This is a genomic window from Nitrospira sp. (genome assembly GCA_024760525.1).
GTDB lineage: Bacteria > Nitrospirota > Nitrospiria > Nitrospirales > Nitrospiraceae > Nitrospira_D.
The window spans coordinates 576716-634386 of the sequence record CP060499.1 but is presented as its reverse complement, the minus strand read 5'-3'; the positions used below and the strand labels follow the sequence as shown (position 1 = coordinate 634386).

Here is a 57671-nt window from a genome sequence, read left to right as displayed (position 1 = left end):
CCGACAACCGAACACAGAACAGCGTCTACTGGAATTGAGTCGGCGGCTCCACCTACTCGTTCAAGAAGATACAGAAGCCTACAACGCCCTGACAAATGCCTACAAAATCCCCAAGCATCACTTAGACCGCCCTAGTGCGGTTTCCATAGCGCTACGGAAGGCCACTGAAGTGCCTCTGGCAATCTCGGAGGCGGCCTGTGAGGTCGGCCGGTATCTCCACTCGATACGCGAGCTAGTGAAGCCGGCGGTTCGTTCGGATCTCACCGTCGGCATGACCATGGCTATTGCCGCGGCTCAAGCAGGCCTTGTCACCGTCAATACCAACATAACTTCACAACAAAATCAGCAGCTTACGGATTCATTTCAAACCAGGATTGCAAAGGCCGCCGACAATCTTGAGGAACTAAGGAGGTTATGCTACACTCCGGCGCCCGATTCTTAAAACTCACAAGCAGCAGGCTCGCTTGGCCTGAGAAAGTCGAAAGCCAACCGGATGGAAATCAAGGTTTTTAACAACAACGTTGAAAAAGCACTCAAGGTCGCCAAAAAGAAGCTGGCAGGCGAGGGTCTGTTCCGAGAGTTAAAGCGTCGCCGCTTCTACGAGAAGCCCAGCGTGAGAAAGAAAGCCAAGCAACGCGAAGCTCAGCGACGCCGGCAGAAGTGGCTATCGAAGCGGAAGCCTGACTAGGCTCGTCGTTCTCAGTTAGACACCGCCCTCGTCCATTCCTTCCCCCGTTCTCGTCCAAGTCCGATGCGCCCGGGTCAAATTCATACGGCTATCCGACTTGTGAAGGAGGAAGTACGCCGATGGCAGGAACCTGTCCTCGGCATCGTCGCGAAACAATCCGATCGTAATCCCTTTCTCATCCTGATTTCCTGCCTCTTAAGCCTTCGGACCAAGGACAAGACCACCAGAGAAGCCAGCGATCGACTCTTCGCCATGTCGCGCACACCGGCGTCGATGGTGAAGCTTCCCCTGAAGAGGATCGAACAGGCGATTTACCCGGTCGGCTTCTACCGGATGAAGGCCAATTCGATTCACCGAATCTGCCGCCGACTCCTCGATGAGTATGATGGAGTGGTACCGGATTCGATCGATGAACTGGTGACGCTACCGGGGGTGGGAAGAAAGACGGCGAACCTTGTCGTCACCGTCGGCTTTCAGAAGCCCGGTATTTGCGTCGACGTGCACGTGCATCGCATCAGCAACCGCTGGGGGTATATCGATACAAAGACACCGGAAGAGACGGAAAACGCCTTGCGGCGCAAGCTGCCCAAACAGTACTGGATTACCTATAACGATCTCCTGGTTCCCTACGGTCAGAATCTTTGCCTTCCGGTGTCCCCGTTGTGCAGCACCTGCAAGTTGGCGGACTTGTGCGACCGAACCGGAGTCACACGATCTCGTTAGGGGTCGCGAGTGAATCTTACAGGCTGACAAACAAGTAGCGGGATACGCGCAAGGATCCGTCTTGCCGGGCCATCTCTATTTCTTCTGCACGCGGGTTTTCACACTGTTCACGTAGTCTGTGATGGCGGCATCGACTTCGTCGGAGGTCATCGGGCGGTCATGTGTCTCGCTCTCATCGACAAGGTATCGATCATGCTCCTTCTCCTGCCGGAGAACCACCGCATTTTCGGGAGTCACGTCGATCAGCATGAACCACTCCTGAGCCCCTTGTGAAATCACGACTTGTTTGCCCGTGCCTCTCTTAGTGATCTCGATCCGGAGATCTTCACCCGCGTCAGCAGATGCCCATGCCGTGCCTACAAGAGAAAAATGCCAGGCTACCGGCGTCATCATGAGCATGAGGCATACGACCATTGCGCGCGGCTTGAGAAGATTCATGCCGATGCTCCACGAAGGATGATTATATCGACCGGGCACGACTGCGTAAACACGAGCTCGAGCCCAATCCGTCTTGAGGGGCATCGGAGCCCATGCTAGGATGCCCCCCGATGGATGGGCTCCTGTCCGCAGTTCAGCAATACGTCTCGGCCGAAACCCTCGTTACACTGACGGCGCTCTCGATTGTTTTCTTTGTGGGATCGCTGATAGCCATCCCGTTCATCCTCGTCCGGCTTCCGACGGATTTCTTCGACACCCGTGTGCCGCGACGCTGGATGGAAAACCACCATCCGGTCCTTCGGATGCTCGGCCACCTTGCGAAGAACGTGGTCGGCGCGATTTTTCTGTTTGCCGGATTCTTAATGTTGTTCTTGCCGGGGCAAGGTATTCTCACGATGTTGATCGGGGTGACGATGCTGGACTTTCCCGGCAAGCGGAAGCTGGAAGCGAAAATGATCGGTCAACCCGCTGTCCTGAACACGATCAACAACATGCGTCAGAAATTCGGAAAGCCGCCGTTGATTATTGCGCCGGAACCGTAATAGATGAGTCGGCGGCAATCGACAATCGCCATGGATGAAAATCAAATGCTGACCGCTGAAGGTTCAACGCGGTAAGCTGTGTCTATGTCGGTCCCTCCATCCACCCGCAAAGTCCTCTACCTCATCGACGGCAGCGCCTACATCTATCGTGCCTTCTTTGCCCTGCCGGCGCTGAATAATTCGAAAGGTCTCCAGACCAATGCGGTCTATGGATTCATGACCACGCTCTTGAAGATCATCCGGGAGCACAAGCCGGATGGTCTTGCGGTGGCTTTTGACGAAAAGGGCCCGACCCTCCGGCATGCGGAGTTTAAAGAGTATAAGGCGCAGCGCCCGCCGATGCCGGACGGGATGTCGGTACAGATCCCATACATTCATCGCGTAGTGGAAGCTCTGAATATCCCCGCCGTCAGGCAGGCCGGATACGAAGCGGACGATCTCATCGGCACGCTGGCTCGGCAAGCCGAAACAGCGGGCTGCGATGTGGTGATCGTCACAGGCGACAAGGACATGTTGCAGCTGCTCACGTCACATATCCGCATCTATGATCCGGTGAAGAACAAATGGTCGGGCGAGGCCGAATGCCGTGAACGCTTCGGGGTTGAGCCGGCGCGCGTTGTGGAAGTCATGGGCCTCATGGGCGACAGCACGGACAACATTCCCGGCGTGAAAGGGATCGGCGAGAAAACGGCGATGAAATTGATCGCGCAGTTCGGGACGATCGATGAACTGCTGCGCCGCCTCGATGAGGTCACGCCCGCCCGTATCAAGACACTCCTCGCCGAACAGTCGGAGAATGCGCGACTGAGCCGGAAGTTGGCCACCATCGACACACAGAGTCCGGTGGAGTTCCATCCCGACACATACCGGATCAAACCTCCGCATGACGAACAACTGGCCGAGCTGCTGCGCGAGCTGGAGTTCACCTCGCTCCTCAAGAGCCTCCAGCCGTCGTCGAATCAGCCGGAGACAAAAACCCGTGCCACCGCCATCATCGAAGACGAAGCCGCCGCGCAACGTTTTGTCGGCAGCTTACAGAAGGGTGCGCCGCTCGGGCTGCATTGTTTGTTGACCCCTCGATCAGATGCTCACGCCGATATCCTCGGCCTGGCCCTTTCCACGGGCGAGCAGACAGCCTACATTCCGGTCGATATCCACACCTTCATGCGGCCTATCACGGATCTGCTGCATGGAGTGGACAGGCCCAAAATCGTGCATGACCTCAAAGCCACTCTACTGGTCTTCCATCGCCTCGGCGTCACCTTGGCGCCGCCGTACATGGACACGATGATCGCGGACTATTTACTCAACCCCAACCGCCGCGACCATACCCTCGAAACGATATCGTTGGAGTTGTTGGGTGAACGGCTCGGATCGGGTCCACAGGAAAAGGCCCAACCACAATCGCTCTTCGAAGTCGACACCGGTTCACGCGAGGCGGCAGCGGAATCCGCCACCGCCCTGGCCAAGCTAGGGCCGCTTCTGACGGAGCGGCTGACGGAGCAAGGAAGCCTGAAACTCTTCACTGGCGTCGAAATGCCGCTCGTCCCGGTCTTGGCCGATATCGAACGGAACGGGTTCTTACTCGATGTCGAGGGGCTTCAGTCCTTGAGCAACGAATTGGAGCGAGAGCTCGGCCGCATGATGGAAACCATCGCGGGATTAGCCGGAAGCGAATTCAACATTAATTCACCGAAACAGCTCGCCGCGGTGCTGTTTGAGAAGCTCGGCCTCAAGCCCTTGCGCAAAACCAAGACCGGCTACTCGACCGACGAAGACACCCTCACACAACTCGCGACGCAACACGAGCTACCCGCCCAGATTCTCAACTACCGAAGTCTCAGCAAACTCAAATCGACCTATGTGGACGCGCTGCCGCAGCTGGTGCATCAGGAGACGAAACGGCTCCACACGTCGCTGAACCAAACGGTCGCGGCGACCGGACGCCTCTCATCCACCGACCCGAATCTTCAAAACATCCCGGTCAAGGGTGACTATGGTTTACGTATTCGCGAGGCTTTCATCGTCCCGAAAGGCCACGAACTTCTCTGTGCCGACTACAGCCAGATCGAACCGCGCATTCTCGCCCATCTCTCGCACGATCCCCGCTTGGTGTCCGTCTTTACCAAAGGCGAGGACATCCACATGGCAACGGCCATGGAAATCTTCAATCTTCCCTCCAGTCAGATCACCAGAGACATGCGCCGAACGGCCAAGACCGTCGTCTTTGGGATCGTCTACGGAATCAGTCCATTCGGTCTCTCGCAGAATTTGGGAGTACCGCAACCCGAGGCCAAGAAATACATCGAGACCTTCTTTGAGCGGTTTGCCGCGGTGCGAGCCCTCATGGATCGGAATATCGTGGAAGGACGAGAGAAGGGCTACACCACGACAATCCTCGGCCGCCGCCGGCCGATTCCCGAGCTCCAAAGTGGGGACCCGGTCCAACGTGGTTTCGGCGAACGTATGGCGGTCAACAGCCCCATTCAAGGCTCAGCTGCTGACTTGATCAAGCTGGCTATGATCAACGTGCATAAAACGCTTCGCGAAGAACTGCCGCACGTGAAAATGATCCTTCAAGTCCACGATGAATTGATCTTCGAAGTGCCGGATCATAACCTGGAGGAAGCGAAGCGATTGGTGAAACAGGAGATGGAAGCTGTCGGAATACAGTTGGGTTTATCGGTACCGCTCAAAGTAGATCTCGGCGTCGGCAAAAACTGGCGCGTGGCACATCCCTAACTCACACACATGCGAGGTGACATATGCTGACCATACGCATTTCCGTTGCGTGGACGATCGCACTCATCAGCCTTGGGGCCCTGGGGCTTGTGCTCCTCTTCGGCCAACCGCTCACAGCAAAGGCTCAGGAGCACAAACGCTATCAATACCAAATCATCGAAGTACTCCCGGATACGCAGAATATGCAAACCAAGCTGAACGAGTTTGGGGCAGACGGCTGGGAGCTGGTGGCCGTATCGATGGGCAGTATGACCGAACCGAGGCTGGTTTTTAAGAAGTGATGGGGCGCACAAGAAACCTCGCGAAGATTTGGACTCGATGAAAAAGGTCTTCGTGTCGCAGAACTTGTTCGAAGTGGAGATGCGCAAGGAGCGTCTCGAGCAAGCCGGTATCCGGTGCATGATCAAGAACCAGCGTTCCTCGGGCCTGGCCGGAGAGATTCCATTTACCGAAGTGTTCCCGGAGGTGTGGGTTATTCAGGATGAGGATTATGATCGGGCACAGCAATTACTGGAAGACGGTCTGGTGTTGTTAGCATCGGACCAAGATACTTGGACATGCGCGGGATGCGGCGAGCGTCACGGAAGCCAATTTGCGGAATGTTGGAAATGCGGACAGGAAAGAGGTTGATTATTTCATCCTCTTGCACACGACCCGCCAAACCGATTGAGCCAAGGTTCCACGTGGAATGGGAGTCCAGTCAGATTCGCCCGACGTTTTATGCAGCACTTCGCCCGACCCCATATTCCCCGAAAAATACTCCAATGCCAGCAGCCGAAAACGTTCCTTGATACAGTCGTGCTCTTCCTGGGCGCGTGAGGACAAGTATTTCCTGAACCCCCGCATCTGCGCAATCTTCAGATCATCCAAGACCCATACGCTCACCAACTCACCATTCCGGATGATGCTTTCCGAATCAATATAGATTTCGGCCTTGTCGTTCCTATCGACAAGAGACCATTCCGCGCGCAGTGGGGCAGCGTTCCATAGCTGCAGGAGCGTAAACCCAAGGAGAAGTCTCGACGCTCCCTGGAGGCCGGCGCGAGCACAAGGCATCGACCACCACACCATGCGCATGTTGAAACAGAACTCCTGACGACTGGTTTTAACGAAAGAGACTTGGTGACGGCTCCTTCTACTGCCCTATTTTCTTGCTGATGCAGGTATTGAACGCCATGCGCTGATGATAGGGTGTCCAAAACCACTTGTACTTATTCACCTGATCCAACTCACCCACATATTCATTACACCGTTTCGTTTCTGCTTCCCCCGCTTCCAAAGGCGCTGTCATCACCCAGGCCCCAATCCCTATGACACAAAGAAAGACAATGACACCGGCAACGAACATCACGATTCCCTTTGTATTCATGCATCCCTCAATAGGTTCGTTTTCGACAAAGACTCGATTCTCATGCGACTGGTGCCGGAGACCGGGATTGCACCGACGCGGGCCTTGAAGCCCGAGGGATTTTAAGACTGAAGTCCCGTCGGAGTCTATAGAGATTCATCAAAATCTACAGAGCGATTCTAGTGAGTGGACAATAGTTGAAGCCCTGAACAACGCTTGACCGCAACGGCAACAGATGAAAAGGCCTTGTGGCGAATGACAAGAGAAATTATGGAGGGTGTTTGTGTGAGTCGACGATGCGTTGAGCCTTTGTGAGACCGGCTTCCCCCGCCTCTTCGCGCGACGGATCAGTAGAGTTCCGCAAGACCCGAGCGTATCGGCTCAGGCAGGTTGGGCTGATTCGAAATCTCCGCCAGAAAATTGGAATCGTCCGCCACGGTGAGCGGATCGAGCGTGATCGGCCGGAGCAGCTGCGAGAGCGGCATGGCCGCGGCTCGCTGGGAGATCCGGTCAGGGCCCGTGAAGTCCCGAGGCCCATTCAACGGCAACCGCGGCCGCAGATCGGTTCCTGTCGCTTGAATCTCATCGAGGGCCAAGGTCCATACCACCGGCTCTTGCCTATCCAATACGGCCCGCCTGATGACTCGTGATCGCGGCGTCTCCAGCGCCCGGGCGAGCTTTGGGAGGTCACGGAAGGCCTTTTGCAGCGCGGTCCTGGCTGCACGCAGGGAAATCTTGGCAACGTCCGGATCGCCGGTCTCTTGCTGTAGAAATAGTCGTCTCGCCTTTCCACCCACCCGCACCGTCTCTCCCTTCGCACCGAGCGTACTCATCAACCCAGAAAATCCGTAGCGGGCGACCCCGTTGATCATGACCAGACTGATTGCCGTTTCCTTCGCCTGAATCAGTGCGTCGTAGGGATCCCCCTCCTGGCCGGCGATGACGACCACATCGGCACGCTTGCCTGCTTCGAGCGTCCCGAGCGCGTCATGCCACTTGAGAATTTTGGCCGCCTCCCGTGTCGCCATCGCGATCAACTCGCGCGCACTGAACAGTCCTCCCAAGAGATGCTGAGAATAAAGCCAGGCGACTTTAAGCTCGCCGAGTAAGTTTTTGCTTCCCGACGGGGACCAGTCACTGCCGAGGCCGATGCGCACGCCCACTCGCTTCGCGTCTTCCACCCGCGCCGTGGCTCCATAGAGCAGCAAGTTGCTGAGCGGCGACCAGACCATCGACCCTCCATGTTCTCCCAGCACCGCGAAGTCTTCGGGCAACAAACCAGCCGCATGAATCGCCGCGAATCGATCATTGAGCGCCCACTCGTTCGGCGCCACCTGAAGGGAGAGAAAATGTTTACGGGCGATCGAACTGGCCTGTCCGGAGGTGGTGATCCCCTCGCTCAGATGGAGAAGGAAACAACTGTCCTCCTTTTTCAGCCGTGCCAGAAATGATCGGGCGCTCTTGGCATCGAGGTCCGGGATCCGGGCTTTAGCCTCGGAGAGAGCCGGGTCGTCGGTGTTCTCCACGTTGCGCACAATTCCTCGATAGTATCGCTGCACGCCGGCGTTGCTGCTCAACATAATTCCCTGACTCGTCGTGACACCTCCGAGGAGACATTTACACTCGACATAACGAATGAGCGGAGCCAACAACGAAGGGTTCCCGTGGGCGTCCCGGTATTTTCCCACCACGGTCATGGGACCGCTGATGAGTTTGCGGTAATCGGGATGATCCGGCCATTGGCCACGGTGCTGGAACAATTTCGGCACGGGACTCCACAGCGGTAGCGCGTTATAGCTGAGATGATTGTGGAGTTCGATCAAACCGGGGAAAAGCGTGCCGTCGGTCTCTACCACGTCGACATCGTCGAAGCCGGCCGGCGGCCGCTGGGCACGGTCCTGCACTGCGACGATAGTTCCCTGGTCGATGAACAGGACGGCGTTAGGCTTCACGGTCCACGCGTCGTCCATGGTGACGACCCGTCCCGCCAGCGCGGCCTTCGCGCCTGTCAGCGGATCAATCGGCCCACGCGGCTTTGTCGCACTCGCTGTGAAAGGAGGAACTCCTCGGGCTCCGGCAACTGTCCCCGCGAGCGGATACCAACGGCGTGGGAAGTGGCTCATACCACGATCCCCTTGGGCACGGTAATCGTAATGTTGCGTCGCTTGGCGAGATCATCGGCTCCGGAACGCTTGGCCCAGCCATCTTGCTCGTGCATCCAGGCGGGGAGGCCCGCCGGTATGTCATACGCAGGGATCCCCACACGGTCGCCGTCGGCCCAGCTCTCGCCGTACAATACCAGCGGGGTAGTGACATCCATATCTTGTACGCTTGGCGAGAGAATCTGGAGGGCCGCGTTCCAATTGTGCAGCATCTTCTTGGTGGCAGCCGCGAGCTTGGTCTTGTTCCCCTTCGACGAGCTTTCCGGCTGTGTCGGATGCGACACCGCCGCATAAGTGACATGGACCGACTGCGCCGCCGGGGTTGCTTTCCAGAATTGCCAGGCTTCATCCGCGGCCTGCCCGAGGGCGAGCACGGCTTTAACTTGACTGCCGACGAGCAAGGCGTTGATCCACCGATTGCGATACTCGATCAGGGTCGGGTTCTTGCGGGTCTTGGCCTTGACGCTCCCATAGACGCTGTACAGATAGGTGTTGATGAAGACATAGCTGCGGGTGATGCCGAGTTTCGCCAGAAAACCCTGGACGCGTCGTCCCGCTTCGCCCACCAGATTCCGGCGGATGATCGTCTCGTGCTGCGCGGGATCCTGTCCAATCACGAGAATTCTGGCGGAACCGTCGAGCCGCCCACGGTGAAAGATAGGTCCCCACTCAAGACGGAAATTGCTCGATGGATACACCGTCTCGTCCGGATAGTCTTCGCACAAACTCTTGAAGGGTTCCTGCCCATAGCCGGGATCGAATGGATGTGGCATCGTGCGTCACCTCGTCATTTCTTTGAGAGCAGAAATAGAAAATGCAGGTTCCGGCATTCTGCGGCAGAAGCCTAGGCTGGGGCTATTCTGAGAGTTTCTTAATTGGTTCCTACCTAAGTGGAGGCTCTCGCTCTCTTCGAGGGCTTAAGAAACCGGCGAGACTACAGTGCGCGGATGACACAAGATCGGAGTACGCCGCAGTTCCGCTATAGCTTTCACAGGAAACCCTGATGTCGCTCAAGGAATGTTTCCCCTAGCAACTTAAGATCTGTCATCGATTCATTCAAACCCGCTACCTACTCACCCGAACAACAACATAGCGTCGATCGCCTGGGTTGCTGTGTGAAGTCTTTGTTCGCGGATTGAGCTCCGATATCTGCCATCGTGCCCAGCAACATTCGTATTCCAAACAGAGCCAACTCCTAGTTGTCGCGAGCACCCCGCTGTTTGTAGGGTCAACCACATAACTGGACCATCGCGTCACGATCCCTCCATGCGAAGCAGCGTTCGCGGTGGGAAAATGGTTAAAGTCGGGAGAACGACCATGCCGACATATAAGCAACGGAGGATCGATTTGGATCCGATCTGTCAGGCTGACGGGACCTGGCAATGTTCCTATACGATTATTGAATTCAGGCAAACCTGCTGGGGGTGTCAGGACGGACACCTTGATGGCACCTACTCGACTCGCGACAATGACCATGAAGAGTTGCTTATCGCTCAATCGCTCCATGGAGGCCCTTCATTTCAGGGGGGAGTCGAGGAATAGGAACGTATATTTCGAGCAAGTAACGCGCCCAGCTGAATTTCACGGAAATCCGAAGGTTCCCGCCAACGACTGCACTACGCAGTGAATCGATCTGATTCCGATCGAATCAAAATGGATTTAGGGTGCCCGCATCAATCCTCCCATGTAGCGGTGATCTTTGAACTTCTCTGCCGACTTGCACATTTGTTGAATGAGTGTTCCTATCGGCTACATACAGATATCCAATGTAATGAAAGACCGACGGTCGGCTTGCGGGTCATTCTTTCACTCCTAAGGGTCTGGTGCTCACGACCGTCTTGGAGTATCGCGACCGTTACCGCCCAGACAAATCGCGAAGGTGCCCTAATAGTACTCAGATGCTGAGACTTAGGGATAGTCCTTGGTGAGATGAACGCGATTGAAGAGTACTACTGGTGAATGGGCAAGAAGGATAAAGATTGCGGGTTGCGTTTTATGATCGCAGAGGCCGCAGCTGCACTTGAAGAGTGGTTGGAAGAACAGGATACGGTTAAGCGGAAAGAACCTCGATGCGAGGCAGAGGCGAAAGAGCTCCTGTATTGGCGCTCTGGCTATCTGAGTGCTCTCCAGGAAATGCTAGCCATCATGGCTGAACTGGACCTGAACCCAAGCGGTATTCGCAAAAACCGACAGACCTCCATGTTCCACTAGGCGACTCTGTGCGTGTAGAAGACTCCGTTCGGTGCCCCCACACCTCCCCTTCTGGAGCTGACCCGAGAGAGCTGGCTGGCCTCAGCTATCGTGTTGAGCTTCCCACGGTAAGGGTCATCCGCTTATCACGTCGGCCAATCGATCCGCCTCATTGTGATGAGGTGAGGACCATTTGAACGACCAGGTTGTTCGTAAGAGAGCGAACGATACGCCATGACGGGTTTCCGTCTTCACCCAGGTCTCCTCACGATCGTCCGGTGGAAGCGTTCGTAGTTCGAGCGGTTCGTTGGCTGACCAATCCCCCAGGACCCATCCTCTCGGAGTGAGATGCCATTCTACGTGAACGGTATCGGTTCTCATGACAATCCTCTGAGCATAGCAGATACCTCCCAAAATGCGTTGAAGTGCAAAAGGTCCAACTTATCAGGGACATGCCAGGAGGTATGAATCGCTCAGAAGGGAATACGCGGTTGACTGTACAGGCTTGGATTCATCTGATGGAGCAGTGCGGACGAACAATCATGGATAAGTTATTGAAAGATGGTGCCGGAGACCGGGATCGAACCGGTACGGGCCTTGTGAGCCCGAGGGATTTTAAGTCCCTTGCGTCTGCCTATTCCGCCACTCCGGCGAGAGGGGAGACTTTAACATATTGTCAAGCACTTGCGACCATATTTGTGGCTGATTCATGGGACTGCTCCAAGGCTTTCGCATGGGCCAGTGATAGATTAGGTGTTAGATTTCTGAGCTGCGACAATCAAATCAGCTTCTCTAAAGCGGTTGTATTGAGTGAAGCAGACCATCGTCTCATGCCCGCTGATTTGCATGATGGCCCATATTCAAGGGTTCACCCTAGTAATAATGGGAGGAAAGGGAGTGTCTAATCAGCCTGCAGCATTCCGATTCACACTTCCCTCCGAATGGCTCCCGCTACATAGCCAGCCTACCTGCTGCTCTCTCAACTTCTGCTCAAGGAGAGGACGAAGTATGCTGGACATTGGAGTGTGCCCCCACTGTTACGCGCCGGTGGGGAATCTGAAGCTGGAACCCATCGATGTGCTTTCGGAACTAACGCAGAAATACACGGGCATCACCATGCTGTGTCCGTTTTGCACAAAGCTCCTTCGTGCCGACTGGATCTCGCTTCCGAAAATAGTTGCTGAGATACGACCCCCGCCTAAGAGCGTGTCCATTCAACTCCGTGCCACAGATATTCCCCAGTACCATACTCCCAAAGCGTCTGGTAGCTCATAGAAACATGAAGGTGGAACATATGCTAGATTCGGCCAGCGGAGGGACACAATCATCCCAGCCTGTTCGTGTGCTGGTGGTCGAGAACCATCGTCTAGTCCGCCAGGAGTTGAGGAACATGGTGAATTCTTCTGGCGAGTTCACAGTCGCCGGCGAAGCGGAGAACGGCGAGTTGGCCTGTGCGCTGGCGCAACAATTACAGCCCGATGTCATCCTGATGGATGTGGACATGCCCAGGATGAACGGGATTGAGGCGACACGGTGGATCAAGACGACCCTCCCCCAGGTGGTCATCATTGGGCTCTCGGTCTATCCAAGCGATGCCATCGCCAACGACATGAAAGCCGCAGGAGCTTCTACGTACCTGAGCAAAGAAACTGAACCGCAGGACTTGTATCGGGCCATCCATTCGGCACTCACCAAGTCACAGATGTGATGTGACTATATTGCCGTCGTCCTACACTCGTAACCGACAGTCCCTCCTTGACTCCCGCGCACAGAGCACATAACCTGAAAAGAGATCCTTTACACACAACCTGCCGACGGCTCGCGGAGAGCCCACCGCCGACACCTTGTGACAAAGGCGGTGCCGTGATGTCGGCTCCTTCTGACCTATTCGTAAAGAATCGCATGCTCAAGGGGCTCCCTCTCTCGGAGCGCCAGCTGCTCGCTTCATCGTGTGAGCGAGTCGAGATACACCTTGGAGACGTCATTGACGAGGTGGGGCGTCCCATTCAGTTTCTGTTCTTCCCGATCAATTCAGCCCTGAGCATCATCAACAGCCCGGACCAGACACACACCGTGGAAGTGATGGTGACCGGAAACAAAGGCTGCAGCGGCGCGTCCATTGTGCTCGGCAATGACCGCTCACCGTGTGAGGTGTCGACTCAAATCAGCGGAGTGGCCATCCGTCTCGCAGCCTCGGTCTTCGCAACCCACCGCTCGAGCCTGCCCTACCTGGAAGGCGCACTCACGCGTCACAATCTCCTGATCATGAATCTCGCCGTGGTGTCGGTAGGGTGTAGCCAGTTCCATTCTCCGGCGCAACGGCTTGCCCGGTGGCTAAAGACACACTGGCAGCGAACGGGTATTGATTCATTTCCGTTCCCGAGTGAGTTTCTTTCCGCCCAAGTGGGGGTGGCGTCCGAAATCGTGAAAGACCTATTCACGCACTTTGAGTCACTCGGTCTCGTGCAGCAGGGGCGCAATACCGTCGCAATTACGAACCAGACGGGGTTGGAACAACGGAGTTGTCACTGTTATACCAAGGCCAAAGCCTCGACCGAGGACTACCTCCAGTGCTTGGCTGATCTGACCGCGAGGCATAGGATCTCACCGGAGACCGCTTAAGAGGCGGTCTTCCGCTTGAGCATCGGTTCAGTTGAGATAGCGTCTCCGGCTCCTCGTTCACATTTGCGAGTCTAGTACCGTGACCTACCGAATCTTTTTAGGCTATTCGTTCAGTCGAGTGCACAACTTGAGGAGGGCGTCATCATGGCTACCATGACCGTTCATTACTGTTCGAGATGGGCTGATCTGTTATCGATGCTAAGACCCAGCACTGAGTCTGAGATACAGCTTTACTTTACGGATAAGCGCCAGCATCGTCCGGTCGACCCGAAGGGGACGTGCGACAAATGTGGACAGACGGGGGATGTTTCTTATTATCAGTTTCCCGGCTGATCTTGACGAACCTCATGTCACATTCCAACGCAGTTGACGGATAAGGAAGCAGAGGCCGTGATGGACATCTCGAAACGCCTATCTGTCCTGTTCGGTGGCGATCGAGACCTTCCATTGGATGCTTAGATTCATTTGAGCAAGCCAAGGCGCACGAGACTATATTCTCGCGCCGACGGGTTTTAGAACTGGGGCACCGTGCGGATGAGAAGCGGGACCGAGAGAGACATATCCAAACGCTTCTCCGTCTTGTTCGATGATGAGAGGGCCTAATCAGGGATAAGTTATGCGATCACAAATCATGACCCGCTATCCGATGTTCAGGCTGTACGGTCCACATCGACGCAAGCGGTCGTTCATGCGCTCCATGTTCGAAATCGTCGCAGTCATTTGTTCACATCAACGAAGATCCAAGGCCACGCGAGTAAAATGTAGTTCTTGCGCCCATATTTATAAACGCTGAGGGGACAGGTCATGGATAATATCGTCCAGGTGAATTAGGACCTTTATCTCAACATTGTTGAGACGATGAAGATCGAGACCCACGGGAAGAGCTTTCGTATTTCCATGAGGAATGGCAATGGGGCTCTGACCGAGTATTATTGCCACCCCAGAGCACCTGGTTATGAAAAACTCAAGAGCCTCCTAGCGAAAGCAAAATGAACAGTGCGTTTCTATGTGCTCGACAATGTCAGGTAAAATTGGCCTGCCTTTCCCCTGCACTCATAGGTACATTCTCTCCAACCAACCGAAGGAGCATCCACTTATGAGTCGACTCAACGTAGATTCGCTTATGACCTTTCCGGATGGATCGCATCTTGTGATCAGTACACAACACTCCGCAGAGGGAGAGTTCTCCTGCGTGTTGTACAGCGCAATGATAGAGAAAGATGACCGCATGGCGTTACAAATTGTCTCGCACGGATTTGCTGCATCGACCTGCATGAGCGCTCAAGAGTCCGCCTACAGCTACGCCCTACGTCGCTATCCAGGGGCCGCCGCCGTCATAAAAAAGCCACCCTACTTGGTCTGGCATGGGCCACCCTCATCAAGGGTCTAGCGATCACCGTGCTGTGCTGCTGACGGAACACATGACGTTCGAGACGGCTGGTGGCTATTTTTTCGCGCGATCTGGTACGATGCGAATGTTTCACTGCGGAGGGCCTCGCATGAAACGCGTTCAAGACGGCCTATCACCGATGTTGTTGCCGAGAATCTGATCGGAAGCCTGAGCAAAGCCGGTCCCCTGATTGCGTCTTCGCCCTCCCTTCCCATCGTGAAATTCTTCTCACGGTCAAACAATGTCATTCTCAAAGGAGGAACCCCATGGGTTCAAAATTGTATGTCGGTGGGTTGCCTTATTCGGCGACTGAGCAGCAAATCAATGATCTGTTTGGGGCGCATGGCTCAGTGGCCTCTGTGAGGATCATCGCAGACAAGTTCACCGGCCAATCCCGTGGATTCGGCTTCGTGGAAATGTCATCGGATGCTGAGGCGAAAGCCGCGATCACAGCGCTCCATGGATCTGAGATGGGTGGCCGCACGTTAACGGTCAATGAAGCGAAACCGATGGAGCAGCGTTCCGGTGGTGGTGGTGGTGGATTCGGTGGCCGTGGTGGCAGTGGAAAGCGCGATCGCTGGTAAGCGGCGACCGCTGACCGAAACACCAGAGGGCTCTCCGGCCCAGTGCTTCCTAATCTGCTTCTCGATGGCATTAGGCGACGCGGGCCGGAATCTCCCCTGAAAACGGGATGACGAGGTGCTCAAACGGCGGTGACATCATCGAGGTGATCTATATTGACAAGGAATGACGACATGAATTAAAGAGAATTGACGATAATTCATTTGGTGATGGGGTTCACCAGCAACCGTCCTCTTGCATGAGAGGACTAATGACTCCGGCCTGGCATGATCAGGTAGGAGTTTTTATGGGCCGCTGGGGTAAGTTTCTTCCGCTTCTTTCTTTCCTTTTCCATCCTGTCTTTCCTTCACAGACACGGCATTCCTTCCGAGATGTCCAATCATGTGGCCCGTTTGGCCAAGCCAACGAGTGCTTGATTCATCAAACTAGTCATCGTTTGGAAAACAACACTCTCAAAACGCGGGGAATCTTATGACCAAATATGTCCTGGTGGAAACTGAGCCAAAGGTTACATTTGGCCCAGCTCCAAAAAACCAGCTCTGTGGTTAAAAATAGAAGGGTGGAGTGAGACTTGTAGCTCCCCACCCTCTTCACTTATACAATGACAGCACGGTAGTCTACACTGCCACCCGCCCCACCGGATGAACTCATACCACCACCATATCCTGTGCCACCAGATAAGCCCTTGCTACCAGATCCAGACCCTGTCCCAGAGTCGATTCCGCCAGCGGTCCCTATACCAGGGTTCGTCTCGCTCGATTCGGGTATGCGTCCCGCATCCTCCCAGGACAATGAGCACTGGGCCTTTCTATCTGTTCATCCCTAAGACTTTTCCCAGTATAACCTCCACTAGGGGTGTGCTAGTTTAGGAAAGGCGACAAGTGTGTCTATGTTTCAGCCAGTGCTCTATGAGTTATGAATATGGAACAGAAACAAGTCATAGACAATGGCAGGACGGTCTCACCACAACCCGTTCACGTCCTCGTGGTCGATGACCATCGTCTTCTCCGCCAAGAATTGCGGAACATTCTCAGCTTCTATCGTGAGTTCACGGTCGTCGGTGAAGCGGAAGATGGTACGCAGGCCTGCGAGCTTGCGCAACAGTTGCAGCCCGATGTCATCCTGATGGATGTTCACATGCCCAACATGAATGGGATCGAGGCGACACGCCGCATCAAAGCGAACCTTCCAGACGTCATTATTATAGGGCTCTCGGTCAATACGAGCGTCGCAGTTGCCGATGAAATGGATGCCGCGGGCGCTTCAGCGTACCTGAGCAAAGAAACTGCGCCGGAAGACTTATACCGGACTATCCGTGCGGCGCTCACCACATGAGATACAATTCCAGCTTCTCTCAGCGTGTGCTTGTTGACACCCCCGACGAGAGCGCGTAGGCTCTCCCTCCACAATCCAACCACAACCTGCCGTCGGGTCGAGGAAGGCCCACCGCCGACACCTTGTGAGAAAGGCGGTGGGCTGTGGCGGCATCTCCTATTCATTGTTCTAAATTGCGCCCAGTGCTCCTGGGTCATCTACAAACCGGTTCGCGTATGACATCCCGGCACTCTCGATGGACCTGCATGGCAACACGCGTTGAGGGCATGACTGGTTGGAGGAAGAGCGGTGGATAACATCGTCCAGGTGAATCAGGACCTTTATCTCAACATCGTTGAGACGGTGAAGATCGAGGCCCACGGCAAGAGCTTCCGCATCTCCATCAGAAACGGCAACGGATCCTTGACCGAGTACTACTGCCATCCTGAAGCGCCGGGCTATGAGAAACTTAGGACGCTCTTAGCGAAAGCCAAGTGACCAGTAAGCCTCCCTCTGTAATCGGGTCAGAGGCTCATCCATCACATTACGTTCCACACAATCTCAGACGCTGCTCATCGCTGGGTCATGAGGGGAGTCGATTTCCGCGCCTTCACGAATGTTAGGTCAAGATCGCTGATACCGGTCTCTTGATGCTTAATGGTATCCGATTCCAGCCTGCCGAATCCTTCCGACCACGCAGCGTTCACAAGGCGAAGTCTCGATTCGCGAGGAGTCAAGGATTCGCTGAACATCGTCGAATAGGAATCGCGCATGCTCTCCTGAAATTGAGCGTGGCGATCTGAAGGAATTCCCGCGAGGACAGCGAGAGAAGCGATGTGTTCACCGGATCCTTGGGCGGTTTCCGCCCGCAAGTGCTCGTATGTGTACCCCACAAAGAGCTCAGTTTTTTCTCTGGCCCGGGTGAAGCGGTTGATAGCGGCGGTTCCCGGAGTCGTGCTCGAGAGGAACTTTTGCGTCGGCTCCAGCAATTCGCCAACGGCTTTCGAAGTGCCGTTCGTGAGCGCCGTTGTTGCATCGAAGGGAGCTTTCGTCAGTTCCACCGTGGCATCTGTGATGCAGCCAGAGAACATCAACGCTCCTAAGATTAGCCAATATGATTGGGAACTCTTCATGATTCACCTCCTATCAATCGCTTAGTTTTTCTGTCGCAATGACCACCCTCACGATATTTCATTATTCCGTTATCCGCACCTAGGAATAATCATAGGATGGAGTCGCGTCGACTCAAGCCACAGCCACTTTTCGTGGCCTGTCATCTACCGGCAACATGCAAAAGAGCAAGCGGTTGGGCTACAATGCGAGGACAAATGACCGGGTATCCGTGAAGCGATACATGATGGGGAGGTGGCCCGCTGCGGACACACGTTTCACGTTTTGTAGTTGCTCTTTTCATACTCGGAATGGCGATGCCGGGTGAAGCGGTGAGCCAAGAGGCGGTTCTCGATATCCTCCCGCTCCGCCCGTTCAGCTTCGACGTGTCGTTCAACGATCGCACCTTTGCGCCTACTCGCAGAATCATCGCCGTTCAAGCCGGGATTACGGCACTCCGCTATGGCCCCCTCGAATTGAGAGGCATCTACCAGTATTACAGTCACCATACGCCGACTTTTATTACCGACCAACATTCTTTGTATGCGAACCCCCGCTGGAATAATTTCATCGACTTGTTGGACTTTCCGAACGGCAAGCCCATCAGTCGCATCCTGCGACATGTTCTGTTCGGTCCGCTGGAGCACCGGGCGGTGCCATATATCGGCGCGATACTGGGCGGCACCTTGCCGGGGCGAGGCGCACTTTCCCCGGGCTACCTGTACGGAGGACAGATCGGCGTGCGATTTCCCGTCGCTCAGGGATTTTCCGTCGATATGGGACTTCAGTACACGCGATTCGAGATTGATTTCCAGGGCAAGTCCGACTTGTCAAAACAATGGCTCTTCACTATCGGCGTTCGGTTTTAAGCCGCCGGCTCGTGATCGTCGCGACATGTCGAGACAGGGAGGAAATGGGTCATGCGTCTCTGCGCCATCAACCGATTGCTTGGGTTGCTCGTCCTGACGGGGCTGAGCATTCTTCTGGAAGGATGCGGTCTTGTCTATGATGCCGTTGAGCTCATACACCCGCTGACGCGTGATGAATTGTCGTCGATTTGTTCTCGCGCGCGGCTACGTGTCGGCATTTCCGTCGAGCCGTTTCGCCCGTTTGTCTTCCCCGCCGTATACACCGACGAAGGCATTCGTGTCACGGGTCTGGATGTCGAACTGATTCGGGAAATTGCCGATGCGTTCACTTCGCATTGCGGCGGAGCCGCGCCCATCGTACCGATCCTGCACCTCACTCGCTTTCCCGATCTGTTCATCAAAATGAACGAGGGCCAGCTGGATTTGTTCGTCTCGTCCGTCAGCGGAACCGTTCCCGGCGCAAGACCGCAGGGCTTGTGGTTTTCACCTCCCTATTTTCACGATGATGGTGTCGCAGCCATCATCCAAAAGCCTGAAATAGCGGAACGCGTATGGCAACAATTTCGACAGCAGAACGGAAAGCCGGATACGCTCGCCGCCGTCCAGGAAGGGTTTGCCGGCTTGACGGTCGCCGTCCAGAAGGGACGATCCTCTCACCTATACGCCGAAGCCAATCTCAAACGGATTCGCATGGTCGTCTGCGATTCGCTTCCCGCCTCGATCGAGACGAAGGATCTGAATATCGATGTCATCCTGACCAACTATTCCATCCTCGAATATGTGACGAAACGGGTCTGGCAGGATTGGCGGCTCTTGACGCACATCGACGGGACCCCCTTGGTTCTGACTCATGAAGATCTGTCCATCGTGACGAGCGATGAGCACAGACAGTTACAATGGCTCTTGAGCAATCTGCTGTTTCGCCTGGAAGAGTCAGGTCGACTAAAACACATGAGTCGGAGATGGGTGGAAGCGGAATATGCGCCTACTCGGCGGGCGACGGCAGAGGGACTGCCTCTGGAGGTCACGCAAGTTCCTCAGCACTATGATCAAGGGAAATGCATTCCTGCGGGGGGACAATGAGAAAGCGGAGGTGCTCATGATCGTTCTCTCGAAAGCATGTCTCTCTCTCGGCCTGGTTTTCGCGCTCATGTGGTCCCAGAGCGTCTGGGCACAAGCCTCTCAGAGTGACATTGAGCAGACTGCGGAGCTTCTGGCGACATTCCTCAATGCCGGGCGCGTCGTCATCGAGCGGAATCAATCGTTGATCAACGATCCACAGCAAGCCGACAAGGGATTCACACCCGAGGTCTTCGAACAACTAGTCCTCGAGGAGTTTGTCCAGCAGACACGCCTTGATTTGAAACATCCTTCTCCTTCACTCCCTTCCCCGACTAAAGATCTGCTGACCTTGCTGCTCCTTGCAAGCAAAGAGGCGGTCGCCGATGCCCAGCTGGTGATCAACCAACGAGGCATCGGGTATAAAAACTTCATCCCGGCCTCGTTCGGCAGTCAGGCTGCGCGGAAATTCTCAAAGCGCTCGAAAGTGACGATCAAACAGACCACCCTCAACCCGAGGAACTTGAAAAATGATCCGGATGAGTATGAGGAAAGAGTACTGAAGCGGCTTGCAAGCCAGCCGGCCTCGACGACACCGATTATCGAATGGATCGACGGGGGGCGGCTCCTCCGAACCATGATGCCGATCTACTATTCGGAGGATTGCCTCACTTGCCACGGGAATCCCAAAGGGATCCTTGATATTTCCGGCTATCCGAGAGAGGGCGCTCAAGTGGGGGAACTGGCCGGAGCCATCAGTATTCAAATTCCCGCGGACCATCGGTAGCAGACAACCCGTGCCGACGGAGGAGAAGGCGACAGGCTGACCTGCTACCGACGGTCGTCGGACAGACTAGTTCATGACCGCGGTGAGTTGCGGCCGCTCTTCTTCACAGCTCTTCTCTGTCGCGTGTTTTCGATCCAGCGCCTCCTCGACGCCCGACTTGACCGCCCGGCCCCAGCGCGTGGTCTGCACCTGCGCCTTACGCGCATAGCGGCTGATGCTTCGACGAGTGTCCGCACCGGTCTGTGGAGCAAAGAGAAGCCCGAGACCCGCTCCGATGACCGCCCCACCGGCAATGAGTGCTGCTGCCTTGGCGACCTGATTTCCTTGCTCCGACATGGCGACCTCCCTCATGATAATAAATGGTGAGCGACTATTCTCTAGCTGTTTCTCATGACAACAGCTATCAGCATGCTCTGTGCCAGGATAAAAATATTCGTAGGTAAAGCGATTTCCATGAAAAATCGTGGGCGCGAGCCCGCAGCGATTAAGAGCGCCTAATAAAGGGTCTCTTTTTCTCAACAGGGCATGACACAGTCGTTTCAGAAACCCAACACTTTCACCCCGTACATTCTTGTAAACCGGCCATGGAAGCCGATTTGCATGGTCTAAATTTAACCTTTTCTAATTTTATCCGCGGCTTGCATTGACAGGTGAGCCCCCGTATGATCCAGCGGAAAGTCTACGCCATAGCTCACGAACGTTGCTGAAGATGACGGAATATTCGCGTTTTCACCAAGATAGCTATATCCCGGAAGCCTAGTAATGGGTCACCCCGCCGCCATCCCCTACCCCGATATCGATCCGGTCATTGTAGCGCTCGGCCCCATTCAGCTGCGCTGGTACGGGCTCATGTACTTGATCGGCCTCACCGCGGCGTACTTTCTCATTCAACTCAAGGTGGCACGCAAAGAGCTGCCTATCCGGAAGGACCAGATCTACGACATGGTGGTCTATGCAGCCTTCGGGGTTTTTCTCGGCGGACGAATCGGCTATACACTCTTCTATAATTTTTCGTATTACATTCAGAACCCTCTGAAACTTCTTGCCGTCTGGGAAGGAGGGATGTCCTTCCATGGCGGGCTCCTCGGCACCATCATCGCGCTGGTCTGGTTCAGCAAGCGGCAGGGTATCCCAACCTATATCGCCGCAGATCTGGCCGCATCCGTCACGCCGATCGGTCTGGGGTTCGGCAGGTTGGGGAACTTTATCAACGGCGAACTGTACGGTCGATCAACCGACGTCAGCTGGTGCATGGTCTTCCCGACCGGAGGCCCTGCCTGTCGCCACCCTTCGCAATTGTATGAGGCCACGCTGGAAGGCCTCGTGTTGTTCACAGCCTTGTGGTGGATCGATCGACGCCCGACCCCGCCTGGGACGATATTCTGGAGCTTCATCACCGGCTACGGCCTCAGCCGACTGATCGTCGAACTGTTCCGTGAACCGGATCAACACTTGGGCTTTATCTTGGGACCGATCACCATGGGTCAGATTCTCTCCCTGCCCATGGTCTTGATTGGAGCAGTCATGCTCGTCTTGGGCTACCAAAAAGCGCGGCAGCAGGCCGCCCACTCTTAATACGGCATTTCGTCATCATCAAGGCCCACATGATGACCCAGTTCATGGACAACCGTATCGTAGACTTCCTGCACCACAACCTCCGGGGTCTCACAAAGGCGAAGGATCGGTCCGCGATAGATGGAGATCTGCGGCGGGGCTTCACCACCGGGCCTAAAGAAAGAATCGGCCGCCAGCGACTGTCCTTGATAAAGGCCCAGCAAATCGCTCTCGTCGTCCATCTCCAGGTCTCGCAACACGTCTTCCGGCGGCTCCTCTTCGACGACCACGGCAATCGACTCCATCAGCTTGGCGTAGGGAGGCGGCAAGTCAGCGATCGCCTGCTGCACCAGCTTTGCAAAGGCATCGGATGAGATATGGTTGCGCCCAGCCATTTCCCGGGATCCTACTTCTATAACTCTACTACCGTCGCACACCGCAAAAACAGACAGTGGAATCGAACCGCTTCGACTCCGAGGCTTTGTCGAACCGCAACTTTATATACCTCACTCTGAGGTCGGTACAGCTCTGCGCGAGCCGCGGCCTGATCGGGTGATACAGTATCCGTTTTATAGTCGGTGACCCAGAGCTCTCCATCCAACCGGTAGATAAGGTCTATGACTCCTTCCATGACCTGCCTGTCTCGCCACGGCATGACGAACGGAACTTCACGGCCAAGGATCTGGGCGGAACGGAGGCGTGCATAGGCTTCCGATCGGCCAAACGTCGCAAGGAGATCGTGCACGGACTCGGCGACTGCGCCCGCATAGGACTGGTCGTCCGGTCCAAGAGCCGCTTGAATGGCAGGAGCAACCTGCTCACGCAACCCGGAGGGGTCCTGTGAGAAATCCCACCGCTCGAGCAAGCGGTGAGCCACCACACCGGCCAACCGCCCAATCGCCGCATCCGGTCGAACAGAAGTGGTGTCACGTCGGACCGGCACCACTCGTTTGCCCAACACCGTCGGTGTCAGATGAGGTGGGGTTTCGCGAAGCTCTTTCCATCGGGCTGTCCTTGCTTCCCACAGTTCGGCAATTTGATGTGGGTCGATCAATGTCCCGCCGCCTGCATTGCCCAGACGTCGGCGAGGCCGCTTTCGCTCAGGAGCTGCGACAACCCGGTGGGGGATCGAGCTGCCCCCGATTCTTAATGCACCAGTCGAGACTGCGCCGATCTCGCCCGTCCCGATATTCTGCAATAGCTCGAAGACCGTTTCGCCGACCGAACGCGCGGTGACGCCTCCCGACAACAGCAACAACTCTTTGGCTCTGGTCATCCCCACGTAGAGTACACGCCTCCGTTCCGCCTCCTCTCTCAACCGTAGTTTGTTGTGGACGAGCAGCGCCCCGAGCGACTGATAACGGTCCAGAGAGAGACCATAGGTTCCACTCGACCAATCATGGGAGACCTGCGGCGCACTTCGCTCCCGACCGCTCCCCTGGTGGAGCCCCGGCAGCACGACGATGGGAAATTCCAACCCCTTGGCCTTATGAATCGTCAACACATGCACCGCTTCGAGAGACTCCTCGGCAAGGGGACTCTCCGACTCATCCGGCTGTTCTTCAAGCCGGGCGATCATCAGATCCACAAAACCGCTCAGGGTCATGTGAGGCCGGTCGGCCAATGCGGCAGCTGTCTGTTTGATCTTCATGAGGTTCGCCACGGCTTGCTCGCCATGGAGCGACGCCGCGGCCAAATCGAGCACCGGCAATCGGTCACATATCAGCTCGATGGCCTCGACCAATGGTAGAACTGCAATAGCTCGATGGAGCCAAGCCAGCTGTTCGAAGAGTCTCCGAACAGCGGCGGCACACCTATGCGGCCACGTTTCAAGACGCACCGCGTGGAGATAATCGAACTGCCCCGCCTGCTTGAGCTCGTAGAGGTCCCGATCGGTCAAGCCTCCCAGCGGTGAACGGAGGAGGCCGGCCAGAGCGATCTCGTCATGAGGATGATCCAAGACGCGCAACAGATTGACGAAGTCGATCACTTCTTGACGGCGATAGAAATGCTTTTCCCCCTCGATGACATAGGGGATATTGTGCCGTCGCAAGGCATCAAGATAGGCATCGGCCTGCGTGAGCTTCCTGAACAGCAGCGCCACGTAGCCCGGCTTCATCGAAGCGCGGCTCAAGACCTCGTCTACCAACCAGCGAGCCAGCACTTCGCTCTCGGCCCTTGTCGCTCCCGCCGCATCGAATGTCTCGTCTTCACCGGACGGCCTCGTCACGCAGAGGCGAACACCCGGCTCTATCGAGGCCGGGCGCCGTTGAGGGCGAACCTCCAATCGAACATTCGCCGGTTGGATCAGTGACCGTCGCTCGAACAACCGATCAAACACCTCGTTCACCGGCTCCAAGACGGCCGCGTCGCTCCTGAAGTTCGTCGTCAACGTCTGGCTCACTCCACCGTCAGCGGTCACTTTCTCCACGACCAAATCAAAGGCTTCAATGTCGGCGCGTCGAAAGGCATAGATCGATTGTTTGGGGTCTCCCACAATGAAGAGTTTCCCCGGCTCCAGGACCATCTCCTGCCAGTGCACGGCCTGGTTCCCCTGCCGCTCGGAGACCGCGAGGATGATCTCGTACTGCACGGGATCCGTATCCTGGAACTCATCGACCAACACGGCTCGATAGTCCCGCTTGATCCGCTCACGAACGGACGGATGCTCGAAGAGCAGGGCTCGCGCCCGCGCCAATAGACCATCAAACGAAATCCAGCCTTGCCGAGCAAAGTGGTCACGAATGTTCCGCACCAGCGGGATGACCAGCTTCAGAAGATTGGTTAAGAACTCATGGTCGACCGATAGAAGCTGTTGCGCCGTCTCGACGAGGATGCCTGCCTCACGGAAATCAGATTTCTCCCATCCGGCGACGGCACTCCCGAGATCCTTGCCGAGCCATTCTCGTTCCGCCGTCGTCAGATCGTTCCGGCCGGCCAAGCCTTTTTCTTTCATGAGGTGCATCAATGACACCGTGGCGGCGAGCATGTGCTCGACTTTACGGCGTTTAGGCCGGTCGTATGCCTTCAAGAGCTGCTCCGCCTGATCATCCATCTGCTGTATCCAGCGTGATACAGCCGGCGTCTCCACTGTTGATTCGAGTTGCCGCCGCAGAGCGTCGAGATCGACCAATTCACTGCATAAGGACCGGGTCAAGGTTCTGATCGCTTCGAGTGTGGTCGATGACAAGACGGATCGCCACAGACGATGGTGTGGTCCCGCGCGGCTCAATTCCTGATCAAGCCAGCAATCCCACGCGGCCGTAAACTGTTCCTCAAAGCGTAAGCCGTCGTCTTCCTTGAAATCGGGATCGACCGCGCTCTCCAACGGATGGAGTCGCAGCACGTGTGCGGCGAAACTGTGAAGGGTGCCGATTTGGGCTTTCTCAAGATCTTTGAGTCCGGCCTGGGCACGCGCGGCAATCGTTTCAGCGCTGAAGCCGTAGCGCGCTCGCAGAGCATCGAGTGAAACGGCCCCTCCGTCGGTTGCTCGCATCGAATCGGCCTGCGGGCGGGCGAGGATGGTAAGCCGCTCGCGCAGCCGCACTTTCATTTCTGTTGCCGCCTTGTTGGTGAACGTCAAGGCGACGATTTCTGTGATCGGGACAGGGGCCGGCTCCTTCATCAGCAGATGCACGAGACGATTGACGAGCAAGGTCGTCTTGCCGGTTCCCGCTCCGGCTACGACCACGACGTTGCGGTCGAACGTCGTTTCGGCCGACTCCCTGGCCCGGCGATCCGGTATCAGAGGATCGTTACTCATCGGCAACCTTCTGCGTACGAAGCATCTTCAGCGCTTTCGGTTCGGCGGCGCGATAGGCTCTCCACCACGTCGGAGTATGCTCTCGGCGGCACATCACACGAAACTCGCATCCGTCGCAATAACCGTCCGGAAGAATGAAAAATCGCCCGCTACGGATGCCGTCCACCAGCGTTCTGATCGATTGCTGGATGAGCATCCCCGTTTCGGACGTCCATGAAGTCGCCTCGAACGTCGATCGGCCGATCGCTGTGGGCCATTGGGGAGCAAGAAACAGGAACTGCACACGGCTCGGTGCGGTGGGCGCAGGCTGTCCCGAAACAGTGAGGCAGCTATAGAGCGGCGGTTGCAGCCGATAACCGCGGACCGCCGACTGAGCCAAGTTGCGGTCTTCCGGTTTCATGGCCGACCCGACTTTGAATTTGTAGTCGAGGACCTGTAGCGCGCCGGAGTTCCGATTCCGGTCGAGCCGATCGATCCGGCCGCGGACTTTCAACACTCCTTCGTCGAGAATTCCAGGCACCGCCCCTTCCCCGTCTATTTCAAATGCAACGGGTGTGTAGGGATGCTCGGCCTGCCCCTCCTCGTCCGCTTCCACCGCCGCGGTCGCCAGCGTCACAATCAATTCCTTTGCCAGCTCCCACAGTAGATAGGGACCTGTCCGAGACTGTGATTCCAAGTCTGCCGCGGCCAGTTCGACCGACGAACGGATCGTCCGCTCGATGGCTTCGTCCGTCACCCGTTCAGTCGGCCACCCCGCCTGCACGAGCTGTTCATAACAACGACGCAACGACGAATGGCACAGCGTACCGACCAGCGCGGCGTCCGGCTCCTGTCCAACCGAAACACGACTCGGTTCGAGCCGTAGAATATCTGCGGCAAAATATTGAAAAGGGCATCGCGCATACCGTTCGAGTGGTGTCGGAGCGACACCTCGTTCGATGAGCCTTGCCCAATGAGACTCGACCGCCCCGGTCATTCCATCGAAGAGGTTCAACGTTGCCCCGTCCTCTTCGATTCGATCAAGCGCCGCTGCCGCATGGCGGAAGATCTCCGCGTCCCGCCCCAGCGCTAATATCAGCTCGGTCGGGTCCTGCCCGTTTAAGGCCAACCACTGAGTCAGTTCAGCCGGCGGCAGGAACAATTTGGTCGCCGGTTGCTGCAAGAGCCGATCGGTCAGTCGGCGAGGCACCACGTCTATCGGCTGCTCATCATGGTCCAGCCGGCGGCGGGCTTCTCCGAGATAAGGAGACGCGGCCAGCATGCGCCCTGATTCATCGGCCCGTTGATAGGACAGGTAGAGCCGCTGGCCGGCTGCCTGACAAGATAGGTGGAAGAGCAAGGCCTCTTCTCCATACGCCGTCAGTTTCTCGTCGATCTTAAATCCAAGCGTGGAGTCCAACACTCGCCGATGGCGATCCCGGAGGAACGCGTCTTCCCGGATATAGCGCGGAAACACTTTTTCGTTCAAGCCGAGGACGAACAGGGCTTTGAAGGGTACCCCGCGAGCCGCCATGACATCGAACACCATCACCCCATGGGATGATGCATCATGGAGGGGCTTCGTCGTCCGCTCAAACGTATGAACCAGCAGCTCCACAAACTCGGCCCAGGTCATCTGATCGTTGAGCGGCTCCAATTCCATGAGCGTCGTCCAAATATGATCGATGGCGTCCCATGTCAGCGCTCTGTGGGCAAGCTGAACATTCTCGGCAGTCGATTCCGCCGCATCAGGCCGACACAGGCGCCGCTCGATGAGCGCCCGACACGCTGTGACCATCTGACCGATCGTTCCCCGTGGTGGAAGGGCTGAACAGTCCTGGATGAGCTGTGAGACGACCTGCCAGAGAAGGCTGATCACGTCCGGCGCAATAGTCAGAGAACCGACGATGCTCTCCTCGCCGTCAAGAATCAGTGCCGCTCGGCTCGCGGGGTCCAGCCGGTTCCATTCCTCGACTCCGTGGGTGATGTGCAGAACTTGAACCAGCAGTTTCCACTGTTCAGGCCGGTAGGACTCCGATAAGGCGTCATACAGATCGGTGGCATAGAGTGGTGACGTCACGACATCGAGGACCGATGCGCGATAAAAATCGTTCAGCGGCAGGCCCGCCAACTGCAACATCAGTTTGCAGATCGGTTCCTGAATCAACGGCCGCACGGCTGTCGTGCGAAAAGGAATGCGGTGATGATCGAAGATCGATCGCAGATGCAGGCTGTAGGGATCGAGCGGGCGGGCGGTGACTCCGATCTCGTCGAACCGATACCCATTCGTTTCGACCAGATCGAGAATCGTGCGGGAAACCGCCGCCAGTTCTTCTTCGGAACCGATCACGCTGCGTATGGTCAGGTGGATAGGCTTGGGCTCTGTGGTGGACGATTCCGGTTCCAATCGGATCATCCCATTGTCCGACATCATCAGAGGCTGGATGCAGCGATCGAAAAAGCGCCGGGCGAATCCAAACGCCGGATCATCCTCCAGCGGGAAGAACAATGTCGTGGCGTAAGCTCGACTGATGGCTTCAAAGAGAGACAGCTGCACCTGTGTGAGGTCATAGAACCCGTAATAGAATACTTCTCTCAACGACTGGAGGAACGGGGCGGTCGGAACACCGGCGATGAGCTGCGCAGCCAGGTCGTCTTGCGTCCCGACCCCGAGCGTCTTCCCCACTTCCTTCACCGACGCATACAACGAAATAAGTGCGCCGAGCCATTCTTGGTCGTCTTCCTCGAAATAGCCTTCACGGATGCCTTGAAGCACCTGCACGGGATCGACATCCGCATCTTTCAGGTCGCGCATCGTCGCCCAGAGCGCTCCCCACGTACCGGATGATTGCCCGATTCGCTGTAAGGGTGCCTGGCTCGAGAGCTTGCTGCGAACAATGTGACGGATCGATTGTTCGAAGAACAGTTCGTCGACCACTCGCGGCAGTCGGCGATTTGCAGATTCCTCTCCAGCCAATCGCAGGGCCAATTGATGGAAGGTGAGAATGTGGATGTTCAGGACCGACAGCCGATGTTCGACGGCGAGAAGGCTGCGAATGCGGTCGGCCAATGGTTTGGATGGAACGAAGATCGCGATCGGCGCAAGCGGATCGGTCGCCTTGGCACGCCTGACATGATCGACCAGGGAGGATTCGAGAGACGGATGAAACCGACCGGTGACGACGCGGAGCATCTAACTCGGGCTTCGTGAAACGTGAAACGTGAAGCGTGTGAATATCGGCATGGTTTGCCTTCTCTCGAAATTGCGCTTCACGAGCGGCGAACGACGGGATTACCCGGTCTCCGGCCCCAAGAGCTCGCCGTTACAGTCGACGCAGGCCCAATCGCCGTCGATGAAGGACATGGGATCGCCACAGATCGGGCAATCGGGTGGAGGTCCTTTATCGAGAAGGGGAAGATCTGGCAGCTCGAAATCCTCTTCATCCATGACTCGCTATCCTTCCCGCTGTTTGATCTTCAATTGAATGGCTTTCTCCGCACTTTCCCGACTGGGAACGCCGACGAACGTCAATCGCCCATCGATAATGGTCGCGGGCACGGCACGGACCGAATGACGGTCCGCCAATTCTTGGCCGTCTTTCGTGGTGATGTCCACCTCACGGTACGAAAAGCTATATTTGACTCGCAGCTGTTTCCACAGGCTCTTGGCCGAAGGACAGGCTCCACAACTAGGCGACACGAGTAACGTAATGTTCGGCATGATACTCCCGACACCGGACTCAACGACTCCGATGCTCGGATCTTAGCACCGGCTGAAAAGTCGGCGCAAGGAGCACGTCGCCCACTGATGCTCCTATAAATCAGACAATCGATCAGAAACTATCGCCCGGCAGGCCATCCACCGGACTGATTTTCCGTCCCACCTGTGATGGGTGGAGACCCGGCAGGGTTCCCGGCGGGATTTCCCGGTGGGGCCACGATGTTACCGGCGGTGTTGGGATAGTATGGAGGTTCGGTCTTTGGAATCGTGCTCCCTGGTTCTCCAGTTTGCTGAGCCAGAGAATTTTCGGTTGCCTTCGGTACACAACCCAAACACACGACCAGCATTACAGCGCAGAGGCTGTAGTATTGCGTCCCTCTCCCAAACGCGTGCTTGTATAGAAAGTCCATCAGTCCCTTCGATGATAGGTGTGATACGTCCCTTCCGGAATCATTTGTCCGATCATTGGCATGCACGAATTCTCCTCTTTTAGCTCGAGTTCTTGACCCGGCTGGTATTTCTATCCACGTTGTTCCCCAATAGATCGGCCGCTTGCCTGAGAGCCTCTTGTTCAGCTTCGTCACGCGTGGGGTGGGAAACCGTACTAAACGATTGCTCAGCGGCATGTTCGTCGATTCCACATCTCACGGTGCCCTGAACGGTCCATGTTCCATGCTCGCTTGCACGAAAGAAGAGCTTCACGCGGCAACCAGCCACTCTCATATCTTTGATATCTTCCTCAGCATCAGGAATGATCGGCATGGCCGTCCCTTGCTCGCTATTTTTTCGGCGGTAAGGTCCCTTCAGGCGGAAGCGTGGGATGCCGCTCCTCTTCGGACTTGGCTTCGGGATCGATCGCCATCTTGGGATCGATGACCGGCGGCGTCACCACGGAATGCGGATGAGGAACCGTCTCCGGTTGTTTCACTATCCCGGGATCGCGCGTACTATCCGGTTGCGATTTCTCGGTTGAGGGATCTCGTGGCGTTGATGGAGAAGGCGATTGCGAAGGCGGAGTAATGTCAGCCGCCAGCACAGGCGAACTCAACACAATCAGTAGTAGAATAAACAATGCTCGTCTCATGACTAAGGGTACCGGACGACACATATCTCCGCCTACTCGGAGATCCCCCGGTTTGACGTATGAGTAGGTAGATTTTCTGTGACCCGCTCACATTGTATATCGGATACCCATTCCGTCTTTAACACGATCCGATCGATCGTGGCCTTACCGGTCGTTTGCCTTCTGATGACCTTCCTGACGGATGAACCGGCGGCAGCTTCAAACGACCCTGCCCCACTTCGTGTCCTGACCTATAACTTGCTGCACGACGGGCCGTGGTCGGGATTCGTCGAAAATGGCACCCATCTCGAAGAACGGCTCGAGATGACCATTCAAGAATTGCGACGTTTGCAACCTGATGTGATTGCCCTTCAAGAAGCCTCACATAGCCGAAGACATGGCAATGTGGCGCAGCGGATCGCCGATGCACTTGGGTATCAGATGGTCTTCGGGCCGGCGACGGAACGAATCTTTGGAATCAGACCCTTGGATCAGTTGATCATCTCCGCTCTCGGTTTCAAGGAAGGCCCTGCCATCCTGAGCCGATATCCAATCGTTGCCTCGGAAATCTATGATCTGCCTCGCTGCCGATATCGGCTGGATCCTCGCATTCTGCTTCGCGCCGAGATCGATACGCCCGACGGATCAGTCCAGGCCTTTTCCGCCCATACTTCGAAAGGTGACGAGTGCCAGCTTCAACGCGTCGGGGAGCTATTCCGTGAACATCGAGGGAACGGGAGAGCGATTTTGATGGGCGATTTGAACACCGGCGAGCACTCTCAGGTCCTCACCGGATGGCAGAAGGAGCCGGGATTCATCGACGTTTTCCGGGCAGCGAATCCAGGAGTATCAGGCGGCACAGTGTGGCAAGACATCCATGTGGAACGACCCACAGCCGATCGCCGGGTCGATTTCATTTTCTTGCTGGATAGCAAGACCGGCAACCGGTCGGTGGTGCGCTCAAGTCATCTGGCATTTGAGCGTCCTGGTCGTCTGCCGAACGGCGCCGTACTCTGGCCATCCGACCATCGCGGGGTACTAGCTGATATTGAGTTCTTGCCTACCGATACACCAGGGAGCTCTCAGTTACCGATCAGCGCCCGCTGACTAACCAGTAGTCATCGCTTGCCTTCATAGCCACGGTCCCGCCAGCGTTCCAGGAGTTGGATGCGCCGGCGGAGCTGATCTATGGTGACCTGCTCAACACAGCGCTTCGTGTGCGCAATTAACCCCATATCCATGCGTCGAAACAGAACTGCTACTCAAATGAATCACTCCTGACCTGATTTCTGGCTGTCAGAAGGTGATGGTCGTTTTCTGGTTGCTCCAAGACTACGGCGGTTCAACCAGCTTCAACGTGACCTTTCTGGAAGTTCTCCCGACCGTCTTACATCTATCCCGAGTTGCCTATCGGTTGCGGCGTGGCGACAAATGTCAGAACGATGATGGACGCACCCAGCTAGCGACTGCCAAGAGCAGGATACAGAGGTGGTCACCGGGCTGCACGCTAGTGGTGAGAAGACATGAGGTATTTAAGCGATATAAGAATTTCAGCACGATTCCAGTTCTGAATTCCGGTTACATCTGATGAGACAATATCGCTTTCCTCCAATACTCGATGTACCCAATATATGGTTTTGAGTTTCTGACCCAACCCACCGTTGGCATAAGCGTCGACCGTTCCAATGAGTAGCCAGGGAAGACGAAGATAGCGAGTGTTATCGAAAATCCGCCCATGAAGTGAGTCGATATAGCGTGATGGCGTCTCCGCGTCAGTAGACAACGGTATGACATTTGGCAAAGAGTCGAGCCACAGTTGATCGATGTCGTCCATTTTTTCATATCCAAGCTTGTGCATTGTATGAATAACAAGTCCTGACACTGCTTCAGATTCTTTGCCAGCTGGATCGATTCCGTTTTCTGTTGCCAAGGGATAATCTTTCCATCGAGCCGTTGATTTGATTCTATTAGCTGTCAACCAATGGTTTCCCTCGCGCATGGCGTTTTCGATCTTGGGCTTCATTACAGAAGTCGCAAAATCGTACTGTTCGTGTAGTGCTAATAGCGCCCACGATGTAGCGTACGAGGAAGCATGTTCACCATCTCTGGTCGGATAAATAGGCCACCACCCACCGCGTTGTTGATTCTTCAATAGGAAATCCAGCTCGTCATCGCTTGCAGCCTGATTTGAACGAGCTAAGGCTACAAGAACCCATGCGGAAACCGGGATGTGCGGTGGATCTCCTTTTTGCTGATTAAATGGTTTCCAACATTGGCAGTGTGCATCCTTTTGGTCCTGGCGAAAAAATTTGACGGTATCTGTCAACGTACTTGATTGCAAATCTGATTGTCCCGAGAGCGCCACAATTGACTGCGCAATTGCCCATACCTCATAACCTGGCTTCCCTTTGTGATTGAGTTCAGTAATAAGGCTCGAACTGATTCGCCCTATGTTTTCCTGTGTCCTAGAAACTGGGGTAGCAGCCACTGGTAGTTTTTGTTCATTTTGTTGAAGCGCCTGAAACATAGTCGTAATTGTTTCTCCCAGCAACCAGTAACAGATTCCTGAAATCAAGATTAGGACGGCAGCCAAAAGCATCAAAACAGACGACTGGCGTGCCAAGGTCTTTTCTTGAAGACGCGTTTTAGGAATCGCAGAGACAAGAACCTTTGCGTCATAGTCCCAGCGTCGATCCGTAATCTCTAGAGCATTGCGTCCGGCCAGGGTCTTTAGGTCATCCGGTAGGTCTTCGGACCTCGGCATAGTCGCACCACCCACTAGTACTGGTATGACCTTTAGATTTCGGCTGATCGCCGTTGTAATCTCCATGCGAATGTAGTCGTTGGTGTCCTGAAGGCGGCGTTGACCTCTGGCATCAGTCGCGGTCAGCCAGCGAGGGCCTATGACAACCACTAATGCTTCACAAGACCCGATTGACGTTCGGATGTATTCTGCAAAATCAACTCCGGCAGGAATGGTATCAATGTCCATGAAAACCTGATTATTGCCGAGCTGTTCTCGAAGAAATCCGGCCAGACGGCCGGTCCACCCCGCGCTATCTTCCCGTCGGTAACTAATAAAGACCCGTGGCATGATTGGAGGCTCACCTATCCAGAAGCGCAATCAGCTATGAAAGGTCACGAAACTTTTCTATGCTCAAGCAATCATTTTGCCTGCCAGAGAACGATGCCGATGCGCACGATTCAAGTGAGAATGAAGAGACAGGGAGATAAGTACTGTATCTAAATAGATGCTGTCTGTATCATAAAGTATCAGGAGGCATCAATCAAAGGGGGTAGGCTTTTATACGTTAATGGTTTTGCCAATCTGCTCTGGGCGATGTTGGATGGGGAGCTCCCTGCCTCAGCCTTCGGCAAAGCGCGTAAGCAATAAGCAGATCGCTTCGTACCGACCTTGAAACAGATAGTTAACTTCGATGGGTGAAACGGCGCGAACTTGCGACGCGCGCTAAGGGCTACGCGCCATACCGTTCATTGTTATACTGGTTGCGCTGGGTCTTCGAGTCGAAGACCTCTCTTTTTCAGAGCTCGCTGCTCCTCTTTTGTTAAGGCATCCACCTGCAACGAACGGGGCGTCATCAACAGCACATTCCCGTCTTTCACCACCGTCGAGGTCGTCTCGTCGTCAAAATGCAGATCCTGCGAAGCGCAAGCGGAATCGTCACGTGCTCACGGCCTCGCACCTTCACCACCGCCATTCGTCACCTCACTCGATCCCCATCTCGCAATCAGAAATAACCGATCAGTCAGCAATTGAGGGCTCAATGAAATGGGGCCTGGCATGCGTATTGACTTATTGCAGTCGGAGACTGCGTTTAAGTGGTGACGATTCCCTCGCTCGGTAGCAATCAGCCGCGAACCCAGACCGGTTCCGTCTCAAGCTGTCGTGATTCGCTTCCATCGCTCTTTCGTACGTCTCGAACATCTCGCACATTCAGTGGACGGCTGTTGATTTGACTTCCTAGACGGAAAGGCCCAGCATGACTCATTCCATTTAGACAAAGAGGTGTTCTGTGACTGTTTGCTAGGTTTTTCCCAGCCCACCATAGAGCGTTATCCGCGACAACCATCACGCCCTCCTGGTGTCCATCACTACGAGGGCGTTCTTGTGTCTGCAATTGTACCCTGCCTCGGCAACACGTCCTGTCCGTTTACCTGTCTTGGAAGGAGCCCGCGATGAAACGTTTAGCCACACTCTCAGCCGGACTGATCCTTGGATCCCCTGCCCTCGCCTTGGCCGTAGAACACAACGCCAGCTATCGAGGTATCGGGTGGATCTATTTCACCCTTATTGCCACAATCCTGATTTATGGGGTCTACGATTCCTTCGGGAAAACGGCCATGTATGTGGCAGCTCCGGTTATTCTTGTCTGGTCGTATTGGATGCTGCCGCCGAACTAAGCCGATCGGATTACGGCGCGATAGAGACAAGACCGCCTCGTCGAGGCCATTGGGGCTATGTCTTCAAGGACTAGACCGATCACGTCTGGTGCGGTCCTCAGTCGATCATTCTTAGACTCACCTCACCCCGACATTCCGCTCGTTCTCGCTTGAACCAAGAACATGCTCCTCCACATTATTTTTACATCGCGCACGGCGCATAGCCGCGCTTCCGTGTGCACTTAAGGGTTCCGGCTATGCTGCAGCGCATGGTTAGGGGTCGTGATCCTAAACGTACTCATAATAGACATGGTCGGGCAATGCGCCCCTCGAACCGTCGCTACGAAGGATAAACCCTTCAACAAACATGTGACCGTACCCCAATAGAATATCGCGCTTGGCCTGTGCAACACAGACTTCGAAGCCCTCTTCACGTGACTGGTGATAAATGCCAACCGACAATTGCACACCCGCAACCGTCCGCTCCACTGTTGAATATTGAGGAAGAGCGAGCAACTCCGCATCGCTCAGCTCGAACAAACGATCCTTTTCAGCATGAACCGCCTGAGTATATGCGTCGTCTTTCGGGTTGGGCATTGTGAATGCCTAACGGTCCTGCGGCTCCTTGGCGGGCGCGAAGCAAAGAAACGGGGTCCAATCCCTCAACTCCCCTCTTCCAAGAATGCTGTATTCAGGGCCTGCCACAAATCAAACTATCATAGAGGCTGCGTCTTGCGTTCATATATACGGAGCAGCATTTTCCATTGTAGCCCCGGTCTAGCCAACGCTCCAGCAATTGAATGCGCTTCCGAAGCTGTTCTGCCGTCGCTTATTAGGCACGGCTCCCGGTGCGCGCGATCAATTCCGCATTCAGGGCTAGCGACGTAGGCCGTGCGGAAAACTCCGGTTGCTGACGCGTGCTGAATTCACTCATCGATGCCGCCAGACGCCTGGTTTCGCTGTTTGACAAACAGTTCCATTTGGAGTAGACAGCCGATACCGCGGTGACATGCCGCCTCGGCTATTCTCTTCTTCAGCGTGGTGACATCGACCAACACGGAATTCGGCTCGACGAAGGAGATCGACCATGGCTTGGAGCAATTGGGAATCCCTCGGTGGCATTATCACCGCCGGACCGGCAGTGAGTTCGTGGGCGGGCGAGAGACTCGACACCTTCGTCAAGGGATCCGACAATGCGCTGTGGCACCAGTGGTTCGACGGTGGGTGGAGCGGGTGGGAGTCGCTCGGTGGCGTCATCGATGGCTCACCTTGCGCGGTATCATGGGCGTCGGGACGCATCGATGTATTCGCCCGCGGCATGGACAACGCCTTATGGCACAAGTGGTTCGATGGCGGTTGGAGCGGCTGGGAGTCGCTCGGCGGCACAATTACGGCAGGGCCAGCGGTGTGTTCATGGGCGCCCGGCCGGCTCGATGTCTTCGCGAAAGGTTCTGACAATGCGTTGTGGCACAAATGGTTCGACAACGGCTGGAGCGGCTGGGAGTCGCTCGGCGGCGTGATCGACAATGAACCCGGTGCCGTATCCTGGCAACGCGGCCGCATCGATGTATTTGCGCGCGGCATGGACAACGCCTTATGGCACAAGTGGTTCGACGGCGGTTGGAGCGGCTGGGAGTCGCTCGGCGGCGTGATTACCGCCGGCCCTGCTGCAAGTTCATGGGGACCCGGGCGGCTCGACATCTTCGTCAAAGGGTCCGACAATGCGCTGTGGCACAAGTGGTTCGACGGTGGCTGGAGCGGCTGGGAGTCGCTCGGTGGAGTCATCGATAACACGCCGGCCGTGGTGTCGTGGAGCCTCGGGCGTATCGATGTGTTCGCCCGCGGCATGGATAACGCGATGTGGCACAAGTGGTGGACGCAACGTTTGCCTACGGTACGCCTGCATGTGAAAGTGTTGACCCAGCCGACGCGTTTTTCCATCGATCGCATGATCGACAACATGATCGACCTCTACGCAACGTCCGGCATCCGCGTGCACCGCGTGGGCGATCAAAACCTGAACCTGCCGCTGCTGAACGATCTGGACGTCGGTGCGTGTGTCATGGGCACGGTCACCGCCGAGCAAACCACGCTGATGGCCAACCGCGCAGGCGCGGGTGCTGACGATGTCGTGGTGTATTTTGTGCGCTCGACGAATCCAGGTTCCAACGGCTGCGCCGCGCATCCCGCCAACCGGCCGGCGGCGGTGGTGGCCTCGGTCGCCAGCGAATGGACGCTCGCCCATGAAGTCGGCCATGTCCTGGGCCTCGCCCACGTGACACCGACCGACCGACTGATGATGGACGGCGGTACCAACAACATTACCAATCCGCCGCCTGATCTGATTGCGAGCGAAGCGCAGACGATGGACAACAGTCCGTTTACCCAAAACCTTGGGTAAGCGGGCCGCTTGCCATAAAGGAGACCACGATGGCGATCAGCTATGCAGAACTGAAGGCTATGCTGGATGTTGACGAGCCGGACTATATGGCCCTCGTCGAGAAAGCTTCCGGTGCCACGCAGCATCTGCGCAAACTTGCTGCGTCCGCGGATGTGTCGCTGGCATCCAAGGCGGTATCACTCGCGGGCATGTTGGGCGACCCCGACAGCATCGGTATCATCGGTAACGCCTCGAGGTCGCGTGAGGTGCTGATTCGTGTTGCCGCAGCGCATGCCGCAACCATGTTACCTGACAGCCCGCAGACGGCGCGCGTCGTGAACAAGCTTCTGGACGATAGAGACGTCGGAGTGGTCAAGCACGCAACCCGGGCGGCAACACGGTTGTCCGATCCCGGGCTGGCAACGAAGGCCAAAAGAGCCGGGAAGCGTATGCAGGTAGCTGTGCGCGCAATGACTGCTCAAACATCCCGGCGCGAAAGGAACACGGTCATGACTCACAAAGCTGGTACGAGGGCGCGTGGCGCGGCAACCCAAGGCCGTGGAACGCGCAAGAGCAGTTCCAAGGTCAAAGGGCAAATGCCCACCGGGGCCATGACGCAGCCGCCGAAAGGAACGAAAGCCCGTGGCATGCCGACCGGCAAAATGAACTGAGGCATCAGCGTACTGGTATAAACATTTCCCAAGTCTTGCGGTGAATGGTATCACCGTTTGCCATCGTAGCCTTTTTCCTTCCAACGCTCCAAAAATTGAATGCGCCGGCGGAGCTGATCCATCGTCGCGGAATCGACACGGCTCCCGGTGCGCGCGATCAATTCCGCGTTCAGGCGCCGATGGTCGATTCCGCTGTTCCGGGAAACTGCGCTGACCAGCAACCGGTGAAGATCGCGGAGGTCTCTCTTCTGTTCATGGAGTGAGACTGTTGAATCGCCGACGACAGCTGCCTCATTCTCGTCCCTTGCGTCGTCTTCTCCGATGACGCTGTCGATCTTGGATACAGCCATCAGTGGCATGTATTCGTTGATGGAAACAATGACACGGCCAAAGAGATCCCGTTGTCCGGCCGGCACAATGTCCTCCAACACATGATCGCGCTCCGCCTTGATCTGTCTCGCATAGTGCGCCAGGACCGGATCTTTGGGCAGATAGAGCCAGGCCCGCTGGGGTTTGGGCATGCCGTCCTGCATTCGGACGAACCGTCCCACCACCTGCCGAAAGTACATTTCCGTCAGCACGTTCGTGCCGTACACACCGACACGAAGACGCGGAATGTCCACGCCCTCGCTGACCATATTGACCGCGACCAACCACTGCTGCTTCTTATGCCCGGCAAATTCCTCAATCACGCGGGATGCCGCCGGGTCGTCCGACACCGCAATCGCCGCTTTGCTGCCGGTGATGCGGCCGACGAGTTCCGCGACCCAGCGGGCATGATCTTGATCCATGCTCACGATCAGCCCTCCTGCATCACCTTGCTCGTCCTTGCGCAAGCGGGTGAGCTGCGCATGCGCATCGGTGATCACCGGACCGAGCCAAGTTTCTTGTAAGAGCGCCGTCTTCAAGCGTTCCCGCTGCCGATCGAATGTCAGTCCATCTTGAAACGTCGCCGTATGTTCGCGGCCCTCGGAAAACCAAGTGAGTTCGCCTTCATAGCTGGGAAAGACGATCGGCCGGCAGACGCCGTCCCGTATTGCGTCGGTGTAGCCGTAACTGAAATCGGGCCGGCTCTCTCCATGTTCGTACCGGATAAACGGGATCGGATTGTTGTCTGAACGGAACGGCGTGCCGGACAGAACCAGCCGGAACACGGCCGGATCGAACGCCGTGCGCAGCGCCTTCCCCCAATTCTTACCGTCCCCGGCATGGTGCAGCTCATCCAGAATGAGCACAGTCTTTTTTCCCTTGCACGCCCGTTGAAAGATGGAGGGAGACAGACAGACTTGCTGGTAGGTGACCACGGCGCCGTGATAGTCCGCCGCCTCAACGGCCTGGTCGTTCGTCAGAGCCGGATCCAGATGCAGGCCGATCTTCCCCGCCGCGTCCGACCATTGCCCCCGCAAATGATTGGTCGGACAGACCACCACCACCCGAACAGCGGCTCGCTGAGTCAGATAATGGTGCGCGACGGCCAGGGCAAATCGCGTTTTGCCGGCAGCGGGAGTCGCCATCGCCAGAAAGTCCGTCGTTGAATGGGCGCGCACCGCCGAGACAGCGCGGCGCTGCCAATCTCGAAGGAGTGCCGTCCAGGCAGGCAAAGTCTTCATGGCCAGTGTGTGCACGTGAGAACAGCCGGCGCCGCGACGCCGGCTCAAATGGGGCTGGCTAGTCCAACCAATCTTTCTCTTTGAGTTTCCTCGGCAGGTACTTCTTGGTGAGGTACTGAAAGTCTTTGTTCGCCAACGCATCAAGCTCGTACTTCAATCCACTCGCCAGCATACGCTTGATCTCCGCCTGCCAGGCCGGTTTCTGGAACCACTGATAGTTCATCAACTCTTTTGCGCGGGCGATGTCTTTGTCGTTCAACTTGATGCCGACGTTGCGCGGCAACTCATACCGCTCCGGGTCGGCGCTCGATAAACCCATGAACTTGGCTTTCGGGATTGCCATGCGCTGGCTTTCAAAGGCCAGATTGATCGAACCCTGTTTGATGACGGAGTAGATGTAGTATCCCCATGGATCGTTGTCGACCAGCACATAGACCGGCAGACGATGTTCCTCATGGAGCCGTCTTGCTAGGCGTCTGACTCCGCGCGGCGGTTGGCCATTGCCCGTAAGTAGCACGCAGTTATAGCGACGCCAGAACTTGTCCTCCGACAGCCGGTTCCACTGCGTTCCCTTTTCGACAAGCAACACGAAATCCGCCGTGCAGCGGCGAATCTCCAGATATTCAGGTTCCACAATCGACGGCACCGAGTACCCGCCCTTGCCGAGCTTGGAGCAATCAACCCGGTCGCCGTCATCTCCGAAGACCACGGGCCCGACGATACTGCCGCTGTTCTCCGCTCGAACATGCAACTCCTCACGAAGCGCGGCGAGAGACACTTCCAAATCTTCAATAACCGGATCGGATTCGTCCTGTGTATCGAAGGTGTTCTCGTGGGAGTCTTTGATCGTATGTTTCGTGCGATAGTAGATTTCGCGTAGCGACGTCGTCAGATCGGCGCGCTGCAACTCAGAAAGGGCGTCCGCCACCAGCACCGTCTGCATGAATTTCTTCGCCATGCCGACGTTGAAAAACGACCGCTCTTGTTTCTTGCCGCCCATCTCGATCAGACCCTTCCGCTCGTTGAAGGACACATTGGAGAGGGCGCGGATCGGAATCTGAAACGTCGGGTCTTTCGACCGCTCGGCTGCCAGGACCACGATATCGGCCAGGCCGATCAGCTTCTTCTCGACAAGGGTCGTTTTGTTCGTCTTCGTCGTCATGATGTCCTATTTAGATTTGCGCGGAGCCGCTGCCTTGGCCGGCCGGACAGACTTGCCACCTGGTTTCTTCTTCGCCCCAGACCCGCCGGCAAAGAGCGCCATTTGATCTGGTTTCGATCTCTTCTTCCTGAGCGACTTTTCCGATGTTTTTGGTCGGCTGGATTTCTCTATCGAAGCACTCTCGTCTACCGACCGTGTGTCACTCAGCAGATCCGGCTCAGCCGCCGGCGCCGCTGCAACCCGATCGGCCTCGACCTGAGTGGCCAATTCCGTCTCGCCTTCCACTCCCTCCGCCGTGACGATAATCGAATGAGGCAACCCTTCAGGCCCTGCACCGGTCTTTCCCAGCGCTTCATCGGTTTTCTGACCGCCCGTGCGGGAGGTCGCAACCTTCTGGAGCTGTGCTTTCAGTTTTTCCTTCGGCAGCTTGCCGCCTTTCAACCGGTTACACGCCTCGACGACTTCTTCGATATACAGCTCGAAAATATTCCGCCGCCGATATTCACTGGCCGCCCGCTCACGCCGACGAATGAACAGTCCTAACCGCCTCCCGCACTCGCGAAGCGCCAGGGTGATTTCCTTTTGGATCTCGTCGTAATCGGCGATCGCTTCTTTGGACTCGCTTGTAAACGGCACCCACACCGAGGCCATATGGACGAAGATGACCATCGGTCCGGCCGGCAAGGCGCCGCGCGACTGCGTCAAGCCGTAGTTCTTCCACGTCGTGCTCATGACGGCCTTGAACGTCGCACAGGCCGATTGCTGATACAGCAACGGCACCCGATTGGCGTAACGGATCACCCGGGCGAGTTCCGAGTCTTCCTCCTCGTGCTCTCCCTCGGCTTTCGGCCTGGCCGGTTGTTGCGGCTTGTTCTGATCCTGCGGTCGATTGCCGTAGGCAAGCCCTGCTTCAATGATGAATGGGTTGCCGCGATACACCGCCGGTGGCCGGCTGACGGCCGTATAAAACTCGCCTTTAATCTGCTTGTAGAGGCCCGAGAGAATCGCCTTTTCGCCGATCGGTGAAATGCAATTGGTCGGCGGCGCCATGATTTTGGTGTCCTGCAATGTTTTATAGAGCGTCTCTGCGGCAGGCCCTTTCAGATCGCGGGGTCTCAGATCCGGTCGTATCTTCGCCGCTTTGCAGATCTCATCGGCCATAGGGGAAGACACCCGGCAAAAATCACTGGCGAGAAAACCGGAAACCGAATGGCTCTTCGTGTCCTGCAACATCTTGAGCAACATGCCGAACTCGATGCCATATGGGTGCGGCTTGATCTCGCGAGGTTGCGGGGGCAATTCGTGATAGGTGCGGGGGTATTCCTTTGTCTCTCCTTCAGGTGTCTGATAGATCAGTTTGACGTGGGGATTGGCGATGGAGGTCTGTTCGAGCCATTCATCGACGGAGGCTCGGCCTTTCTGATACTTACCTTCGACTTCCAGCGCAACTTGGGTGCCCCGAGGCTGCTCCCAGTCGATCTGTTTATTCTCGTGAACCAGCGGCTCGTTCTTCTTCGTATCGATCTGGACTTCGAAAAAATGGGCGGCGGCTTTAGGGCCGATACGGGAAATAATTTTGACCGGCTTCCCGGTCGTGAGCTGCCCATACATCCCGGCGGCGGAAATGCCGATCCCCTGCTGGCCGCGGCTCATGCGCAAACGATGAAACTTGGATCCGTAGAGCAGCTTCGCAAAAATTCTGGGAATCTGCTGGCGAACAATGCCGGGGCCATTGTCGGTCACGGTGACGCGAAACCTGCTGGCTTGGCTTGGCGCGACCGGCTCCCCGTTCGGCACAACCTCCAACTTGACCGTCACGTCCGGAAGAATTCCGGCTTCTTCGCAGGCATCGAGCGCGTTATCGACTGCTTCCTTGACGCACGTCAACAATGCCTTCCGCGGGTTGTCGAACCCGAGCAGATGCCGGTTCTTCGTGAAAAATTCGGAGACGGAAATCTCCCGCTGCCGCGCACCCATCTCGACAGCGGTCACCCGTTCTGCCTGCTTGGCGGCTTTCTTCTTCGCGTCTGGTTCAGGAATCGACGGAGGAGCGGAAGGTGTTGAATCAGTATGTGACGCGGATGCTTTCTTTGTTGCCATTCACCCTCTCAGAGGAACAAGCGTTCACTGTTGGTACCACAAAACTTTCACGGAAACAATGGCACCAAATGGCTCCGTCACGTAAGGCCATCTTCAGGGATTGCGTGCGTCGCTCAGAAATGGATCGCAATCACGACCTCGTGATGACTGCCGGTTGAGTGTATCGGAAGGTTGTCATCGTGTGATGGAAGGATCCCGCAGGTAATGGACCGGTTCCATGGTTTCCGCGGACCAGACAAGCATTTTCCGGTCGAGCGTGGAGACGAGCAAATATTTTCCATCGCTCGTCCAGTGGAGATGAGAGGGGGTTTTCACATGGAAGGTCTTCTTCTTGGCTTGAACAGAAAGATCCCACACTGACACATGTTCACCAATACGAGTGGCCGCCCATCGATACAGCGGATCGACGGCCATCGATGTCCCCAATGCCACCGTCGGTCCGTTCTCGACTATTTCCGTGTCCCGTTTGGTGAAGGTGTCGAGGTTCGCCATGACACCATTGCGCTTGGTATCCCAGACAGCGAGCGTGAAGACCTTCGGATCACCAGGACGAATGGTCGTCGAAACAAATGGACGTTTCCATCCGAGACCGGCCCACACATCCGGGAGCCCGACCGGCTTGTCAATTTCCCTCCAGGTCCTGGTATCCCAGACGGCACGGCCGTTCCGTGATTCCGTCAAGAGAAATGGGCTACCATCCACCAGACTCAAACTTTCTACGGCCTCTCCCTGCATCACCCGTTTCTTGACACAGCCTTTCGTATCACAGGCCTGGGAGAAGCCGGTATGCACGAGTTCTTTCATCACTTCGCGTGTCGAGACATCCACCACAGGCACTTTCGGTTGTTCTCCCGCCACAACGAGAAAGCGATTGCCGGGGAGAAATTGCAGAGCATTGATCCGGCCCTGCCGGCTTGAATAGGATGGAAACTCCCGCCAGGTCTGGGTTTCCCATAGCCGTATGTCTCCCTTGGTGGTGCCCATCGCCAGGATCAAGCCGTCGGCACTGAACGCCAACGCGCTTCCGGGAGTCGCGAGAACCAGTTGACGCAAGAGCCTTCCCTGCCCCGGATCCCATATTTTGAGCATGCCGTCATCGCCGGTGGTGGCAAGGACGTTTGCGCTGGGGGAACTTGCCGTCGAGCGCACCGCCGACGCATGGATGAAGGCCGACCTCGCACCTGCGGCGGAAGGCCCGCCGGAATTCACCGACGGCTCCGCCGCCACGACTTCCGGCACGACGCGCTTCGCCAACACTTTCGCTTGAGGTTGGCTGGGGTCCAGCACCAGTTCCGGGGATCTGGTCTGTACATCCCACACCGACAGCTTGCCGTCTACGTCCGGATTCTGGCCTCCTTGCATTCCAACCACAATTTTCGAACCCGTCGGCGACCATCTGAGTAGCGAGACGCGCGGTCCCATGTTCCGGCAATCGTGTCCGCAGAGATCCGGCAACATGGAGCCGGCGCGCAAGTCCCACATCTGCAAGGTGGAGGGATATTCCGGTTGCCCAACCAGATAGTCTGCGTCGTCGGAAATATCGACGGCAGAGAGGTGGGTATGCGACCGCACACCACGTTCCTGATCGGCATAGGTGAATTCGGTCAAAGAGACCTGTTTGCCCGTGTCGGCATCGAACAGGGGATAACTCCATTCCCCATTGCCCGCCACAAGTCGATGGCCGTCTCGGGAGAAGACTCGAGGCGTGATCGACCCGCGAGCTCCTTCCGCGGCCGTCAGCGTGGCGCGCGCACGCACGGACGCGTCTACGGTATCGATGAGAAGGATCGTGTTCCCGACACTCGCAGCCAGAGTTGAGCCGTTGGGTGAAAAGAGGAGATCGTGCGGCTCTCCGTCTTCAATGGTCAAGTCGCGGATCGCTGTTCCGGCAAGGTCGTGCAGATGAATGGTGTGCCCCTGTGCGATCGCCAGCATTTTCAGATCTGGCGAGGCGGCCACCGAAGGAACCTTCTTCTTGACATCCAGCGCGATATGTTTGAGCGGCACCAGCTTTTTGCCCAGCTGCCAGACAGAGACGGCATCGTTGCCGTGACGGAGAACCATCCGATCGCTCTGGTTCGAATAGGCGAGCACGCTATAAGGCTGCCGCGATTCCGCCGGAATGGTTGCCACAGAAGCTTGGGCTTTCCAATCGTAGATGACGACTTCGTTTGCCACACACATCACCCATCCGTCCTGCTTCAGTACCATCACCTGTTGGCATGAGCGGAGCGGGACTTTGGCAAGGAGCGCCTTGGACTCGAGATCCCATAAAACCAAGTCGCTCATCTGGACCAGGAGGAGACGTCCATCCTCAGAAAACGCCGTAGGAGTCTGGGAAAGATAGGCATCCGCCTGCCGGATCGGTAGAGTCACAGATAGGATGACGACCACCAGTGTGATCTTCAACCAGTCTGTCTGCCGTTCCCAACAATTCATGTTCGGTTCGCTCCAACCGAAATTGTTTTTCATCTGGCCTTTTGACCGGTGAGGTGTTTCTGCCTTGCTGGAACCTCTTTCAACTTTGCGTCTACACTCAAACCACCTTGGGCCGTCGGCACGATATCGGTAAAGTGATCAAGGTCCTGTTCGTCTTTCCAGCGATGAACCGGAGCCTTGGTGGTCACGGCGGGGCCTTCGAAGGTTTGCCAGAAACTCGTCACGGTCGCTTGATCAGGGTTCAAGCCTCCCGTTGCCTGTTGGACAAAGACTTCTTTGACCGAGGGAAGAGATACCGTTGGAGGCGGTACAAGATGTATCTGCGCTTGAGGGTGCACGGGCAAGGTCGGCCGGACCATGGTTTTCTTCGGGATGGTCGTTTGAGGTGCGGGCACCGCGCCGACAGAGGGTTTCTTTGGAGGGCCGGGAGGCGGTGTATCAGTGATGTGGAAATTCCCCAGCTCATCGGTCCACTTATAGAGCTGTGCGGTTCCAAGAACCGGCCACAGCAGGACGCAACACATGGCGGTTAGGATGAGGAGTCTCATGCTGGCTAGGTCCCGGGTCTACGGATGATGTCTCAATGGAGCAAAGTATAGCAGGTGATCCCATTTATGCCTCGGCACACAGGCACGGCTGGAACTCGACCGGGCTGAAAAGGAGGTCGGAGACTTAGAGTGGGAAAGGGGAAACCGGTAAGGGTGGGAGGAGCACGCACCTAACCGAGGACGATCAGGTACGGCGGAGATCTTGGGAGGACTTTAGGCTTCCCAGTACAAGCTGGTCCTGCACACCATCCTCACGCTCGACCCCCTTTTGAACCATATTCCCTCGGGGCGTTAACTCCCCCCACCAGAGTACGATAGGCTTCGCACGGAAGTGAGTCAAGAGGTATGGCAAATTGGACTTGGCGTTATTCCTCATGTGGTGATTGCCTGATGTCGATGGTATGGTGTTGCTGAGCTTCTCGAAGAGTCAGCCTTCGTGTAACCACCCGGACGAGATTGACATGGCAGCCGAACTCACGAGTCGGGACGTACAAGAGGCGTGGTCGGCGCTGGTGCAAGATGTTCGAGCCGCGGTGCTCTTGACGCTGCGGAATGGACGTCCGTTCGGATCGCATGTGCCCTATGTGTTCGGATCGGACTGGACCAGAGCCTATCTCCATCTCAGCCGTCTGGCGTTACATACACAGCATCTACTAATCGATCCTCATCTTTCGCTGTTTATCGCTGAGCCGGACGGATCGGAGAAAAATCCTCTGGCGTTGAAACGCATGAACCTCCAAGGAGAGGCGGCCCCGCTTACGCCCGATGGGCCGACGTATGGCGCGATCAAGGACAAGTATCTGACGCGGTTTCCACAAGCAGCGCCCATGTTTGGGTTCGGTGATTTTTCCCTCTGGGAATTGAAACTTGACGAAGCGCATTTTGTCCTGGGCTTCGGCCAAGCCTTTGTTTCGACCGCCGCGACGCCGGCCAGATGGGTCCATCAAAAGCCGGAGCGGCCGGCTCCAAAGAAAGACTGATTGTCGGAAGAGCAGCGCTCGCTCGCATACGCGGCCTGATTCAACCCGGCACCAAACAACCCGGCCGATACATCACGCGCCATCAGAGCACGACTTGTGTAAATGGCGAACCGGGCGCCGGGCCGACACTCGGCCAAACTGATCGGACAATATCTCCTTTTTGTCCCACAAGAGCGGGATATATAATTACCGCTATCTCTACGACAACTAGTCGCCTTGATCAGGTGACGACATAACCCTGTCCGTTTCAAGGAGAGCATTCATTGGCTCGTTTGCCCGCTCTATTTCATCGGATGACGCAATTGGTCACAATCATGATGTGTGTGTCGGCGGTCTGGTTCTTCACATCCTGTCACGCACCGAACCGGAACGCGATCTCGACACATGCCTTTGAACCCGCTGCGACATCCCCGACACCTCGCTTCGTCCCGCATGAAGTGTTGGTCAAATTCAAGGATGGGATTTCACCGGAAAGGATCACCTCCATTCTGAATGACAACAGGATCGCCATCATGGCTGAGATTCAACGCGGACGCCTCTATCACGTCATGATCTTGGACGATCGGTCGGTTGAGTCCGCCATCGCTCAACTCGCTTCATATCAGGAGATCGAATATGCAGAGCCCAATTACCGGTACAAATCGCAGAAGTAGGATGAAGAACATCGTGTTCTGCCGGGGCAGGACCATCCTGGGAATAGCTATGGTCGGAATCTCGTTGTCGGGACTTGTGCCGGGGGACCGTGTGGTTCACGCGGAGCAGAAACAGGCAGCTCGCCGACTGGCGGCGTTAGCAGGGGAAACACGTTATCCGGTGCGATATGCACCAGGAGAGGTGCTCGTCAAGTTCAAGGATGAGGTGTCCATATCAGGCGTCATGTCTCTGAATACAGATGTCGGTGCCAAAGAAGTCAGAGTGCTCTCCGTGAATGCCAGAGTGATTCACCAGTACAAATTAGACGGTGCCATGTCGGTCGAAGAAGCGGTCTCGAAGTACCAACGTAATCCCGCCGTTGAGTATGCTGAACCGAACTATCTTTACAAGCTACAAACCATTCCCAGCGATGCGCAATTTGGTTCGTTATGGGGTCTCCATAACACCGGTCAAAGTGTGAATGGGGCAGCGGGAAAGCCGGATGCCGACATCGATGCACCGGAAGCTTGGGACATCAGCACGGGAAGCCCAAACGTGATTATCGCCGTCATCGACTCAGGTATTGCCTATGATCATCCGGACCTCGCACCCAATATGTGGACGAATCCGAGAGAGACTCCAGGAAACGGCATCGATGACGATCGCAATGGGCTGATCGATGATGTGCATGGATGGGATTTTCATATGAACGACAGTGAGCCGATGGACCCTTTCGATCTCAATCCAGGTGGTAACCCGGGACATGGCACTCATGTCGCGGGAATCATCGCTGGAGCCGGGAACAACGGAACGGGGATAACTGGAGTGATGTGGACTGCGAAACTGATGGCTCTGAAAGCCGGAGGGGTGAATCGATCCCTATCCACCACTGCCATTGTCAGCGCGCTCCACTATGCTGTCGACAATGGCGCACGGGTGATCAATGCAAGCTTTGCCGGACCCGACTGTAGCCAGGCTCTCTATGATGCGTTGAGTTCCACGAATGCGGCAGGCGTGCTGTTCGTTGCAGCGGCGGGAAACGAGGAATCGGATAACGACAACATCCCGAGCTTCCCCGCAAATTTCAGTGCTCCTTCCGTGTGTGACGGTCAACAGAAGGCCGCGCTGGCGAACGTGATCGCGGTCGCAGCGACGGACCAAAATGATCAATTGGCGAGCTTCTCTAATTTCGGGTCCACCAGCGTGCAGGTCGCTGCACCGGGAGTCAGCATCAACAGCACGAGGCCCACGTCGAGGACTACGAATGTGCTCCTCCATGACTTCGATTCCAACCCGGCGCGACTCGGGTATGTGTTCGGGGGAGTTAATAGTACCTGGGGATTCACCAATTCCGCATCATTCAGCCAACCGAACAGTCTGTCCGACAGTCCGATGGGAAACTATCAGAACAGCACTGACTCCTTCGCGACCGGACCAGTGTTTAGTACCGAGGAACAGCGGGGATGCCGGTTTGATAGCCGCCTTCGCCTGGAGACCGAGCAGGATATAGACGGACTTCTTGTAGAAACATCGAGAAACAACGGGACCAGTTGGCAGCCCATTCGCGCGGACACAGAAAACAGCAACGGCCAATTTGTACCGTTCACCTGGGGGGACATCGCGGATGGTGTGGCTGGGTCACGCTTTCGATTTCGATTCATATCCGATGAGCGTCAGGTCTTCGACGGCGTGTATGTAGACAATGTCCGTGTCGCCTGTGTTGCGGGTCCGCCGTCGGGAACGATGGACTACCAGTTTCTTCTGGGTACTTCGATGGCCACTCCGCATGTGGCGGGACTCGCGGGCTTGTTGCTCTCGGTCAATCCCGATCTCACCGTATCCCAACTGAGGAACGCCATCCTGAACACAGTGGATCGGAAGGCTTCTTTGAGGGGAAAGGTGTCGACCGGTGGGCGCATCAATGCCCGGGCCGCGTTGGCCAGCGCTGTGATGAATTTCACCGTCACCGTCAATAAGGCAGGTGCCGGCAACGGTACGATTAGATCCAATTCTGCAGGAATTGACTGCGGAGCGACATGCAATGGACAGTTTCCCCAAAGTAGCACTGTAACCCTCACCGCAGCACCAGATCCAAGGTCTGTCTTTGCAGGATGGAGTGGAGATTGCAGCGGATCTGATCTCTGCTCGCTCACCGGAAATGCGACTGTCACCGCAACCTTCAACCTCGCGCCTCCTTCGCCGGCTCCCAGCGATAACGTCGGAGGCGGCTGCACGCTCGCCCCTGGGGCAACCGGAGACATGTTGCTGCCCGCCATGCTGCTCATGTCCCTGATTGTCTTGTTGTGGAGAATAAGACGCCGAAGCCGATGAGACTGAATTTCGGAACGCGAGGAGTGCCGTCACAGCGGAAGCCGGACCTCGACCCAATCGTCGGCGTCAAAGGCGTTTCCTCCGGTGAACTCCGTCTACTAAGCCGCTCAACGCAAATGATGACATTACTGGGCCTTCAATATGATCGACCCTTTTATCGGGATCCTGTATTTCTCCTATTGTTAATCTTTGGCCCGATCGCATGGATTCCCATGATCGAATTCTTTACCGTTCAACCACTGCCTCGGCACGCCATCTTGTTACCGGCCTTTCTCTCCGTCGTTCTATGGCAACCACTGTTCGAGGAGTTGTTGTTCCGTGGCATCATTCAGGGGTATTTACTGCAATCCATAGCGGGGCAGAAGACATGGATCGGTCTATCCACCGCCAATCTTCTATCATCTTTCTTGTTCACATGTGCTCATCTGGCCAGTCATTCTCTCTTCTGGTCGCTTCTCGTATTCGTTCCTTCGCTCTGTTTCGGTTTCGTACGCGATCGATTTGGATCTGTGTATCCTTCCATCGCTCTGCATGCTTTCTATAATGCCGGCTATTTTCTTCTCATCGGTGGGGCCACCCTTTCAAACTCCTTTTAAGACGCTCACCTTTGGACTGGGCTTGCGGCGTTGATGGCGGAAAGCTCGTTGAGAAGCCGATGATCTAAGACTCATTCAGCCATCGATTGGCTTTTCGACGGTGGGATAAACACTTCATTCAGATCGCTGAAGGAGCCGCCTGGCGTCGGACCGCCGCTGATGACGTGAATGCGTCCTTCCGCCGCTGCCGACCCAAGGCCATGTCGCCCCGTCGGCATCGGGGCCATAGTCTGCCATCTGTCACGCGCCGAGTCATAAGCCTCGTTTTCACGGAATGTCCCGTCCGATCCTTCGCCGCCGAACACGTAGATTTTCGCATCAATCACGGCGGCTGTAATGCCGCTGCGCGCAGTCGGAAGATCCGAGACACGCATCCAGCGATCTGTAACCGGATCATACATTTCCGTTATGGCGAGGTTCCGAGAATAATCGCCATTCAGTCGCCCACCGATCGCATAGATCTTTCCGGCCACGGTCACGGTGGCGAGATGATCACGGGGTGTCGGTAGGGAGGCAGCCGTTGCCCAGACGTTGCCCACGGGATCGTACACTTCGACCGCCGCGCTGTTGGCCTTCCGATCATACCCACCGATGGCATATAGTTTCCCCTCGCATTCCGTTACAGACAATGCGCCTCGCGCGGTTGGCATAGGAGCGCGCTCAATCCAGGTGTCCGTAGCCGGGTCATAGGCGTACGTCGCCGCCACCGGGTTCCATACGCTCATGCCCGATTTGCTGTACCCGCCGATGACGTACAGTCGTCCGCCGGCAACCCCGATCCCGACATGGTGCAGGCCGACCGGCATAGCGGCTTTAGAGGTCCATCGATCTGTCGCAGGATCATAGACTTCGACCGATGGCGTGATCGCGAAATTCATCACATTGCCCAAGCTCGGCTTTTCAAACCCGCCGACGGCGTAGATTTTCCCGTCCAGCGTTGCGACAGCCACCTCCGTCCGCTTCGTCGGCATCGGCGCAGCTGCACGCCACGTTCCTCGATCCGTCTCGGCCAGTACCGAAGGAACGGAGACAGACAACATGATCAGGAGAAGCCCGGCGAGCAACGCCGTGGATATCGGAATCGGCTTCAATGAGAACCAGCCCCGCCGCGATAATGACCTGCTGTCGTATGGCATAACTCCATTCTATACCTGCTTAAGAGGAAGAGCAGCCTCAGCAAAACCCGAGGCACACCCCGTCCAACGGATAAGACAAGAAGATTGGTAGATGGTGATGTTTCAGAATAACCGACACTATCGTGAGCTATGCGAAGAGCTTACCGTAGAGTTTGACAGTCTACCGGTCGTGGCGTACTCTTATGTGTAATCGCTACACATGGAGGGCCACATGGCGACCAATCTAGCCATCGATGATGCCTTACTGGAACGCGCTCGACGCGTCGGAAAACTTCGCACCAAAAAGGAGACGGTTACTCAGGCGCTGACGGAATTCATTCAACGTCGCAGGCAGCGGGAAATCCTTAAAGCCCTTGGGACCATCGAGTTTCGAGAGGGATGGAATTACAAGAAAGACCGACGCGACCGTGAACCTCGTCGTTGACACCTCGGTGTGGTCACTGGTCCTGCGGCGGCCTCGGATCGATGATAACCACACTCACGTACGAGCGTTTCGGCAGCACGTCGAATCCGGAGATGGACTATTTCTGATCGGTAATATTCTGCAAGAGCTTCTCGATGGACTCCGCTCGGTAAGGCAATTCGATCATCTTTTGACTCTCCTCGATCCCTATCCACTCCTTGAGCTGACTCGTCCAACCTATGTAGCCGCCGCACGACTCCGTACGACTTGCCGTGCGAAAGGAGTCAATGCCGGAGCTATCGATTTTCTCATAGCCGCAGCCTGTTGCCAGTACGGCTTCCCGCTCCTGACGGCCGATCAGGACTTTGCGCGCATCGCGAAGTATTGTGACCTCGTTACCCTTCCGACTTAGTGTACTGCCTCATCCCCCTCCATCGGCATGGACACCTCCACCCTCGCTAATTTCAGTGAGCGCATCCGGGCGATATCTTTACCGACTCGGGGCTATCTTCCGACTCTCAATTCCAGCTCGTCGCTGTTGCTGGCGATCCATTCGGTCTCCCGTTGTAAGTTGTTGTTGAAGCGCGTCCTGACGCGATACTCGAATCGCGACGTGCCGCCGTCCACATAGTCATACTCAAAATGCCCACGGTCGTCCGGCGATCGAAAGGTGAACGTGTCCGCATAGCTCAATCCGTTGCTCGAATCCTCATACCGCATATCGATCGTCAGGTCCTTCACTTGTTGAGCCAAAAAATCCACATGCTCCGGGCGCAGCATGATGATCCGATGGCCCTTCATATCTCCCCGTATGACGATGCGTTTCTCCAGTGTGTAGGAAGTGGGCACTTGGGACACCGTGCCATCCTTGCTGATCACCGTCACGTTGTAGCCCACAATGCGCTTGTCCGGGTTCTCCATGGACACCATGAATTTCTGGACTTGTTTATTTGTTTCACTGAATTCGAAGGAGGCTTGTTCAAATACCTGATTGGGGTCATCCTGATAGGCCACATCGACGAACACACGGTCCACCTTGGCCCAGTCAAGCACCGGGACAATTTCCAGTATTCGCTTATTTGGATAGGGGTCGCGCAGCGTGATCTGCTCGGCATTGGAATCCTCCCACGGCATCTCGACATCTTTGTGGGTTCCGGATCGATAGATCACTTTGTAGCGATAACGCGTCTGTGCCGGATTCAGCACAAAGAACTTCCAAACGGCGCTCGAGGCACCCTGGCTCAACACATAGGTGTCGCCGATCTTGATACCGTTGGCTGGATCGCCGTACTGAAGTTGCACCTCGATTTGCGGGTACCGTTCCCACGGAAACGTAATCGCAATAATGGGCACCTGAACGATGGCATAGAGCTCACGCGGATCGATTTCGATAGCTTCGACAGTAATTGTCTTGAGAGGGGACTCAAGCTTGGCGGGCCGCTCGGTGCCGTCTACTCCTTTAAAGTTCACCGTGTAATGAGCGGTGACTGGCCATCTCATGACGCCGCCATCGAGAACACTGGACCACTCGCACACCTTCCTATCAGTTGCGCTATCGAGCACCAAATTCTTGGTCTCATGTCCATACCTCAGATTGACATTCAACGACCGGATGGAATCTTCGGCAAACTCAGCTCGAGAGATGGCAGCGACCTTGCGCTTCCCGAACCAAGGATCGTCAGCATTAATGGAGATGATGAATCGCTCGAGGTCCAACCCCTGCTCCTTGATCACTCGAAACAGCCCGGCCAAATGTCTTTGCGGATAGATGCTCCGCTTGACCGTCGTGCGTTCGTTCATCCTGACGTTGAGCCGTTTCTGATCGATTCGAGTCAGGTCGGCCTTGCTGTAGCTGAACCATGCATTCTCCAAGGTGCCGTGCGTATGAAGAAGCTGAATGATACGCGCGGCCTTACCGGAATCACGCAAATCTTCGCGCGTCATGGGGTCGAGACTTGGTTCGAAGAACGTCTCCGTGATCATATCCTGAACCTCGGCCACGGCTCGATCTTGGCCAGAGATGAGTCCGATCGTCTCGTCCCCTTCGGGAACGAAGCTATCCACGTCAATACGAATGACTTGTTCCTCGATGAGCTTGGCGACAATCTTGTCTATGCCCGACTGAGTGATGTGCGGATTTCCCACCTTGAAGTGATCTTCCAGGTGAGCCTGCACCCGATTCCAATTCACGTCGGCCCGTACAGAATAGGCGGGCCGCAGGCCCAAGAAGTCGAGCGAGTACACAATCCCGACCGGAGACATTTCTCCCTGAAGGGCCTTTTCCAAGATCGCAACCCCGTCCACTGAGAGCTGGACCGAAAAGGTCGCCTGGTTCTTTCCAAACAAGGCAGGCTTCGCATTGTGATTGGCCTTCAGAACAGGACGTGACGGTGGGGCGGCGGCGCCTGAAGGCAATGTGTCAGGCGATCCCGACTGCGGTGTCCCGGCCATCAGGTCGAACAGCATCAGTTTCACCGAGCCGTCGACCAAGGGAACGGGCGAGAGGCGCGGCAAGCCCTTTAGATCCTCAAGCTTCTTCAGTTCCCGGCGAATCTCGTCGAGAACGTTCGCTTCTTCCTGAGGATTTTCGCGCAGCCCCAAATGGACGTCAAAATTTAGGAAACCGCCGTTCCCCGCCGCTCCGTGAAATTTTATGAGTTGGACGTGAGGTAGCACGCCGCCGGCACCATCCGACATGCCTACCGGCAAGGGCACGGCAGATTGGTAATACCAGTGCATCCCGTCTTCGTGGTCACGAAAGAGTGAGACGCCGTTGATGAGATGAAATGGCGGATTGAGATAGAGCACCCTCGGCTCCTTCCTCCCGTTCACGGGGAGGGACAACGACATCCCTTCCCCGACAGATCTTCATCATGATGACCTATCAGTGGCCTGAACGCCGGTCCTTCTCGGACTCGTACATCAGGATGACGGACCTCCTACTGCCTGAGTGGGCAATGGTGTGCGCTCGACGGCTTTGCGGCGAGTGTCTGACAGTCCATCTCCATCTTGCTCGGCCATGACTCGTCTCAATTGGGGACCGGAGGGTTTATCCAATGCAGTTTCGTACATGGGGTTCACGACGCGGATATGTGTGTTCCCTTGAGTTCGAGGAAACCATGTCGACACATCGGTCGCGATGTCGAAAGGGATTTCCATGTTCAACGCTTTCGATATCGTGACAGCAAAGCGGAGCACCTCCGGGTCCGCCACCGTGGCCTGTCTCTGCACCAACCACCCAAGCGCTCTTGCCGCAGCCATGCGAACCTCTTCTTCAACCAGATCCTCAATGCCGGTTGGCATACCCCGCGGCGAGTGTCGAGTAAGCGTAAATTGTCCCGAGGCAAGCGCTCGATCCACGAGCGCACGGGCCTCGGCGACGGTTGAGGAAGGACGCAGCGCACGAACCTCGTCACGAGCGTCGCCGGAAATAGAGGCCGAGAGCGGCAGGGGGCTTGTGAAACAACCTCGATACTTCACCGTGAGAAGATGGGGGGTTCCATGAAGGGCGCGGATCACCGAGGCTTTGGCCACGGCGTTCAGCCGCACATTGAAGATCGCCATGAACGGAGGAAACCCGGATGTGGCAACCGACTGCAGGAATTCGGACCGGCCATTCTCACAGGTGACGACAAGGTCGGCACTACGCATCGTGATCGGACTGTGAGTGAGTCGGACCATCGACGAAGTCAAACGGCGAGTGGGAAATTGATCGACAATGTCACGCCGGAACGCATCAAGCGTCTTTTCCTCGGGCCCCCACCGAGCACCGAGCTTCAGAATTGCCGTATCCTCAAAAGCCAACAGGCTCAAGGTCGGCTTACCCTGTGGGTCTCGCTCCGGACTTGGCTCGCCGGGCACATAATAAAAGGTGTCCGGACTGTCCGAATCTTCATAGCCGTACAGGCCTTGGAACATGAAACCCGGGTGATTCATAGACCATCTCCTGACGTAGTAACCGTCAACGCCTCACAAGCTGAGCGAATCGCGGCTTGCGAAGGGAATCATCTGAACAGCTACGTGTTTTCTTGTAGGCACTTTGCGTGCCTAACTTCTTCTGAATACCGCGCGCTATTCTGATTCTCTCCAAAGTTGTCTCTAAAGCTTTACGATTTGAGCCGTGTACTTGTGTCACGCTTGCGCGATGGGAACCCTCAGTTTCTCTTCTTTGGTATCTAAGTAGATACACTGGAGGACAAAAGAGATACATCGTTCACCACACGATGCAGTGGGCCTGTTAATGCACAGGAAGCAGAATTTCGAAGCACCGACGCGGCTGCGGTCCTATTCGTTCCGTGTCGATGCAGGCAGGCAATGCCGAGCACATGTGCCCATCGTTATAGGCACGTGTGCAGTCGGCTCATTCAGGCGCGGTTAGTATTCGAGTTCCGAGAGGACGGCGGTTGATCTCCGGATGGAGAAGGCCGTTCCGTAACTCTGGTAGGGTTATTTGCCTTTGGGTCGACAGAGCAGACCGACGGAGCTGCCCAGCGTGAGGCCACCGAAGAAGGTCAGTCCGAGGATGATGCCGAACAAAGACGGCGTGTGTCGCGCCTGCCGACGGACATGGCGACCGGCCTGCGTGCCAACGGTCGCTTCACCACCAATCCAGGTGCACGGGTCGTCATTCTGTGTCTCAGTGCGAGTGTCCACAGGTTTCATGGGGTTCTCCCTTCATCAAGCGCGATACATTCCTCGATGAGCTGTTCCAATTCATCCAACTCTTGCTGCGGCACTTCGAGAAATCTGACGCCGAACGTCCGATCCAGGCTCCACTGGACCTGCGCTTGCTCGATCACGATCGGGGTATCATCTCCCGGGAGAATGAGCTTCACGGCTATCTGACTGCCGGGCTGGACCACGAGAGAGCTTTCGATCCGGGCGCCGCCCAGTGAAAGATCCATGGTTTCCCCCTCGACTTCATGAGAGTTGGCCTTAATCAAGCTTTTGACCTGTGCAGAAACCCGACGGTGACGACGCCGTTCCATGGAAAGTAAGCATACCCGTTTCGCCCACAAAAAGCACGTGGAACCCTTCCAAGTCCCTGATTGTTCGAGTGTTCTCTTGCAAGTCGTCGAATCTTTTCGTAAGGTACGGCACGATGGATGGATCTCGTCCGCGCCAGATACTCTTCGCCTGCGCGAGCGGACTGCTGTTGCCTCTTTGTTTTCCAAAATTCGACCTGGGACTGCTGGCCTGGGTCGTCCTGATTCCTCTTCATCTCGCGCTCGATCAATGTTCCAGGCAACGGGCTTTTTGGATCGGTTGGCTGAGCGGGGTCGTCGGATTCACCGGGATCATGGCCTGGGTGGTCACAGCCATGACGACCTATGGCAAGGTACCCGAGCTCGTCAGCTACGCGATTCTGTTGCTGCTCACCACCTATCTCGGACTCTACGTCGCGCTTTATTGCCTGGCCGTGGTCTGGCTGCGTGAACTGATTCCACGCTACGGGATATTCTTTGCGCCCTGCTTCTGGGTGGCGCTCGAATTGTTCCGCACCCACCTCCTCTCGGGTCTTCCCTGGTGTCTCCTGGGTTATTCGCAATACCAAGAGCTGGAATTGATTCAGGTGGCGGACCATACAGGGGTATACGGAATTTCCTTCCTGATCGTGCTGGTGAATGTGTCCTTG

At 56.1% G+C, this 57671-nt stretch carries 56 protein-coding genes and 1 tRNA gene (2 of these 57 running past the window's edge); 30 read left to right on the top strand and 27 right to left on the bottom strand.

What is annotated here, in order from left to right:
• The 3 genes from ftcD to H8K04_03015 form a co-directional block, all read left to right on the top strand.
• A protein-coding gene (gene ftcD, locus H8K04_03025; GenBank protein UVT16553.1) for a glutamate formimidoyltransferase crosses the window boundary here: on the top strand, nucleotides 1-442 show its 3' end. It extends 1046 nt beyond the left edge of the window; 442 of the gene's 1488 nt are visible here — the last part of the coding sequence; its start codon lies off the left edge, out of view; the stop codon is at nucleotides 440-442.
• 51 nt (nucleotides 443-493) lie between these two features.
• Nucleotides 494-688 carry a 30S ribosomal protein S21 gene (locus H8K04_03020; protein ID UVT16552.1) on the top strand — a complete coding sequence of 65 codons (195 nt, stop codon included), beginning with the start codon at nucleotides 494-496 and terminating at the stop codon, nucleotides 686-688.
• A 63-nt stretch (nucleotides 689-751) separates the two neighbouring features.
• Nucleotides 752-1411, top strand: coding sequence for an endonuclease III (locus tag H8K04_03015; GenBank protein ID UVT16551.1), 660 nt, complete (start codon nucleotides 752-754; stop codon nucleotides 1409-1411).
• A gap of 75 nt (nucleotides 1412-1486) precedes the next feature.
• On the opposite strand, the gene H8K04_03010 is transcribed toward H8K04_03015, so the two are convergent.
• Entirely contained in the window at nucleotides 1487-1849 is a 363-nt protein-coding gene (locus H8K04_03010; GenBank protein UVT16550.1) for a hypothetical protein, read from the bottom strand.
• A gap of 110 nt (nucleotides 1850-1959) precedes the next feature.
• Here H8K04_03010 and H8K04_03005 point away from each other — a divergent pair, with 110 nt between their 5' ends.
• The 4 genes from H8K04_03005 (at nucleotide 1960) to H8K04_02990 (ending at nucleotide 5763) form a co-directional block, all read left to right on the top strand.
• A complete protein-coding gene (locus H8K04_03005; protein ID UVT16549.1) occupies nucleotides 1960-2391 on the top strand; it encodes a hypothetical protein in 432 nt (143 codons plus the stop codon).
• 84 nt (nucleotides 2392-2475) lie between these two features.
• Nucleotides 2476-5133, top strand: a complete 2658-nt coding sequence (polA, locus tag H8K04_03000; GenBank protein ID UVT16548.1) for a DNA polymerase I — start codon at nucleotides 2476-2478, stop codon at nucleotides 5131-5133.
• Between the two features lie 23 nt (nucleotides 5134-5156).
• Entirely contained in the window at nucleotides 5157-5414 is a 258-nt protein-coding gene (locus H8K04_02995; GenBank protein ID UVT16547.1) for a hypothetical protein, read from the top strand.
• Between the two features lie 37 nt (nucleotides 5415-5451).
• Nucleotides 5452-5763 (top strand): DUF2007 domain-containing protein, encoded by a 312-nt coding sequence (locus H8K04_02990; GenBank protein UVT16546.1) that lies wholly within the window; start codon nucleotides 5452-5454, stop codon nucleotides 5761-5763.
• Here the strand turns inward: H8K04_02990 and H8K04_02985 are convergent, their stop codons facing one another.
• The 4 genes from H8K04_02985 to H8K04_02970 form a co-directional block, all read right to left on the bottom strand.
• A complete protein-coding gene (locus H8K04_02985) occupies nucleotides 5764-6210 on the bottom strand; it encodes a hypothetical protein (protein UVT16545.1) in 447 nt (148 codons plus the stop codon).
• A gap of 58 nt (nucleotides 6211-6268) precedes the next feature.
• Nucleotides 6269-6502 (bottom strand): hypothetical protein, encoded by a 234-nt coding sequence (locus H8K04_02980; protein UVT16544.1) that lies wholly within the window; start codon nucleotides 6500-6502, stop codon nucleotides 6269-6271.
• A gap of 326 nt (nucleotides 6503-6828) precedes the next feature.
• Nucleotides 6829-8604 (bottom strand): amidohydrolase family protein, encoded by a 1776-nt coding sequence (locus H8K04_02975; GenBank protein ID UVT16543.1) that lies wholly within the window; start codon nucleotides 8602-8604, stop codon nucleotides 6829-6831.
• The gene (locus tag H8K04_02970) at nucleotides 8601-9416 is read right to left on the bottom strand and encodes a uracil-DNA glycosylase (protein ID UVT16542.1); all 816 of its coding nucleotides are present in this window, start codon (nucleotides 9414-9416) and stop codon (nucleotides 8601-8603) included. The genes H8K04_02975 and H8K04_02970 overlap by 4 nt, the downstream gene beginning before the upstream one ends.
• A gap of 544 nt (nucleotides 9417-9960) precedes the next feature.
• Between H8K04_02970 and H8K04_02965 the strand changes: the two genes are divergently transcribed.
• Both H8K04_02965 and H8K04_02960 read left to right on the top strand, forming a co-directional pair.
• Nucleotides 9961-10185: a hypothetical protein gene (locus H8K04_02965; protein ID UVT16541.1), complete on the top strand. Its 225-nt coding sequence runs from the start codon at nucleotides 9961-9963 to the stop codon at nucleotides 10183-10185.
• 417 nt (nucleotides 10186-10602) lie between these two features.
• Entirely contained in the window at nucleotides 10603-10854 is a 252-nt protein-coding gene (locus tag H8K04_02960; GenBank protein ID UVT16540.1) for a hypothetical protein, read from the top strand.
• A gap of 541 nt (nucleotides 10855-11395) precedes the next feature.
• On the opposite strand, the gene H8K04_02955 is transcribed toward H8K04_02960, so the two are convergent.
• Nucleotides 11396-11485: transfer RNA gene (locus H8K04_02955), tRNA-Leu, on the bottom strand.
• A gap of 642 nt (nucleotides 11486-12127) precedes the next feature.
• Here H8K04_02955 and H8K04_02950 point away from each other — a divergent pair.
• The 6 genes from H8K04_02950 to H8K04_02925 all read left to right on the top strand — a co-directional run bounded on the left by H8K04_02950 (nucleotide 12128) and on the right by H8K04_02925 (nucleotide 17239).
• On the top strand, nucleotides 12128-12541 hold the full coding sequence (locus H8K04_02950) for a response regulator transcription factor (protein UVT16539.1): 414 nt from the start codon (nucleotides 12128-12130) through the stop codon (nucleotides 12539-12541).
• A 158-nt stretch (nucleotides 12542-12699) separates the two neighbouring features.
• Nucleotides 12700-13455 (top strand): Crp/Fnr family transcriptional regulator, encoded by a 756-nt coding sequence (locus H8K04_02945; protein ID UVT16538.1) that lies wholly within the window; start codon nucleotides 12700-12702, stop codon nucleotides 13453-13455.
• A 1096-nt stretch (nucleotides 13456-14551) separates the two neighbouring features.
• On the top strand, nucleotides 14552-14845 hold the full coding sequence (locus H8K04_02940) for a hypothetical protein (GenBank protein ID UVT16537.1): 294 nt from the start codon (nucleotides 14552-14554) through the stop codon (nucleotides 14843-14845).
• 266 nt (nucleotides 14846-15111) lie between these two features.
• Entirely contained in the window at nucleotides 15112-15429 is a 318-nt protein-coding gene (locus H8K04_02935) for an RNA-binding protein (protein UVT16536.1), read from the top strand.
• 919 nt (nucleotides 15430-16348) lie between these two features.
• The gene (locus tag H8K04_02930; GenBank protein UVT16535.1) at nucleotides 16349-16762 is read left to right on the top strand and encodes a response regulator transcription factor; all 414 of its coding nucleotides are present in this window, start codon (nucleotides 16349-16351) and stop codon (nucleotides 16760-16762) included.
• A gap of 288 nt (nucleotides 16763-17050) precedes the next feature.
• Nucleotides 17051-17239, top strand: a complete 189-nt coding sequence (locus tag H8K04_02925) for a hypothetical protein (GenBank protein UVT16534.1) — start codon at nucleotides 17051-17053, stop codon at nucleotides 17237-17239.
• Between the two features lie 74 nt (nucleotides 17240-17313).
• Here H8K04_02925 and H8K04_02920 read toward each other — a convergent pair whose 3' ends face one another.
• Complete coding sequence (locus tag H8K04_02920) at nucleotides 17314-17874, bottom strand: DUF3015 family protein (GenBank protein UVT16533.1); 561 nt, start codon at nucleotides 17872-17874, stop codon at nucleotides 17314-17316.
• Between the two features lie 294 nt (nucleotides 17875-18168).
• Between H8K04_02920 and H8K04_02915 the strand changes: the two genes are divergently transcribed.
• Genes H8K04_02915 through H8K04_02905 form a run of 3 tightly spaced genes read left to right on the top strand, consistent with a single transcriptional unit; the run spans nucleotide 18169 to nucleotide 20566 of the window.
• Nucleotides 18169-18720: a hypothetical protein gene (locus tag H8K04_02915; protein UVT16532.1), complete on the top strand. Its 552-nt coding sequence runs from the start codon at nucleotides 18169-18171 to the stop codon at nucleotides 18718-18720.
• A 51-nt stretch (nucleotides 18721-18771) separates the two neighbouring features.
• A complete protein-coding gene (locus tag H8K04_02910) occupies nucleotides 18772-19803 on the top strand; it encodes a transporter substrate-binding domain-containing protein (GenBank protein UVT16531.1) in 1032 nt (343 codons plus the stop codon).
• Nucleotides 19804-19819: 16 nt separating this feature from the next.
• Entirely contained in the window at nucleotides 19820-20566 is a 747-nt protein-coding gene (locus H8K04_02905) for a DUF3365 domain-containing protein (GenBank protein UVT16530.1), read from the top strand.
• 66 nt (nucleotides 20567-20632) lie between these two features.
• Here H8K04_02905 and H8K04_02900 read toward each other — a convergent pair whose 3' ends face one another.
• Nucleotides 20633-20902: a YtxH domain-containing protein gene (locus tag H8K04_02900; GenBank protein UVT16529.1), complete on the bottom strand. Its 270-nt coding sequence runs from the start codon at nucleotides 20900-20902 to the stop codon at nucleotides 20633-20635.
• Between the two features lie 444 nt (nucleotides 20903-21346).
• On the opposite strand from H8K04_02900, the gene H8K04_02895 reads away from it, so the two are divergent.
• Nucleotides 21347-22141: a prolipoprotein diacylglyceryl transferase gene (locus tag H8K04_02895; protein ID UVT17841.1), complete on the top strand. Its 795-nt coding sequence runs from the start codon at nucleotides 21347-21349 to the stop codon at nucleotides 22139-22141.
• On the opposite strand, the gene H8K04_02890 is transcribed toward H8K04_02895, so the two are convergent.
• The 7 genes from H8K04_02890 to H8K04_02860 all read right to left on the bottom strand — a co-directional run bounded on the left by H8K04_02890 (nucleotide 22138) and on the right by H8K04_02860 (nucleotide 30655).
• A complete protein-coding gene (locus tag H8K04_02890) occupies nucleotides 22138-22515 on the bottom strand; it encodes a metallopeptidase family protein (GenBank protein ID UVT16528.1) in 378 nt (125 codons plus the stop codon). The genes H8K04_02895 and H8K04_02890 overlap by 4 nt on opposite strands.
• 17 nt (nucleotides 22516-22532) lie before the next feature.
• Nucleotides 22533-25883, bottom strand: a complete 3351-nt coding sequence (locus H8K04_02885) for a UvrD-helicase domain-containing protein (protein ID UVT16527.1) — start codon at nucleotides 25881-25883, stop codon at nucleotides 22533-22535.
• Complete coding sequence (locus H8K04_02880; protein UVT16526.1) at nucleotides 25876-29055, bottom strand: exodeoxyribonuclease V subunit gamma; 3180 nt, start codon at nucleotides 29053-29055, stop codon at nucleotides 25876-25878. Before H8K04_02880 ends, H8K04_02885 begins: the two co-directional genes overlap by 8 nt.
• 99 nt (nucleotides 29056-29154) lie before the next feature.
• The gene (locus tag H8K04_02875) at nucleotides 29155-29310 is read right to left on the bottom strand and encodes a hypothetical protein (GenBank protein UVT16525.1); all 156 of its coding nucleotides are present in this window, start codon (nucleotides 29308-29310) and stop codon (nucleotides 29155-29157) included.
• Nucleotides 29311-29316: 6 nt separating this feature from the next.
• Nucleotides 29317-29583 carry a thioredoxin family protein gene (locus tag H8K04_02870; GenBank protein UVT16524.1) on the bottom strand — a complete coding sequence of 89 codons (267 nt, stop codon included), beginning with the start codon at nucleotides 29581-29583 and terminating at the stop codon, nucleotides 29317-29319.
• Nucleotides 29584-30072: 489 nt separating this feature from the next.
• Nucleotides 30073-30345: a hypothetical protein gene (locus H8K04_02865; protein UVT16523.1), complete on the bottom strand. Its 273-nt coding sequence runs from the start codon at nucleotides 30343-30345 to the stop codon at nucleotides 30073-30075.
• 16 nt (nucleotides 30346-30361) lie between these two features.
• A complete protein-coding gene (locus tag H8K04_02860; GenBank protein UVT16522.1) occupies nucleotides 30362-30655 on the bottom strand; it encodes a hypothetical protein in 294 nt (97 codons plus the stop codon).
• 90 nt (nucleotides 30656-30745) lie between these two features.
• Between H8K04_02860 and H8K04_02855 the strand changes: the two genes are divergently transcribed.
• A complete protein-coding gene (locus tag H8K04_02855; protein UVT16521.1) occupies nucleotides 30746-31753 on the top strand; it encodes an endonuclease/exonuclease/phosphatase family protein in 1008 nt (335 codons plus the stop codon).
• Nucleotides 31754-32153: 400 nt separating this feature from the next.
• On the opposite strand, the gene H8K04_02850 is transcribed toward H8K04_02855, so the two are convergent.
• Nucleotides 32154-33740 (bottom strand): TIR domain-containing protein, encoded by a 1587-nt coding sequence (locus tag H8K04_02850; protein UVT16520.1) that lies wholly within the window; start codon nucleotides 33738-33740, stop codon nucleotides 32154-32156.
• Between the two features lie 1103 nt (nucleotides 33741-34843).
• On the opposite strand from H8K04_02850, the gene H8K04_02845 reads away from it, so the two are divergent.
• Nucleotides 34844-35068 (top strand): hypothetical protein, encoded by a 225-nt coding sequence (locus H8K04_02845; protein UVT16519.1) that lies wholly within the window; start codon nucleotides 34844-34846, stop codon nucleotides 35066-35068.
• Between the two features lie 267 nt (nucleotides 35069-35335).
• Here H8K04_02845 and H8K04_02840 read toward each other — a convergent pair whose 3' ends face one another.
• Entirely contained in the window at nucleotides 35336-35644 is a 309-nt protein-coding gene (locus H8K04_02840; protein UVT16518.1) for a hypothetical protein, read from the bottom strand.
• 490 nt (nucleotides 35645-36134) lie between these two features.
• On the opposite strand from H8K04_02840, the gene H8K04_02835 reads away from it, so the two are divergent.
• Both H8K04_02835 and H8K04_02830 read left to right on the top strand, forming a co-directional pair.
• Nucleotides 36135-37448: a hypothetical protein gene (locus H8K04_02835; protein UVT16517.1), complete on the top strand. Its 1314-nt coding sequence runs from the start codon at nucleotides 36135-36137 to the stop codon at nucleotides 37446-37448.
• Nucleotides 37449-37477: 29 nt separating this feature from the next.
• On the top strand, nucleotides 37478-38098 hold the full coding sequence (locus tag H8K04_02830; protein UVT16516.1) for a hypothetical protein: 621 nt from the start codon (nucleotides 37478-37480) through the stop codon (nucleotides 38096-38098).
• Nucleotides 38099-38148: 50 nt separating this feature from the next.
• Here H8K04_02830 and H8K04_02825 read toward each other — a convergent pair whose 3' ends face one another.
• From H8K04_02825 to H8K04_02805, 5 genes are all read right to left on the bottom strand, one after another.
• Entirely contained in the window at nucleotides 38149-39708 is a 1560-nt protein-coding gene (locus tag H8K04_02825; protein ID UVT16515.1) for a DEAD/DEAH box helicase family protein, read from the bottom strand.
• A gap of 58 nt (nucleotides 39709-39766) precedes the next feature.
• The gene (locus H8K04_02820; GenBank protein UVT16514.1) at nucleotides 39767-40870 is read right to left on the bottom strand and encodes a DNA topoisomerase IV subunit A; all 1104 of its coding nucleotides are present in this window, start codon (nucleotides 40868-40870) and stop codon (nucleotides 39767-39769) included.
• Nucleotides 40871-40876: 6 nt separating this feature from the next.
• Nucleotides 40877-42862 (bottom strand): DNA topoisomerase VI subunit B, encoded by a 1986-nt coding sequence (locus tag H8K04_02815; protein UVT17840.1) that lies wholly within the window; start codon nucleotides 42860-42862, stop codon nucleotides 40877-40879.
• Nucleotides 42863-43144: 282 nt separating this feature from the next.
• A complete protein-coding gene (locus H8K04_02810; GenBank protein ID UVT16513.1) occupies nucleotides 43145-45409 on the bottom strand; it encodes a WD40 repeat domain-containing protein in 2265 nt (754 codons plus the stop codon).
• Nucleotides 45410-45438: 29 nt separating this feature from the next.
• Nucleotides 45439-45957 carry a DUF4124 domain-containing protein gene (locus H8K04_02805; GenBank protein ID UVT16512.1) on the bottom strand — a complete coding sequence of 173 codons (519 nt, stop codon included), beginning with the start codon at nucleotides 45955-45957 and terminating at the stop codon, nucleotides 45439-45441.
• Between the two features lie 461 nt (nucleotides 45958-46418).
• On the opposite strand from H8K04_02805, the gene H8K04_02800 reads away from it, so the two are divergent.
• From H8K04_02800 to H8K04_02785, 4 genes are all read left to right on the top strand, one after another.
• On the top strand, nucleotides 46419-46937 hold the full coding sequence (locus H8K04_02800) for a pyridoxamine 5'-phosphate oxidase family protein (protein ID UVT16511.1): 519 nt from the start codon (nucleotides 46419-46421) through the stop codon (nucleotides 46935-46937).
• 263 nt (nucleotides 46938-47200) lie between these two features.
• Nucleotides 47201-47590, top strand: coding sequence for a hypothetical protein (locus H8K04_02795; GenBank protein UVT16510.1), 390 nt, complete (start codon nucleotides 47201-47203; stop codon nucleotides 47588-47590).
• Nucleotide 47591: 1 nt separating this feature from the next.
• On the top strand, nucleotides 47592-49901 hold the full coding sequence (locus H8K04_02790) for a S8 family serine peptidase (protein UVT16509.1): 2310 nt from the start codon (nucleotides 47592-47594) through the stop codon (nucleotides 49899-49901).
• A gap of 116 nt (nucleotides 49902-50017) precedes the next feature.
• On the top strand, nucleotides 50018-50497 hold the full coding sequence (locus tag H8K04_02785; GenBank protein ID UVT17839.1) for a JDVT-CTERM system CAAX-type protease: 480 nt from the start codon (nucleotides 50018-50020) through the stop codon (nucleotides 50495-50497).
• A 71-nt stretch (nucleotides 50498-50568) separates the two neighbouring features.
• On the opposite strand, the gene H8K04_02780 is transcribed toward H8K04_02785, so the two are convergent.
• A complete protein-coding gene (locus tag H8K04_02780) occupies nucleotides 50569-51633 on the bottom strand; it encodes a galactose oxidase (protein UVT16508.1) in 1065 nt (354 codons plus the stop codon).
• A gap of 211 nt (nucleotides 51634-51844) precedes the next feature.
• Between H8K04_02780 and H8K04_02775 the strand changes: the two genes are divergently transcribed.
• Together H8K04_02775 and H8K04_02770 are read left to right on the top strand one after the other, a co-directional pair.
• Complete coding sequence (locus tag H8K04_02775) at nucleotides 51845-52057, top strand: type II toxin-antitoxin system VapB family antitoxin (GenBank protein UVT16507.1); 213 nt, start codon at nucleotides 51845-51847, stop codon at nucleotides 52055-52057.
• Nucleotides 52041-52448 carry a PIN domain-containing protein gene (locus tag H8K04_02770; protein UVT16506.1) on the top strand — a complete coding sequence of 136 codons (408 nt, stop codon included), beginning with the start codon at nucleotides 52041-52043 and terminating at the stop codon, nucleotides 52446-52448. Before H8K04_02775 ends, H8K04_02770 begins: the two co-directional genes overlap by 17 nt.
• Before the next feature lie 92 nt (nucleotides 52449-52540).
• On the opposite strand, the gene H8K04_02765 is transcribed toward H8K04_02770, so the two are convergent.
• The 4 genes from H8K04_02765 to H8K04_02750 form a co-directional block, all read right to left on the bottom strand.
• The gene (locus H8K04_02765; GenBank protein ID UVT16505.1) at nucleotides 52541-54844 is read right to left on the bottom strand and encodes a hypothetical protein; all 2304 of its coding nucleotides are present in this window, start codon (nucleotides 54842-54844) and stop codon (nucleotides 52541-52543) included.
• A 114-nt stretch (nucleotides 54845-54958) separates the two neighbouring features.
• Entirely contained in the window at nucleotides 54959-55972 is a 1014-nt protein-coding gene (locus H8K04_02760; protein UVT16504.1) for a hypothetical protein, read from the bottom strand.
• Nucleotides 55973-56482: 510 nt separating this feature from the next.
• Nucleotides 56483-56698, bottom strand: a complete 216-nt coding sequence (locus tag H8K04_02755; GenBank protein ID UVT16503.1) for a hypothetical protein — start codon at nucleotides 56696-56698, stop codon at nucleotides 56483-56485.
• Entirely contained in the window at nucleotides 56695-57024 is a 330-nt protein-coding gene (locus tag H8K04_02750) for a PilZ domain-containing protein (GenBank protein ID UVT16502.1), read from the bottom strand. Before H8K04_02750 ends, H8K04_02755 begins: the two co-directional genes overlap by 4 nt.
• A 113-nt stretch (nucleotides 57025-57137) precedes the next feature.
• Between H8K04_02750 and lnt the strand changes: the two genes are divergently transcribed.
• Nucleotides 57138-57671, top strand: partial view of an apolipoprotein N-acyltransferase gene (gene lnt / locus H8K04_02745; GenBank protein UVT16501.1) — the beginning only. It continues 1083 nt past the right edge of the window; only the first 534 of its 1617 coding nucleotides appear in the window; the start codon lies at nucleotides 57138-57140; its stop codon lies beyond the right edge, outside the window.

Bases quoted from the DNA above. Each gene is read 5' to 3' on its own strand.
- H8K04_02930 (UVT16535.1), top strand. From the start codon at position 16,349: ATGGAACAGAAACAAGTCATAGACAATGGCAGGACGGTCTCACCACAA.
- H8K04_02875 (UVT16525.1), bottom strand. From the start codon at position 29,310: ATGGATGAAGAGGATTTCGAGCTGCCAGATCTTCCCCTTCTCGATAAA.
- H8K04_02870 (UVT16524.1), bottom strand. From the start codon at position 29,583: ATGCCGAACATTACGTTACTCGTGTCGCCTAGTTGTGGAGCCTGTCCT.
- H8K04_03020 (UVT16552.1), top strand. From the start codon at position 494: ATGGAAATCAAGGTTTTTAACAACAACGTTGAAAAAGCACTCAAGGTC.
- H8K04_02790 (UVT16509.1), top strand. From the start codon at position 47,592: ATGAAGAACATCGTGTTCTGCCGGGGCAGGACCATCCTGGGAATAGCT.
- H8K04_02850 (UVT16520.1), bottom strand. From the start codon at position 33,740: ATGCCACGGGTCTTTATTAGTTACCGACGGGAAGATAGCGCGGGGTGG.
- polA (UVT16548.1), top strand. From the start codon at position 2,476: ATGTCGGTCCCTCCATCCACCCGCAAAGTCCTCTACCTCATCGACGGC.
- H8K04_02880 (UVT16526.1), bottom strand. From the start codon at position 29,055: ATGCTCCGCGTCGTCACCGGTCGGTTTCATCCGTCTCTCGAATCCTCC.
- H8K04_02825 (UVT16515.1), bottom strand. From the start codon at position 39,708: ATGAAGACTTTGCCTGCCTGGACGGCACTCCTTCGAGATTGGCAGCGC.
- H8K04_02890 (UVT16528.1), bottom strand. From the start codon at position 22,515: ATGGCTGGGCGCAACCATATCTCATCCGATGCCTTTGCAAAGCTGGTG.
- H8K04_02840 (UVT16518.1), bottom strand. From the start codon at position 35,644: ATGCCCAACCCGAAAGACGACGCATATACTCAGGCGGTTCATGCTGAA.
- H8K04_02800 (UVT16511.1), top strand. From the start codon at position 46,419: ATGGCAGCCGAACTCACGAGTCGGGACGTACAAGAGGCGTGGTCGGCG.
- H8K04_02845 (UVT16519.1), top strand. From the start codon at position 34,844: ATGAAACGTTTAGCCACACTCTCAGCCGGACTGATCCTTGGATCCCCT.
- H8K04_02980 (UVT16544.1), bottom strand. From the start codon at position 6,502: ATGAATACAAAGGGAATCGTGATGTTCGTTGCCGGTGTCATTGTCTTT.
- H8K04_02940 (UVT16537.1), top strand. From the start codon at position 14,552: ATGAGTCGACTCAACGTAGATTCGCTTATGACCTTTCCGGATGGATCG.
- H8K04_02965 (UVT16541.1), top strand. From the start codon at position 9,961: ATGCCGACATATAAGCAACGGAGGATCGATTTGGATCCGATCTGTCAG.
- H8K04_02780 (UVT16508.1), bottom strand. From the start codon at position 51,633: ATGCCATACGACAGCAGGTCATTATCGCGGCGGGGCTGGTTCTCATTG.
- H8K04_02920 (UVT16533.1), bottom strand. From the start codon at position 17,874: ATGAAGAGTTCCCAATCATATTGGCTAATCTTAGGAGCGTTGATGTTC.
- H8K04_03005 (UVT16549.1), top strand. From the start codon at position 1,960: ATGGATGGGCTCCTGTCCGCAGTTCAGCAATACGTCTCGGCCGAAACC.
- H8K04_02760 (UVT16504.1), bottom strand. From the start codon at position 55,972: ATGAATCACCCGGGTTTCATGTTCCAAGGCCTGTACGGCTATGAAGAT.
- H8K04_02910 (UVT16531.1), top strand. From the start codon at position 18,772: ATGCGTCTCTGCGCCATCAACCGATTGCTTGGGTTGCTCGTCCTGACG.
- H8K04_02945 (UVT16538.1), top strand. From the start codon at position 12,700: ATGTCGGCTCCTTCTGACCTATTCGTAAAGAATCGCATGCTCAAGGGG.
- H8K04_02885 (UVT16527.1), bottom strand. From the start codon at position 25,883: ATGAGTAACGATCCTCTGATACCGGATCGCCGGGCCAGGGAGTCGGCC.
- H8K04_02915 (UVT16532.1), top strand. From the start codon at position 18,169: ATGCCGGGTGAAGCGGTGAGCCAAGAGGCGGTTCTCGATATCCTCCCG.
- H8K04_02970 (UVT16542.1), bottom strand. From the start codon at position 9,416: ATGCCACATCCATTCGATCCCGGCTATGGGCAGGAACCCTTCAAGAGT.
- H8K04_02830 (UVT16516.1), top strand. From the start codon at position 37,478: ATGGCGATCAGCTATGCAGAACTGAAGGCTATGCTGGATGTTGACGAG.
- H8K04_02900 (UVT16529.1), bottom strand. From the start codon at position 20,902: ATGTCGGAGCAAGGAAATCAGGTCGCCAAGGCAGCAGCACTCATTGCC.
- H8K04_02905 (UVT16530.1), top strand. From the start codon at position 19,820: ATGATCGTTCTCTCGAAAGCATGTCTCTCTCTCGGCCTGGTTTTCGCG.
- H8K04_02810 (UVT16513.1), bottom strand. From the start codon at position 45,409: ATGAATTGTTGGGAACGGCAGACAGACTGGTTGAAGATCACACTGGTG.
- H8K04_02820 (UVT16514.1), bottom strand. From the start codon at position 40,870: ATGACGACGAAGACGAACAAAACGACCCTTGTCGAGAAGAAGCTGATC.
- H8K04_02755 (UVT16503.1), bottom strand. From the start codon at position 56,698: ATGAAACCTGTGGACACTCGCACTGAGACACAGAATGACGACCCGTGC.
- H8K04_02950 (UVT16539.1), top strand. From the start codon at position 12,128: ATGCTAGATTCGGCCAGCGGAGGGACACAATCATCCCAGCCTGTTCGT.
- H8K04_02960 (UVT16540.1), top strand. From the start codon at position 10,603: ATGGGCAAGAAGGATAAAGATTGCGGGTTGCGTTTTATGATCGCAGAG.
- H8K04_02935 (UVT16536.1), top strand. From the start codon at position 15,112: ATGGGTTCAAAATTGTATGTCGGTGGGTTGCCTTATTCGGCGACTGAG.
- H8K04_02835 (UVT16517.1), top strand. From the start codon at position 36,135: ATGGCTTGGAGCAATTGGGAATCCCTCGGTGGCATTATCACCGCCGGA.
- H8K04_02805 (UVT16512.1), bottom strand. From the start codon at position 45,957: ATGAGACTCCTCATCCTAACCGCCATGTGTTGCGTCCTGCTGTGGCCG.
- H8K04_03010 (UVT16550.1), bottom strand. From the start codon at position 1,849: ATGAATCTTCTCAAGCCGCGCGCAATGGTCGTATGCCTCATGCTCATG.
- H8K04_02865 (UVT16523.1), bottom strand. From the start codon at position 30,345: ATGCCGATCATTCCTGATGCTGAGGAAGATATCAAAGATATGAGAGTG.
- H8K04_02750 (UVT16502.1), bottom strand. From the start codon at position 57,024: ATGGAACGGCGTCGTCACCGTCGGGTTTCTGCACAGGTCAAAAGCTTG.
- H8K04_03015 (UVT16551.1), top strand. From the start codon at position 752: ATGCGCCCGGGTCAAATTCATACGGCTATCCGACTTGTGAAGGAGGAA.
- H8K04_02985 (UVT16545.1), bottom strand. From the start codon at position 6,210: ATGCGCATGGTGTGGTGGTCGATGCCTTGTGCTCGCGCCGGCCTCCAG.
- H8K04_02785 (UVT17839.1), top strand. From the start codon at position 50,018: ATGATGACATTACTGGGCCTTCAATATGATCGACCCTTTTATCGGGAT.
- H8K04_02975 (UVT16543.1), bottom strand. From the start codon at position 8,604: ATGAGCCACTTCCCACGCCGTTGGTATCCGCTCGCGGGGACAGTTGCC.
- H8K04_02775 (UVT16507.1), top strand. From the start codon at position 51,845: ATGGCGACCAATCTAGCCATCGATGATGCCTTACTGGAACGCGCTCGA.
- H8K04_02990 (UVT16546.1), top strand. From the start codon at position 5,452: ATGAAAAAGGTCTTCGTGTCGCAGAACTTGTTCGAAGTGGAGATGCGC.
- H8K04_02995 (UVT16547.1), top strand. From the start codon at position 5,157: ATGCTGACCATACGCATTTCCGTTGCGTGGACGATCGCACTCATCAGC.